Below are 56,781 nucleotides of genomic sequence, written 5' to 3'. Positions count from 1 at the left end.
CGTGGGCGACCGTCCGACCTTTCCGCCCCCAGCCGGCTGGCCCGAACGAGTCCCAGCCCCCGGCACCCCCGACTGGGAGATCGCGGCCTCCAAATGGCTCATCGACCAGTGCCCCGGGGCCTGGCGGGAAGGCCTCTCCGGGCAGGTCCACCGCAAGCACACCCTCATGCTGGCGCGCGACACCCGCTACCTCATCAACGCCCAAATCCAAGGCCTCCGTGACGCCTACTCCCGAGCCCGCGTCGAGCTCGGCGACCACTACGAGCCGCAGCAGATCGAGGAGCAGCTCGCCATGTACGCAGAGGAAGGCCAGCGGCTGAAGGACCGCGTCAAGGCTGTGCAGCCGGTCGAGGACGCGCTCACGGGTGTCCGATGGATCCCGCGCGGCGACAACACCGAATGGAGCAAGCTCGGTTGAACCGCCGGGCGGCAGCGATCGCGACAACGGCCGGGGTTCAGACGCGAAGGGCCTCCGGCCTGCTGTGCGTGGGCAGACCGGAGGCCGTGTGGCCCACCACGGGGGAGGAGGGGGCCACACCCCCGGCGTCCGAAGACGCGAGACTCGCATGCCGGCTCTCCCCGCGTGCAGTCGGCACAACCAGTGTGCAAGGCGATTCCCCTGTGTGGCCTGCCTCAACGGTCTGCCTTCCGGGCAATCCAAGCCCGGCACACGACGGCCCGCCTCGCCGCCGACGAATGCGGAGGCCCACGTGAGGAGCCCGTCGCAGCGCTAGGAAGCGATGACCTGGTCATAACGGCCGAGGTTGAGAGCGATCCGTCTGCGGCACAAGCAGACCTGACTTAGCAGGGCGTGAGTGCCGCTTCGAGCTCCGCCCAGCTCCCTGCTGCCGCCGCTGAACCGCCCCGGGCGGAGTCGGCGGCCGTGGAGGAGAGTGACGCCTCCGGCGAGGTGGATGGCCCGCCCGACACCCAGGTAGCGGAGCCGATCCCGACTTCCGAACCGGCGGGAGCAGTCAAGGCGATGGCCCGGCGAGGGAGCGCGGTGGACCGCTATCGGGTGGCGTTCGTCGACTACACCGAGCAGCACGGCGCCTTCCCCGACGGTGACCAACTCGCGAAATGGCTGTTCGAGCAGCACGGCGTCGGGGGCAGGTCCGGCGAAGTCCTCAGCTCCGGTCACCTTCGCCGCTACCTCTGATTGGATTGTGACGGCGCATCGGACTGGGGGCGTAATCGACCGATTACGCCCCCTGTCCGATGCGCCGTCACAATCCAATCAGAGAGCGACGGAACGCGCCGCGAATCCAGTCCGGGCCATCCACACTTCCGCCCCCACCATTTCGCCTAACCTGCGGGCGTGACCGACCTCCTATACCTGCGTCACTCGACCGTCAAGCAGACCAACGCCCGCCAGCGGCACGCCCTCGCCACCTACCTCGCGGGCGGCGCCACCGCGTTCGAGGATCCAGCGACGTCCAGTGGCCTCCACCCGCTCAAGCGCGCCGGCTTCCTCCAGTTGCTGAACGCGGCTGCCGTCGGCGACACGGTCCGGCTTGCCGACGCCGCGCGGCTTTTCCGCTCGGTGCGCGACATCCTCGACGTCCGGACCCTCCTCCAGCGCCGCGGCCTCCACCTGCGGGTCGCCGCCGGGGCCTGGGCTGGGATGGACCTCGCGGCCGACGACCCGATGACGAAGCTGTTCGTCACGATGCTCGCCGGAGTGCTGGAGTTCCAGCGGGACATGATCTCGGAGAACACCCGCGAAGGGGTAGCCGCGGCTGCCCTCCGGGAAGACGCTCGGGCGTCCCACCGCTCTGGACCCGAGCACCGCTCAGGCCGTCGTCAGCCAGTACCACGAGGGCGCCGCCATCAAGGCCCTCGCCCGCCAGCACGGCGTTGCCCCGCGCACGATCCGCCGGGTACTGGACGCAGACGGCTCCCGTACCGTCCCCGCCCCACGAACCCACGAGACCGACCCTGTGCCGCCGGAGACTGCACCCAATGGCAGCACCGGCCCCGTCACGATCGACGTCCCCGGACTGCTTGCGACACACCTGGACGCCGAGGGCGACGAAGCGATCCGGGGAGCGCTGGGCGAAGGATGGACGATCCGCCTAGGCCAAGGCCACTCTGTCCGTGTCACGGCGGCTCTGGCGCTGCACCGGGCCGCTCTCGCCCAGTGTGCGGACGTTGTCCAGGACGGCAGCGCGTCGGCGGTGCGGAAGGCCTGTCGGGTCTACGCAGCCCGCATCTCAGCAGCCCAGTGAGCCCAGCGCGGCCTTGTGGCGGCTGGTGACACGGTTGTTAAAGGGCACCCGTCTTGGCGGTGATGCTCGGGCGGCCCTGCCGGAGTGCGCGTTTTCTTGTGGTGTGTGACGGTGGGGTGGGTGGTACGTGCCGCCGGCTCGACGGACTTCGCACGACGGCGAGCGCAGCCCGGGCGGACAGGCTCCGGGTACACGAGAAGCCCTCGGTCCAGATGGCCGAGGGCGTCGTGCTGCTTGCGCGAGTCAGGCGCTGCCCTTCAGTTGGTGCTCGAAGATGGCTTCGATGAGTTCCTCGGTGGTGTGGTCCATCTCGGCGTCCAAGGTGCGCAGTTCCTCCTGGAGGCGGGAGATGATGCGCAGGACTTCGGCGCGGTTGCCGCAGGACGCCTCGAGGGCAAGCCAGTCCCGGTAGAGCATCTCGGCCGCGGGCTCTACGTCGACCCCGAGGGCACTCGCGGCGCAGGTCGGGCGGGGAGCGTGATGCGCATCAGGCAGTTCAGCACGCACGCCCAGGACAGTACGTGGTGCAGCACGCTCAGCAGGCGGGCTCCGGCCGATCCGGCCAGCGCGATGGCGACCGCGTCGACGACCCTCTGCAGGGCCGGCGTACGACGTTGGTATCGCCGGGTCAGGCCCGAGACCTGTTCGATGAAGGTGACTTTCTCACAGGCCGGGTTCTCGCAGTACAGGCGACGTACAGATAAGTCGATTACGACTGGGCGGCCGCCCACCGCCTCGTCCGCGACATGCCGCTCGTACCGGGAGTGCACCCAGCGCGACGGCTGCCCACACGCTGGGCATGCCGCCGGGGTGTCATCCCTGGTCCGGGCCGTGATCCTCAGCAGATCGTCACTGGCCTCCACCCGCTCGACCCACACCGCGGCCAGCTGCGGCAGCAGGTCCCCCAGCACAACAACGCACACAGCCAGCGTCTCACCGCCAACCAGGCGACACCACAGGCGAGTTGAAGCGATCACTCGCTACGAAAATCTTGGAAGAGCCTAATTCATGACACACCCCGTTGGGCAAGTGGGTGTTGTTCAAGGGGTGGGATTGCAGGAGGGGGAAGCAACTGGTGGACGGTCCGGTCCTGGGACGACAGTTTGCCCGATCTTGCGACTCTGTCGGTGCGGCCTATCCTCGAACTGTCGGGCTTTGTGTGGAAGGCCGTGGTGGATGTGAACCTCGGATCGCCGGTGGGCGGGGCGGCGGTGGCGTCTGGCCTGGGGGAGGACTTGCCCGGGGGGTGGGGGGAGGGTTTGGTGGGCCGGGAGGCGGAGCTGGCCCAGGTGGCCCGCTGCCGGGCCGAGGCAGCGCGGGGTGAGCCGTGGGTGATGACGGTCGAGGGGGAAGCGGGGATCGGGAAGACCGCCCTGGTGCGTCACGCCCTCGCAGGTGGTGGGGACGGGCTGGGGGTGTGCTGGGCCAGCTGCGATCCAGCGGAGCAGGACCTCCCCTACGGGGTGGTGGACCAGTTGCTGCGCAGGCTGCCGGTGGACACAGCGGGGGCCAAGGACCTGGTCCGATCGTTGACGCCTGCCGCGTCGCCGCTCGCGGTGGGTGGAGGCCTGCTGGAGGTACTGGCCGCTGCGACCGACACCGGCCCGCTCGCGCTGGTCATCGACGATGTGCCTTGGGCCGATGAGCAGTCCACGAGCGTGCTCGGGTTCATGCAGCGCCGCTTGTACTGCGAGCCGCTCCTGCTGGTGCTCACCGCCCGAACGAACACGGCCGGGCCTGCGGGTGGGGCGGCCGAGGGCGAGGTGGGCGGGCGCGGCTGGCAGGAGAGGGTGCTGCGTGGCGCGGTCCGCGTCGAGCAGGTTCAGCTGACCGGGTTGACCGGTGCGGAGACCCGGCAGCTGGCCGCCGGTCACGGGGCCGCGCGGCTGGGGCCGGCCGCGGTGGCCCGGCTCCAGGAAGCCACGGCCGGGCATCCCCTGCACCTGCACTCCCTGCTCGCGCAGGTCACCCCGGCCCAGCTCGCCGACCTTTCCCATCCGCTGCCGGTGCCGGCCAGTCTGGACGCGGTCATCCGCCACACCCTCAACCGCCTGCCCGCGGATGCCCGCGGTCTGGTCGAGGCCCTGGCCGTCCTGGACCGCCCCGCACCCCTGGCCACCATTACCGCCCTCGCCGGGATGGATGATGCCTCCACGGCCCTGGGCCCGGCACTGGAGTGCGGTCTGGTGCAGTGGCGCCCGGACGACCCCACCACCCCGCTACGCCTGCACCACGCCCTGCAGCGTGATGCGATCTACCGAGCACTGCCCCCGGGACAGCGTCAGACCCTGCACGCCCGCGCCGCTGGCCTGGTCAGCGTGGACGAGGCCTGGGCCCACCGCGTCGCCGCCACCACCAGCACCGATCCCCAACTCTCCGGCGAACTTGCCGCCGAAGCCGAACACCTAGCCGATGGGGGCCGCCTCGGGCGGGCCGCCACCCTGCTGCTGTGGGCCGCCGGCCTCGCCCTCACGCGCGACCAGCACGAACACCAGCTCCTGACCGCCGCCACGCACCTCCTGCAGCTTGGACAGGCAACCGCCCGGCTGGCTCCGCTGCAGGGCCGGCTGCAGGCCTGCGCCCCCTCACCGCGCCGCGACACCGTGCTCGGCTTCCTCGCCGCGCAGCGCGGCGACCTACGCACCGCCCAGGACCTGCTCACCTGCGCCCTCACCACCGCGCCCGACGCGGACACCACCGTCCTCGCCGCCATGTCGCTGGCCACGGTCCACCTCTACCGGTGCGACGGGCCCCAGGTGGTGCGGCTGCTGCGGCCCCTGCTGGACCAGCTCCCCCCCGACACGCCTACCGCTCGGCTCATCCGGGGACTGCTCGCCCTCGGCGCGATCTTCAGTGACGGACCGGCCGCGGCGCTGGCCGTGATTGACGAAGCCTGCCTGCCCGACCGGGCCCCCCAGGTCACCGCCCTGGACAGTCAACTGCTGCTCTACCGTGGCAGCTGCCATGTGCTCGCCGGGCGGCTGCAGGCCGGGAACGAGGACCTGACCACCTACCCCGTCCGGCAGCACACCGATGCCGACCTGCGCATCACGCCGGTCGATCACTACATGCTCGCGTGGGCCCGGTACCTGGGCGGCCGCTGGCAGGACGCGCTGATCGGCGCCGACCAGGCCGTGGTGGTCGCCGACACCACCGCCCAGCCCGAGGGTCTCGTGTTCGCTCACGTGATCGCGGCCATGGTCCACGCCCAGCGGGGCGACCACGGGCGCGCCCGCGCACACCTGACCGAGGCCCGGCGGTCCGTCCCCCTGTTTCCGGAATTCAATGCGATTCTGCCCGTGCTGGGAGAGGCGGTGCTGGAGCAGGCACGTGGCAACCGGGCGGGCATGGCCCGGGCCCTGGCCCCGCTCGACCCCGCCTCGCCCGGGATGACCCGCGCCATGGTGCTGGTGTGGGCGCCGCTGCTGGTCGACGCCCACACCAGCACCGACCCCGCACGCCCCGCCACCCTCCAGGATCTGGAACGCGCCCAGCAGGCCATGGACACCTTCGACCAGCTCACGAACCCCGACCCCGGCACCACCGTGCCCGCCCTGGCCTGCACCAGCCACTGGCTCCACGCCCGCCTCGCCCGCGCCCACCGCGACACCGCCATGGCCCGCACCCACTACCAGCGCGCCCTCGACACCCCCGCCCTGGAGGGTGACGACATCCCCCTGCACCGCGCCTTCGCCCACCGCGACCTGGCCCACCTCCTCATGGCCACCGGTCAGGCCGGCGACCGCCGCGACGCCGCCACCCACCTCCACCACGCCCACCAGCTGTTCACCCGACTCGGAGCCACTCCCCACACCGAACACACCACCGCCGACCTCACCAACCTCGGCACCACCCCCCCCGCAGTGCCCGGCCAGGACCGGGCGCAGGGCCTGACCGAACGCGAACATGCCGTCGCCCACCTCGCCGCCGAAGGCCACACCAACCAAGAAATCGCCCAAGAGCTCTACGTCAGCCCCAAAACCGTCGAGTACCACCTCGGCCACGTCTACACGAAACTCCAACTCACCAGTCGCCGACAACTTCGCACCGCCCTCCAATCCGCCCCCGCATGAACACCCCCACACCCCAGCCACGAGCCTGGCGGTAAGCCAGTTGCCAGGCGGTGGTCTAGTGCGGTCTGGCGACGGCCAGCACTGACGGTGAGGACGGCAGCAGACGTCGAGCTCAGGACTTGAGAACGTCGGCCCTGCAAGCCGACCGACAAGATGAAGGCCGGGGCGGGTGCCGATATGCGTTGGGAGGGTCTTGTCAGGTGCTGTCACGTTAACGGGCGAGCGTGAGATGATCTTGTGGTTGATCATCCCGAGGGGGCGTTCGTGCCGTCGACAGTGCCGTCGTACAAGCGCCACCGCTACCCGGCGGAGGTCATCGCGCACTGCGTGTGGCGGTACTTCCGCTTCCCGCTCTCCTTCCGCGAGGTCGAGGAGCCGATGCTCCAACGCGGCGTGATCCTCTCCCACGAGACGGTGCGCCGCTGGTGCCACAAGTTCGGGCAGGCCTACGCGAACGGGCTACGCCGGCCCGCGGCCGGCGATAAGTGGCACCTGGATGAGGTCTTCATCAAGATTTGCGGCGAGCGGCACTATCTGTGGCGGGCCGTTGACCAGCGCGGGAACGTGCTGGACATCCTGGTGCAGTCGAAGCGGGACGCGAAGGCCGCCAAGCGGTTCCTGACGAAGCTGATGAAGAAGCAGTGTCGGGTGCCGCGGGTGCTGGTCACCGACAAACTCCGCTCCTACGGCGCGGCCCACCGCGAGCTGATGTCCTCGGTGGAGCACCGCTCTCGCAAGGGTTGAACAACCGGGCCGAGAACTCCCACCAGCCCACGAGGCAGCGTGAACGCGCGATGAGGGGCTTCCGATCGCCAGGTGCGGCACAACGGTTCCTGTCCGCGTTCAGCGGCATCTCACCACACTTCCGAACCGGCCGTCATCTGATGACCGCCTCCGGCCACCGCCACGAGATGACCCTCCGCTTCACCATCTGGGACCAGGTCACCGGCGCCACCGGCCTGACCACAGCAGCCTGACCACAGACCCGGGACCGGGCCCCACCACGCCCCGGCACACCATCAGATGATCAAGCACTCGTTTACGTGACAACACCCTTGAGACAACGGATGATCTCGCGCTTGGTCTTGCCCTGTGCAGTGCGTCGCTCGATGTAGGCAACGGTGCGCGGCTCGCCGCGGGTGAGCGCGATCCGGAAGAGAGCGGCGTTGGCCTGCCGGTCGCCGCTGCGGTTGAGCCGGTGCCGGTGCGACTACCTCGCTCCCTGGACGCGGAGCCGCCGGCGAACGCGAGTGCGGCGACGGACGCTGTGACGGCGCGGCGCCGAGGTGCCAGGCACGCGGCAACCGCGCCGGCGGAACTCAGTCGCTGTAGTGGTAGTGGTGGGGGCCCTCCACCCGATGAGTGGACACCTTCGATCGGCCCGATGAGGGTCGCAGTGAAGGAGTCACTTATGGTGATGAAGGTCTATTCGTCCGAGTTCAAGGCCGACGCGGTCGCGCTGTACCACTCGGACCCCGACCTCACGATCGTGCAAGTTGCCCGCGATCTTGGTGTGAACCCGGAGACGCTGCGGAACTGGATCCGCGCCGACCGCCGGACCGGCGGCACGACCAGCACGGCCGCGAAAGATCATCGAGTGGACGAGAAGAAAAAGACCCAGGACGAGCTCCAGGCCGAAATAGCGGCCCTGCGAGCGGAACTGAAGACGGTGCGCAAGGACAACGCGACGCTCCGCCGACGCGAGCGCGCACCGGGTCCATCAGGGCCGTGTGCGAGATCTCGTCGAAGCAGGCCTTGATGTCGCCCTCCACGATCCACTCGTAGGAGTGGGAGGTGAAGTGGCGGACCTCGGCCACCGCGTCGTGGGTCCGGTGGTTGGGGCGGAACCCGTAGGAGCACGGGAGGAAATCCGCCTCGAAGATCGGCTCCAGCACCAGTTTCAGGGACGCCTGCACCACCCGGTCGGTCACGGTCGCGATCCCCAGGCGACGCAGCTTGCCGCCCGCCTTGGGGATCATCCGTTCCCTCACCGGGAGAGGGCAGAAACTGCGGTCCTTGATCGCGGACCGCAACCCGTCGAGGAAGACCCCGACGCCCCGCACGGTCTCCACGTAGTAGGCGGTCTCGCCGTCCACTCCGGCCGTCCGGGCTCCCTTGTTGCCCCGCACCCGGACCCACGCGACCAGTAGAAACGCGGGGTCGGCAATGAGGTTGTGAGGTCGGCCCGGGACGCCCTGCTGGTGTTGCCACCAGTGGGTTTTCCCGGACCGCCTCCCCATCAGTCCGCGCACGGCGGCCGGCTGAGACCCACTGCCACACGGGGCCCCGGTGAAGCCAGCAGGGCTGCCGCGCGATGGCATGGCCCTACTTTCGGGTTAGATCCCCGAGTTCCAGCCCTGATGGAACAGATCCCCGACGAGGAACTGGAAGACGCCGTGGTCACCCTCGACGCCCTGCACGCCCAGCGCGAGCACGCCCGCTACCTCGTCGAAGAGCGCGGCGCCCACTACCTGCTGAGCGTGAAGGGGAACCAGAAGAACCTCGCCCGGCAGCTCAAGTCGCTTCCCTGGAAGCAGATCCCGGTCCTGCACCGCACCAGCGAGCGCGGTCACGGCCGCGGGGAGATCCGCGAACTCCAGGTCGCGAGCGTGAACGGACTGCTGTTCCACCATGCCCGCCAGGTCGTCCGCATCCGTCGCCGGCGCCGCCTGCTCGGAGCGAAGAAGTGGAGCGAGGAGGTCGTCTACGCCGTCACCGACCTGCCCGCCGAGCAGGCGAGCCCCGAGGAGATCGCCACCTGGGCCCGCGGCCACTGGACGATCGAGAACAGCGTCCACCGGGTCCGCGACGTCATCTTCGGCGAGGACGCCCGCACCATCCGCACCCGCAACACACCCGCCGTCATGGCCGTCCTCGGCGACATCGTCCGCGGCACCCTCCGCACCCTCGGCTGGGTCAACGCCGCCAGCGCCAGACGCGCCCACACCAACCCCGCCACCGTCCTGCGACTCCACGGCATCACATGATCAAACCGGACATTCCCGGAACACTCCGGGGCCCTGAGGCCGGCAAACCCAGCCGCACCACCCCCATAAGGGAGAAAACCCGACGGAGACCAACTCGCCAAGTGGCTTTTCGAGCAGCACGGCGTCGGGGGCAGGTCCGGCGAAGCCCTCAGCTCCGGTCACCTTCGCCGCTATCTCCCGGGCTTCAAGGAGGCGTGGGAGGCCCAGGATGTGGGGCTCAGTACCCCGCACTGACGGTCGAGACCACGTTCCCTACGGGGTCTTGGCGGTGATGCTCGGGCGGCCCTGCCGGAGTGCGCGTTTTCTCGTGGTGTGTGACGGTGGGGTGGGTGGTACGTGCCACCAGCTCGACGGACTTCGCACGACGGCGAGCACAGTCTGGGCGGACAGGCTCCGGACACACGAGAAGCCCTCGGTCCAGATGGCTGAGGGCTTCGTGCTGTCCGGGACGGTTGGTCAGGCGCTGCCCTTCAGGTCCCGCTCGTACACGGCCTCGATGAGCGTCTGTGTGGAGTGCTCCATCTCGACGTCCAACGCGCGCAGTTCTTCCTGGAGGCGGGAGATCACTCGCTGGACGTCTGCGCGGCTGCCGTCGATGGCCTCCAGGGCGATCCAGTCCCGGTAGAGCAGTTCCGCGCTCGGGTGGATGTCGATGCCCTTTGCGATCGCCGCCCGCGCCTGCTGGTGGTGCCCGGTGGTGGTGCGGTAGCGGGCGATGGTGTGGGCGGTGTCGACGATGCGGGAGACCATCTCTTGGGCGTCAGGCATGCTCCACGCGGCCGTGCTGCCGGCGAAGGGTCGGCCGCGGACCAGCGCCAGCGCGGCCTCGAGGTCGTCGATGCCTGCTGGACCGGCGAGCAGCCCGCGTTCGGCGAGTTTCTGGAAGCGCGCCCAGTCGCAGCGCACGCCGGTCATCGTCGGCAGGATGCCGTCGCGGGCGTTGCGTGCCAGTCGCGGTGTTCCGTCCGGGGTGTTCTCGAGCAGGTTGCGCAGGTCGTGGAGGCGCTGCTTGACGCTGTTCTCGGTCCACGGTGTACGCGGGCTCATTGCTTCGGCGAGGTCGGCGCGGGTGCGGCCCGGGCGGAGGTAGAGGTAGGCGGCGACCTCGGCGAGGCGCTTTCCGCGGCCGCTGCTGCCCAGGCCGGTGACGTCAACGGACCCGAGGATACGGATTTCCGGGGCGTGCAGGTCGGCGGGCTCGGTGATCGGAGCCATCCGGGGCGGCACGTCGACCGGCAGGGCTGTCGATTCCTCGGTTCCGTCGGCGGCCAGCGACGCGGCGGGCGTCGCCGGGTCGGAGGCCACCGGCGCGAGGGGCAGCACGGGCACCGACGTCGCGCGTGCGGCGGAGTCGGTGTGGGACCCGGCGAAGGCAAGGAACGGGGTGACGGCTCCACCCGCCACGTCGCCGGAGTGGGCGCTGGCCGTCGCAGGGGCTTCCGCTGCTGATTCTTCTTCTGTCGCCACCTGTTGGGCCATCGGCTGCACCAGCTCCCTGGTGTCGTCGGCGACATGGGTCCAAGCCCCGGTGGCCGGGATCGCGGGCTGCTCGGTGGTGTGCAGGTCCTCGGTCAGGATCTGGTACTCGGTCTCGGTGACGCGCTGCAGCACTACGGGCGCTGCCGTGTGGGGAAGCTGCTGCGGCCGGTCGGTCGCGCAGTCGATGCGCAACGCCTCGGGGAACAGTGGACCCAGGCTCTTGGTCGGCAGGGCGAGCGCGACCGGCGCGTGGGGAGCGCGGGAGACCAGGCCCGCGAGTTCCCAGGCGGCTTCTTCGTCGACGTCGTCGCTGGCGACCAGCATCCATGGCATGGAGGCGTCGGGGTCTTGGTGCGCGGTGAGGAGCAGGTCGGCCAGGTCGGTGACGGCATCAGCGATCTGGTCGAGGCGCCGGATGCGGCCGGTGGCCATCATCTGGGGCAGGTCTGCTTCGATGAGGCCGGCGCTGAGGATTTGGAGTTCTTGGCCCCATGGGCTGGTGGCGGCGTCTAGGGCGAGTGCGCGGGCGACCTCGCGGACCTGCTGGGCGGTGCCGTCCAGGAGGAGCGTGCGGATCGCGGCGAGGTTGAGGAGCAGCAGGGTGCCGTCCGGTTCTTTGCCGAGGGTGGCGAGCATCGGGTAGGGGGCCGCCACGTCGGCAGCGGCGGCGGAGTGGAGGAGTTCGGCGGTGGGGTCGAGGTTCCACCAGCCGTCCGCGCCGTGGGTGAACGGCGGGACCGGAGCCCCGTCTGCCCTCAGTTGGATGCGGTTCCGTTCGATCCGGGCCGCCTCTACTTGCGGGAGCGGCTCACCGTGGGGCAGATGGGTGGTCATGGTGCGGAGCGCGATGTCGAGCAACTCGGCGTTGGCGGGGTCGGCCTGACTGGCGAGGATCTGCTCCAAGCTGCTGGTCTGGGCCGGGACGGCGATGGTCTGGCCGGGGCGCCGGTTGCGCTGCTGCAGGGCTCGCTTGATTGCGTACCCGCCCATCAGACCGGAGGCCAGGAGCGCGGCGATCGCCGCGCCGATGCGCAGTTCGCTCGCTGCCGGGGAGTCTTCTGCGGAGGCTGGTGCTGCGGCAGTAGTCGCCGACGCAGAGGTCGAGGGCGTCGTGCCGGCGGTGCTCGGCGTCGCCGTGGGCGCGCCTGACGCGCCAGCCGCGGGAGAGGTGAGGACCTGCGAAGGCGCCGGCGTAGCGGAGGTGGCGGGGACGCCCACGGGCCCAGTTTCCGGGGCTGCGGTCGGTGACGGGGAGGGCGTTGTTGTCGGTGCCGCAGTGGGGTTGTCGCTCGGAGCCGTCGGCGCGGGGGAGTGGCCGCCCCCGACATGGACTGTCCCTGGGCCCCCGGGTGTACTGGTCGGGTCGGCGGTGGGAATGCTGGGCTGGGGGATGGTCAGGTGCCATCCGGGCAGGATGAGGTCGGGATCGGTCAGGTGCTCGCCGTCGGGTTGGACGGTGTGGGTGCTGGCTGCGTAGATGGCGGGATAGTCGTCCGCGTTGCCGAGGTCGGTCTCGGCGATCTGGGACAGCGTCTCGCCGGGGTGCACGATGTGGACGCGCTCGCCGCGGCCGTGGGTGCTGGCGCCGTCGGCGTGGTCGTCCCTGTCTGTGACGGCACGCGAGGAGTCGCCGTCCCGCTTGAGGGGATGGCGGCTGTCGGCACCGGTGGGCAGGCGGAGTGTCCAGCCCGGGACCAGGTGCACGGTGTGGGCGGTGAGGCTCTGTCCGTCGGCCTGGGGGACGCCGTTGTTGAGGGCCGCGACCTCCCGCCAGCGCAGCCCGTCGCCCAGGTAGTGCTCGGCGATGCCCCACAGCGTCTCGTCGCTGGACGCCACGGTGTGGGATTGCCCGGCCTGCCCGGCAGGCGTCCTAGTGGCCGCCGCTTTCGCGGCGCCTGCCGCGGCCCGCTCGGGCGTCGCCCGGGTGGCGTGCGGGAGGTGGAGTGTGGCGGCGGTCGCGGGTGCGGCGCTGGCAAGAGCGCCGGTGGAGGGGAGCAGGACGACGATCGCGGCGACCAGGGACGCGGCCAGATGCTGGGTGACGCCGAGGACCGGGAGCCGGGGTGCGCTGCGGTGCCGCAGCACGGCTGTGGCCTCGACAGTGAAGCTGAGGGTCAGGGCGGCCCAGGCTCCCCAGCCGAGCAGGGTGAGAGCGCCCAGGAACAGGGTGCCGTTGTCCGGCCCGGTCAGCGCCCCGGTCAGCTGTGCCCAGGACGGGAGCACGCCGACGGCCAGCAAGGCGGTGGGGATGCCGAGTTCCAGCAGGGCGATCGCGGCCAGGGCGGCCAGGGCGCGCACGAGTTTGATGGCGGCCATCTCAGCCTCCGGGCTGGTAGAGGAGCAGGGCGCTGCCGTGGCCGGTGACGGTCCCGGCGCCCAGCAGCGGGAACAGCGGCGTGAACGGCGCGTTCACGGTGACCTCGATGCGGTTGCCGACCGTGGTGACCGTGCCGGACACGCCAGCCGCCTTGAGGTAGGCGTTCGCGGCCGCGATCGCCGCGGTGTGGTCGACGGTGAAGCCGTGCCCGGTCAGCGCGTCGCCGGCGTTGAGGGACTGGGCTCCGGTGCGGGCCGCTTCCTGCGCGGTGCCTTCGGCTTTGGCCAGGGCCTGGAGACGGCCACCGCCGTCGACAACCAGAGCCAGCACAGCCAGCACGGCGAGGATGACGATCGCCGTGAACAGCGACAGACTGCCCCGCTCCCGGCCCACCCGGACCTGCAATTTGCCGGTTCGCTCACGTCGTGGTGCGTGCATCAGCATCCCTTCCCAACGACAGGTCGCCGGTCACTGGCAAGCCCGGGCCGAGTGCGGTCCGGGGCCGGTATTCGTCCAGGGAACTGGTGAAGGACCCGGTGAGGACCTTGCTGCCGGGTAGGCCCGGAAAGCCGACGTCGGACAGGTTCACCCGGCACGTCACGGTCACCGTCACAGAAGCGGGCTGGCCGAGCGGGGTGGCGAACGCGGCGGTCGGAACCTGGACGTCGGTGGTGAGGCAGTGCAGTCCCTGCGTGGCCAGCGACTGGCTGGCGACCTGCAGCGCGATGGTCCGCGCAGCGCCCGGGTCGTTCTGCAGAGAGGCGGCGCGGGCGGCGTCCCGGGCGGCGTCATCCACGGTGCTGCCGGTCAGGTAGATCCGCCCGCACACGATCATCAATGCCAGGAACATCAAGATGGCCGGCGCCAGGATCGCCAGCTCCAGCGACAGCGCACCGTTGTCTCGGCAGCGGCCGCCGCCGCGTGCATGCAAGGCCGAGCCCGGGAGCCAGGGAAACGTCATGGTCCCGGCTGCTCCTTCGCTGCCGTGGCGGTCTGACTGACCGTGAAGCTGACGCCGGGGAGCCAGCAGGGCACCTGTCCGGTGACGGTGATGGCGACCAGTTGTCCGCTGTCGCTGCCGGTCACGGCCGGGCCGGTGATGCTGCCGCCGGTGCGGCTCAGCAGGTCCCAGGTCTGCGTTTCCCCATCGGCGAGCGTCGCGCCCCGCAGGCGGGCGGTCTCAACGCCTTGCTGGGCGGCGGTAAGGGCCGCGTCGCGGGCGTAGTAGTAGAACCCTGCCTGCACGATGGTGAAGAGCAGCAGCATGACCACCGGCGCCAGGATCGCCAGCTCCAGCGACAACGCCCCCGCCTCCGTGCGCTTCTGCAGCCGTCGATGCGCACGCATGAGCCGCTGGTGTGCGCGCGGCAGACGCTGCGTGCGGGTGGCGCCGCGGCTGGATCTCGGGGAGGGGAAGGAGGTCATGGGTGAGGCGCGCTCCGGTGAGGTTGACGGGAAAGGCAAGCGGATGTGGTGGTTAGGGGATGGCGTTGCCCTTCTGGGTGGCCTTGTTCGTCACGATCACGACGATGATTCCGGCGATGACGACCAGCGCGGCCACCAGGATCGCCAGCTCGATCGACAGTGCACCGCGGTCCCGGTCCCGATCGCGGTGCAGCGCCCGGACGCGGTCGGCCCGCGTGCGCAGCAGGTGCAGAAGGGCAGTGAGGGCGGGGTCGGTGAACACGTCGGGCCTCCCGGGCGGCGTGAAAGAAGACAGGGAAGTCGTGCGGGTCAGCTGTTGATGATGCGGGCGATGGCCGGGTAGGCGATGTAGACGGTCATGAGGATGACAAGGGCTGCCACGGGGACGACCATCTTTTCCGAGGCGGTGTTGGCCTGGGCCTGCTGATCGGTCAGCAGCACGCCGCGCAGCGAGCGGGCCTGGGCCTGCAGGGTGGAGTGCACGGAGGCGCCCTCCTCGCCGGCCACGGCGATGATGTCCGCGGGGGCGCCGAGCTCGGGCACGCCGATCTCCTGCGAGAGGTGGCGCAGGCCGTCCCAGGGGGCGATGCCGGCGAGTTCGGCTCGCAGCAGGGCGTCGCGGATCCGTTCGAACACCCAGCCGTCGCCCACGGCGGCCGCGCGTTTGAGGGCTTCGGTGGGACCGGCGTCGGCGGCGCGTTCGAGGCCGACGAGCTCGAGGTAGGAGGCGACCGCGACGCGGAACTCCAGGCGGGCCTCGGCGGCGAGCTGCCGGATGCGGACGTCCATCAGGAACCAGAACACCGCCGCGAACACCAGCCCCGCGGCTCCCGGGACGGTGAAGGACAGCGGCTCGTTCATGGCGGCCAGCACCGCGCCGCCCAGCAGCGGCAGCATCAGCCCATACAGGGCGACGGCGACTTTGCGGCCCAGCCACAGCGCGGGGGACTCGCGCAGGATCTCCAGCTCGCGCCGTGGCAGCCCGAGCGTGCCGAACCGGGCCAAGACTGTTGAGCCGATCCGCTCGTAGACCCCGTGCGCGGTGCTGGCTTGGGTGGGTGGGGCGATGACGTCGAGGCGGGAGGCGTCCAGGCGGGCCAGGACGTCGCCCAGGTCGGAGCGGCCGGGGAGCGCGGCGGCGACCGCGATCGCGATACCGGCCCCCGCGGCGGTGCCGGCCAGAACGGCCGGGACAACGGAGATCACCTCTGGCTCCTTCCCGTCCGCTCGTCGGCGGCGTGGGCGCGTTCGGCGGGGGAGAGGGTGCGGTCGGCCGGCGAGAGGAAGCGGGGCACGGGTCGCAGGTTCGCCATCCGGCGCATCCACACCAGGAGCAGCACGAACACGACCGCGAAGGCGATCATGGCGAGTTGTCCGCCGACGCTGCTGTAGGGGCCGACGTAAGCGCCCGAGAACATCGACAGCCCGAATACGACCAGGCAGAACACGGTGATCCAGCGCATGTTGGCGCGCGGCTTGGCCCGGTCGGCCTCGACCTTGCGCCGCATCAGTACCTCCTCGGCCACCGACGCGGACAGGTCCTTCAGGGCTTTGCCCAGGCCTGCGCCGCGGTCCTGGACGTGAAGCAGCATCAGGGCGACGATCATGTCGGCGGTGACGTCGTCCAGGTCGTCCGCGAAGGCCCGGTAGGCGCCATCGGGCGGCCAGCCAGCGCCCAGCCGTCCGGCCAGGAGCCGGACCGGCGCGGCGATCGAGTCCGGGACCGTGGCCACCGAGCGGATGACCGCACCCTCCAGGGACAGGCCGACGGTGTGGATGTCGGACATGCGCCGCACCCACTCCTCCAGCCCCTCCAGCCGGTTGATCTTCTCGGCGTGCTCACGGCCCGGGTTGAACAGCCAGCTGATGTTCGCCGCGGCGATCCCGGACAGCAGCCCGGCAATCGGCCAGCCTGTCGCCAGCCACACGACCACCAGCACCGCGAGCCCGGTGAGCACCCTGGTGCGGTGCCCGGCCCACCAGGCAGCCCGCCCGGCTCCGCCGTCCAGCCCGGCCAGGGCCCGCAGCTTCCGCTCGCCGCGGCCGCGCCGCCGCGCATGCTCGTCTCCCAGCCATCCCGCCCAGGCCGCGACGGCCACCAGGAGTCCGATCGCGCTGGCGCCAGCGGCCACTGCGGCGATCAGGGCCATCAACGAAGGAGTCACAGGGGCCTCACTGTCTGCGGCTTGGGGCCCCAGGACCCGGCCGGGTTGTGGAGCCATTGGCGGTTGAAGCCGGCGCGTTCGAGATCGTCGATGCACAGCGGGGTGGTGTGGGGGACGCCTCGGGGTTCGCGGGCCTCGCCGTCGCCGCGGGGCGCGAAGATCCGCTGCACGGCGGGGCGGCCGCCTTCCCCGATGCCGGTCACCTCCAGGACCTCTTCTACGAAGCGGTGCTTGACGCCGCCGATCTCGGTCTCGTCGACCTGGCGGATGTAGACGATGAAGTCGACGGCCTGGGCGATGAGGCGGTATGCCAGTTCGGTGGTCATCCCGATGCCGGACTCCAGGCACAGGGTGACGACGCGGTCGATCGCGGAGCGGGCGGTGCGGGCGTGGAGTGTGCACATCGACCCGCCCTCGCCCTCGTTCATGGCGTGCAGCATTGGCACGACCTCCACGGAACGGACCTCGCCGACGATGACGCGGCGCAGCGACATGCGGAGCAACTGCGGGAACAGGTCGGCCATGGTGATCTGGCCCAGCAGTCTGCCTTGAGCGTCGCGTTCGCCGTTGCCCTCGCGTTCCTCGAACGGGACGACCTGGGGTCCGCCTTCGAGTTCGTGCAGCCACAGCTCGAACTCCGACTCCAGCGTCCCGATCCGTTCCCCGGGCGCAATCTCGCGGGACATCGCGCGCAGCAGGCTGGTTTTCCCGGCGCCTTGGCCGCCGACGATGAAGATGTTCTTGCGGGCGCGGACGGCTGCGGCCAGGAACTGTGCCAGAACGCTGTCGAGGGTGCCCCAGCCGACCAGGTCACCGAGGTGGGTGGAGCGCAGGCGGTGCTTGCGGATGACGACTTGCGGGCGCGGGGTGACCAGGTAGGCGGCCGTGAGGCGGGAGCCGTCGACCAGGCGCATGTTCAGCGTCGGCCCCGCAGGCGACAGGGTCCGCTCGCCTTGTCCCTGGGTGCGGGCCAGCTGGTTGATCAGCGTCACCAGGTCGGCGTCGGAGGCCACCAGCGGCGGCAGGATCGCCCTGGGGCGGTCCTGGTAGATGACCTCGACCGGGTCGTTGCCGCAGATCCGGATGTCCTCCACCCCGGGGTCGTTCAGCAGCGGCTGCAAACGGCCAGCGCGGAACAGGTCATCGAAGACCGCCTGCGCGACCTCGCTCTCCTGCGCCTTGCTCAGCGGCTTCGTCGTGGCCGCGTAGTCGGTGCCCCACCGCGCGACCGTCTCGACCACCAGCTGCCAGCCCAGCTGCTCACGGTCCTCGACCTCCAGCGCACCGGCCTCGGCCGTGCGGGCCGCCAGCTGGGTGGCGACCTGCCCGCGCAGCTCCCCGATCACAGTGAAGTCGACCGGTAACAGCCCGGCCCCACCGCCCGTTGGGAGGGCCGCGACGGGAAGTGCCGCAGGCCCCGATGTGCCCGAGCGGGCCGGCGGTGGCGGGAGGAGGGTCGGTGGGGGAGCCGGCCGTGACTGCTGCAGCGCCTGCTCGAACCGCGCCCGCAGATGCTCGTTCGGGTCCCTCGGCGCGGTACCGCGGGGCAGGGTGTCAGCCACCGAAGCCCCCACCCTGGTAGACCGACCCGAACGGGGCCCCGGCCGGGGCGAGCTGGACCCGGCGCCAGTTGGCCAGCGCACCGATCTGATCCCAGCTGGAGCGCGCCTGCCGCAGCAGCGTCGAACGCGACGACAGGTCACGCGCCGAACGAGGGCCGTGCGCGAGCGCCCTGGCCGTGGCGGGATCCCAGTCGAAGTGGGCCAGCACCGGCAGCCGCAGATGCTGGCTGATCTCACTCGCTGGCGGGCGGGGCTTTTTCCTCACCCACCAGCAACAGACCAAGCGCGTCCGCACCGGTCCCGTGCTGCTGCAGATCCCTGGCCAACAGGGCGGCCACCGGCGCGGAGGCGACCACGTGCGCCAGGGTCTGACGCACCACCAGCAGCACCACGTCCGCCCGCCGCAGCACCGCCGCCGGAGAGCGAGCCGCGCTCAGCCCGCCGGAGTCCACCACCGCCCGGCCGGCGTCGACCACGATGTCCGCGGCGTCGCCCTCCAGCACCGGCCAGGCGCGGACCAACTGGTCCCAGACCCCGGCCATCGCCGACGCCTGGGACGGGTCGGTCAGCCCCGGCAGCAGCCGGCGGGACATGTCGCCGCCGTGGAGCGGCACCAGATGCCGGACGAAGTCGTGCCCCAACGTCCCCGACCGTTCCGCGGTCGCCAGCCGGTGCAACCCGATCGCGGCCGTGGACCCATATCCTTGCTGGAACCCCGGCCGGACCGTTCCACCCGACGGGTCCAGCTCCGCCAGCACCGACCTCCTCGGCGCCGCCAACGCCAGGGCCAGGGCGCTGACCGTGACCGCACCGGACTTTCCCGACACCAACGCGACGACCGTCATCAGTGCCCCTGCACGGTGATCGCGACCTGCCCCAGCGCGGCCCATTCCGCCAGCTGTGGAGCACTGCCCGCATCGGTGGCCAGGTTCACCACCAGGGAGCCGTTGGCGTCCGGACCCACGACGGAGACGACCACCGCGGTGACCGTCTCCGGGACCGGGCTGACCTTCGTCGCCCCGGCCGCTGGGGTCTCTACGACCGTGACGCTGTCGCCGGGTTGCAGCAGCCCGGCGGGCACTTGGCCCGGCTTCGCCAGCACCCCCACCACGGTCTTTCCCGCACTGGATGGGGCCTTGCTTGTCACTGACGCCAGTGTGATCAGCGAGCCCGCCGGCAGATCCATCGCGGCCTGCTTGCCCAGCACCAGCCCGTCATCGGAGACCGCGATCGGAGCCAGCGCCGGGTCCGGGGCTACCTGCGCCACCGCCAGATCCGAGCGGCCGATCACCTGCCCCCTCGGCACCGCGTGCGCCAACGCCAGCACAGGCATCCGGTCCCCGGCCTGACTCACCATCGCGTACGCGCCAAGACCTCCGACTGCGGCCAGCGCCAGACCGGCCGCCATCAGCACCGGCCGCCGTGCACGCCGCGGCGCGTCCGGAAGGCCGGGCACCGGCAGCACACCAGCATCAGGCGCGGTGCGCGGTTTCGTCACCATCGTCTGTCCTCGATCCCCGCTCGTCGTCTAGTTGTTCACGGTGCGCAGCTCGCCGATCTCAACGGCCGAGTTGGACTGCCGCGTCACGGTGATCTGCCCGGTCTGCCCGGTGGTCGCGGTCCAGTCCACGACCCAGGTGCTCGTTGCGGTGATCGTGTACTTCCCGCCCGGCTCTTTGTCGGAGGTCGCCGTGTAGATGTGACCGCACACCGGAACCTGCGCGCCGAAGGAAGCTTGATAGGCCACACCGGGGTTGTCGCACGTGACCGTGGCCCCGTCGCCCATGGTCCAGACGATCTGCGTCGCCGACCCGGTCGCGGTCACCGTCACACCGCCGGCAGATGCGGCCGCGGTGTTCGGCCCCCAGGTGGTCGGTGAGACGTTGTCCCACAGCCACACCGGGAGCCCCACCACGCCCTTCGTCCCAGGTGGCGGAGCTATCCCGACGGCAGGACCCACGAGTGCCATTTTCGAGACGGCCTGCTGCGCCAAGGCTTGAACGTCGACGCCGCCTCCGTAGCCGGGCGGAGGATTCTGGAACCACCGGCCGGCACCCCCAGGAAGGCCACTGCCTGCGATCAGAGGGCAGTTCTCGGAGTAGATGGCGCCGTCGCCCGGTTGGTGACCGGCCCAGTAGGCGGTTCCTGCAGGCGGCTGGGGGCTCATGAGCTGGTAGTAGCAGCCGTCCTCGCCGTCGAACCAGCCGAACACGGGGTCGTAGCAGGGGAAGCTATGGCCATGGAAGGAGCACCCGCCACCGCCTGAGCCTCCGGAGCCACCGCTTCCTCCGATGGCGGGTTCTGTCGGCTGCGACGACGGACCTGAAGCGGCAACGGTGCAGTCGCCTAGTCCCACCGGACAGGTCACGCCGCCACCGCCACCAGAGTCGGCAGAAGCCTGCAGCGGGACAGCCCAACCTACGATGGCTAAGACTGAGGCAGCGACGACGGTGGGGCGCACGTTCAGCACGTGCGGCTCCTGTCGATTGACCCGCTGATAATCCACCACTGAACGTCGAATCGGGCCTTGTAGGTGCCCGGATGCCTGTGCTCCGGGCTCGTCAGCGCTACGGGCTTCCCGGTGCTCTTGTCCACGGGGTAGAAGTTCGTGGTGTCGATGCAGTCTGTGATGGTGGCGGTGTACGGCTTCGCCGTCATGTTCAGCACTGACACTGTGGGCGACAGGATTGGGCGGCCGCGCATGACCAACCCTTGCGACACGTAGTACTGCAAGCCTGACCGGATCAGGTAGTCCGCGTTCTCAACGGCGTACCTGTTGATGGGGATGCCATCGAGGCTGCCCTGGCTCCACGCCTGGATCGCCGTGTTCCAGAAGCCTTGGTACGCGGTGAGGAGGGCTGCCTTCGCTGTGTCCGTGGGGTTGGGCGAGGGGGAGGCACTGGGGGTCGGGAGGGCGGTGTCGGTCGACGTCGCGACGTGCTTGGCCGAGCTCCCGCAGGCGCTGAGGAGAAGGCAAGCCGCTGCTGCAGCGGACGCGACCAGGTGTCGGCGTCGGGCTCGTACGGGTGCGAACGGCAGTTGATTCTGCTGCACGGTGGGAGGCCCCCTTTGCTCAGCGTAGAGTGATCTTGAACGGATCGTACTGCTTTTGCGTGACTGATTGTCGTGCATTGGTCAATCGGCTCGGAGTCGCGCAGGGCTGTCAGCTGCTGGTGTTCAGCAGCTTGCCTCGGTGGGCGGTTCCTGCGGCTGTCCGAAATCACCTTGTTGGGTGACAAACGCTCGTGGCACATGACGCCCGCTGTGCGCGTTCCTTACCGCAGCGCAGCTCTTGCCACACCTGTTCTCTTCCGTCGACTGGGGACCACCAGACCGCAGCGTCAGCTCCCGCCTGCGTGACGGCATCAACGCTGACGACGCCGATGGACATGTTGTCGAAGAGACCCTGTACGCGGAGGTCGGCTCTGGCTGCCTCCCGGAAGGCGTGTCCAACGGCGCCGATTGCGGAATCGCTGGGGAGGGCGATGAGAAGGAGAGGCGCTCTGCCGAACCATCGCCGCCACGGCCCCTTCGCCGGGTGATCGCCTTCGCTCGCAGTCAGCTCGGCGTAGAGGCGCAGCCGGGCGACTGCGGCTTCGGGTTCATGCTGGTCCGCCCACAGATCGACGAGAGCGTGCACGGGTTCAAGGACATGTCGTCGGTGGATCAAGGTCTTCATTGCGGCGGTCGGCCGGACCTCGCGGCAACCTCCCGCACTGTCCCTTGAGCGCAAGCGCGGCCGGGGCTCCCACTCGAAGGGGGCGTCACCGAAAGCGGCACGATGGGCCTGCAGGAACGACAAGGCCAGCGAGGTCACAGCATCGGCCCGGCCGCCGTTGCCCGCGGCGGCCGGTGCGGTGAGGGGTGTCTCGATGGCGAGACCGGCGACAGGGTTGCTGCGGGCGACGGCCAGGCCGTCGTCTGTCAGCAGCCACACGCCATCGATCCGGGCTACGAGTTGCTGCTCGTGAAGAGCTCTCAGTCGCCCGTCCAGGAGCCCCTGGTTCGTCGGGTTCTCCTCGCGCAGCAAGGCGAGCAGTTGGTCGGTGCCGGCCGCCTGGCGTCGGAGCAGTGCGGTGAGGATCCGACAGGTCAGCTCGGGCGCCGTCATCGGACCGGCTCCCAGCCGCCGTCGTCCTGCTGTGCCAGCTGGACGGTCGCGGGCAGTCCGACTTCGGGATCCCCCGCGGGGGAGGTCCCTGCCCAGAGCAACGTCACCGATACCCGCCCGGGCCCGGTGCCGCGGGCTGCGGCGGCCTGGATGCGGATGTCGCTGAAGCCGGACGCTCCAGGGGCGGCGAAGTAGCGGGGCCACTGGGCGCGACCTTCACCGGTGAGGTCGGCGAGCCAGACGGCGCGCCCGAGTTGGTCCAGGCGCTGCTCCAGCGTCTTGGGCAGGTTGTGGGGGCTGTGGGCGTCGAGCATCGCTTGGATCAGGTGATCGCCGGCCGGGCCGTCGTCCGGTGCGAGCGCGTTGCTGGGAAGGACTGCCGTGCCGGTGACCGCGATGGCAGGGGTGCCGGTGGCTGTGGCCCCAGCGGTGGAAGTGGGGGAGGCCGGAGACGGGGTGCCGGCCGAGCCCGGTGCGGACTTCCTCGGGACTGGAGCGGTAGCGGCGGTGTTCCGGGCGTGTGGTGTGGTGCCCGGCCCCACGCTCAGCAGCATGAGACCGACGGAGGCCAGCGCTGCGCTGAGCCCGAGAATCTGAGATGTCTTCACAAGATCCGGGTCCCTCCGGCGAATGTGGACGATTTGATGTCGACTGGTTGTTCGAGGACGCCTTCGCCTGGCCTTGGCGCGGCGACCTGCATGCCACCGCCCGCGTATATGGCCACGTGGTAGATGGAGGCGTCCTCGCCGGGGATGTAGCCGTAGAAGATCAGGTCGCCGGGACGGAGGGCGGCGAGCCCGGCGGAGGCGGGGATGCGGTGGCCGACGCCGGCCTGCTCGGCGGCCGTGCGCGGCAGCGTGATGCCGACCTGGGCGTAGGCGTAGAGGGTCAGGCCGGAGCAGTCGAAGCCGGTGATGCGGCTGCCGTCCTGGCCGCCGGGGGAGCAGCATTGGCCGCGGGTGGGACCGTACGCGTTGCCGCCGCCCCAGGAGTAGGGGACGCCGAACTGCGCGGCCGCGGCTCGCAGCACGATGGCTGCCCGGCCGCTGGCCGGCACCGTGGTGGGGAGGGCGGCCAGGGCGTCGTACTGCGCGATCGCCGCCTCCACCTGCTGTACGTAGGCGTCGGAGTGGTTGTAGGAGAGCAGCGCGGCGGTCAGCTGGGCGGGCTGTGTGAGGTCGTGGCCGTTCCCGCACAGGTAGACCGCGGCGGTGAGGGCGGCGTCGAAGGCGTTGTCCGGGTCCGCGGGGGTGCGGGTGTTGCGGGCGTTGATGCCGTCGGCGAGCCAGGTGGCGGGCATGAACTGGAACAGTCCGAGGGCGCGGGCGTAGTGGCTGCCGCCGTCCAGGGTGACCTCGGCTGCATTGGTGTTGATGACCGGTGTGGTGTTGCCGCCCGCGCCGGAGCCGTCCAGGAGGGGGCCGTAGATCGGCGGGGTGATCTGCCCGTCGGCGGCGATCTGGTGCCCGGCGGCCTGGGTCGTCTCGACTTCCGCGATCCCGGCCAGGATCTCCCACCGCATGCCCTGACAACCGGGCACCAGGCTACGGACCTTTGTGGCGGCGAGTGTGTAGGCCTGGCCGAGGACCGGGGGCAGGCCCGCGACTGCGGCCGCCGACCCGTCGGACGCGCTGGCCGAGGTGGTCGCGGCCATGCCGAGTGGGAGGACCATGGTCGCCATGACGCACACGGCGGTGATGAAGCCGAGCAGGATCAGCTTCTTCACGGCTGCCCACCGTTCTGCCAGCTGCCCGGCCCGCCGTCGCCTGCGATTCCGCGCCGGCGCAACTGCTGCTGGAACTCCTCATAGACGCGGCGCGCGGCCTGGTAGTCGGCGCCACCCCAGTCGTCCGCCCCGTCAGCGAAGACCTTCCCCGGCGGTGACGACCCTTCGGCGGGTGGGGTGAAGCGCAGCGGGGCGGCCGCCGCCGGGCGAGCACCGCCAGAGGTTGCGGGCTGGGAGGGGCCGTAGTGCAGGACAGCTGCGGTGGCGGTGTTCACGGCGCCGGTGCGGGTCGCTGTCCCAGCGGCCCGGCCGTAGACGTCGGCGGCGACGTGCATCCTCAGGCCGGCCTGGGCGGCGGCTTTCCCGCCGAGGCGGACCGGGGTGGTGATGTCGTCGAAGCCGGGCTTCCATTCGGTGTGCCAGTAGTTGGCGGCCTCGAGCCGGTAGTGGGTGGCCTGGCCGCGGACATCACGGCGGACAGTGGCGATCTTGCGGCGGGTGCGGGTCCAGGTGGCGGGTGCGCCGAAGGTGGCGCCCCAGGCCAGGCGGCTGGATCCGAGGATGACTCGGCCGCCGCGGGTCTGGATGAGCCGGTTGTGGAGCCGTGATCCGACCGGGAGCTGTCCGCCCAGGCCCGGTTTGATGCGGCGGGCGTCGAACTCTGCCGGGGTCAGCGCGCGGCCCTTCCAGGCGTGGTGGATCCCGCGCGCGGTGAGGGTGAGTGGGGCGAGGCCGTGGGCGGCTTCGCGGCCGATGTCCCCGAGCAGCCGCCCGGCGCCGAGGGGGGAGCCGGGGATGTCCGCCAGCGCCCGGGCGCCGGACAGGAGTCGGGCGCGGCGTGCGAGGTGGGCCTGGACCGGGTTCCCGGCGGCGAACATGCCGTACCCGCCCGCCCCGCCACCCAGCGCGCCCCCGCCCGCGAGGGCGCCGGCGATGACCTGGCCGGTGCGGGTGGCGTCGTCGCCGGAGCCTGAGCCGCCGATCCGTGCCCAGCGCATCCGGTTCGCCAGCCGGGAGCCGGCGGTGGAGGCGCCGGCCATGATGCGGCGGTGGAAGCCGAGCGCGACCACAGCGACCAGGTCGATGAAGAACAACCGGGTGATCAGATCCTGACCCGATCCGGTCAGCAGCGCCGTGCAGGTGAGGCCGAAGACGGGAAGGAACACCGAGGCGGCGAACAGCACCAGGATCGAGGTCACGAACGAGCCGATCCACCGCCACAGCACCCCGCGACTGGGACCCGGCAGGATCGCCCACACCAGCGCCGGGTAGTCGAGTGCGGCCAACAACGCGTCGGCGGCTTGCGCGGCGAACAGGGCCAGCACCATCGCCACGACCATGACGAGCACGACCAGGGCGGCGAACAGCAGCAGCATCGCGCCGAACACCCGGTCCCACGACGGCGGGGCGACGTAGGCGGAGATGGATGGGTCGAGGGTCTTGAAGCGGTCGGCGAGGGCTGTGGCTCGGTCACCGGGCGAGTTGCTCGGCGCGCCCTGTTCGCAGAACTGCTTCGCCAGGAGGTACAGGCCGCTGCAGTCCGGCGTGGCGGGTGCACCCTGTTGGCACAGGAGTTTGGTGGCGCCGGTGAGGCTGTCGCAGTTCCCTCCAGGCAAGGTGGCGCTGCCGTTGGCGGTGACGGAGGCCAGGTAAGTGTCGAACGCCTTGTCGCCTTGGGGGATGGGGCGGCCGAACTGCAGGAGCTGGTAGGGCTGCACGACGAAGGTGGAGGTAAGTGTCTGCTGGAGCGGGCCGGAGATCGAGGCGGGATCGACGTTCGCGGGCGGTGGTGCGCCGTGGTTGGTGGTGACGGAGGCGACCTCGAGGGAGGCCTGGCGGGCCTGGTCGAGCAGGCCTCCGGAGCCGAGGACGACGTCGGGGCGCAGCAGCCCGGCGGAGGCGACACCGACGATGGTGAGGGTGAGGGCGAGTTCGCCCAGGGCGCGGCCGGTGCGGCCGCGCAGCAGCATCACCGAGCAGACCACCACCGCCCAGGCCAGCAGCATGCCGGGCAGGCCGAGCTGGTCCACGACCCAGGTGCGGTAGCCGTCGGCGAGCTCCTGCGACTTGCCGGCCAGGGCCTTGGTGACGGGGAAGCTGTAGGCCCAGTGGATCAGCCAGCACTCCAGGCCGACGATGATCCGCACCAGGGAGAACAGCATCGCCATCAGATAGGACTGCGCCATCTGCTCGAAGTCGCCCACTCCGCCCGGATCGGACACCAACGCGTAGTGGTCCAGCGGCACACCCTCCGAGGAGGGCACGTTGAACGGCGCGAGCATGCCCCCGCCCCCGCCATCAGTTGTGGTGGCCGCGGCGGCGACCTGCGCGCCGGTGAGCAGGAACGCGAAGACCGTGCCGGTGAGGAAGCCCGCCCGTCGAACGGCGTACCAACTCGGGCGCCAGTGCTGCAGACACTTCGTCATGCTGACGCCCCGACGCTCTTGAGCAGCATCCCGCTGCCGCTGCCGCTGCCGCTGCCGCTGTCCGAGGGCGTGGTCCCGATCTGTTCCTCGATGCGAGGGACCGGGGGGATCTCGATCCGGACCCTGCCGAGGCGGCCGGCGTTGTCGCGCAGCAGACACTCGCCCTGCCGGTCGGTTGCGCCGCTGGGCGAGAAGCCCGCGACGGTGTCGAGCAGCTGGAGATCGGCGGGGTCCAGGCCGAGGAACTGAAGGGAACGGCGGATCAGTGCCGGGTCGGTGTGCCGCATCACGAGCTTGTAGCCGAGCAGGCCGCGGGTGGTCTGGTCGCCGAGCTCGTTCGGGTCGTGGGAGCCGAGGCCGACGCCGGCGTTGTGCTTGCGGCCGTCGTGGACGATCTCGTGGACCAGGTGCGCGCCCTCGGTGGAGGAGGTGAGCCAGTAGCACTCGTCCATGTCGATCCACCCGAACCGGGAGGGAGTCTTGAACGCGACCTCCCGGGCGACCGCCGCGACCAGATAGAGGACCGCGCGGCCGATCAGCGCCTCGAGCGGCTGCTGCGCCAGCAGCTTCGGATCGGCCAGCGCCTCCTTGGAGGGGAGCAGCAGGCCGGCGGTGGTGAACACCACCATGTCGCCGTCCAGGTTCTCCCACCGCAGGGCGGCGAGGGCCGGGTCGAAGACCATCTGCCCGAACCGGTCCTCGGCGACGATCCGCAGCATGTCCGCCAGCTGTGCGGCCTCCTGCGCCCGCCGGCTCGCCTGATCCTCCTCTCCCAGCGTGGTGAGGTGGTCCAGCACCGCGCGCATGCTCGGTGCGGCGGTGGCGGCGACGTGGTGGACGGCGTGACTCAGTAGCGCCCCGGCCGCCGACATGGCGCCGACGCCGAGCTGCAGGGTGAGGTAGCTCATCGCCCACCGCGCGCCGTCCGCGGGAGGGAACAGCCGCAGCGGGTCGATGCTGACGGTGGCGGTGGCTGCGTCCACGATCTGCGCCCGGCCCGAGGTGGCGGCCTGGGCGAAGGCGGCCCACTCGCGCAGGGGGGTGCGGTCGATGACGATGGCCTGCCCGCCGCGGTCGACCACGGCGATTGCCAGGGTCTTCTGCACGATGCTCTTGCCCGACCCGAGCTCCCCCACCACACCCATCGAGGCGGAGCGGTTACGTCCCGGGGCTCCGGCGAGGTCGATGAGCACAGGGAGGGCGGTGCCGCTGTCGAGGTTGAACCCGGCCAGCGCGCCGTGCTCATCACCGAGGTCGACGCTGGTCGCGGCCCCGCGCAGCGCCCAGTCCCCGGACAGTTCGTGCTGGCGGAACTCCCGCAACCTGGGCGAGGACACCGTGCCGGGCAGCGAGAGGGAGAAGAGGATCTCCTGGCTGCCGACCGGGCGCACGATCTGGTAGTTCAGCGCGGTGAACGCCCCCGCGAGCGTTCGGGCGCGTTGCTCGGCCTCCGCCGGGGTGGTCGCCCACACGGTGAGCGCGGTCACCGACTGGACCTCGACCTCGCTGGTGGTCTGCTCCAGGCGGCTGCTCTCCTCGCCCAGGTCCCCGGCCGCGTTGTAGATCGTGTCCGGAAGGCCGGAGGTCTCCGCGCCGTACTGGTCGGCCTGGTCCACCAGCTCCCGCTTCTTGCGCCGCACCGACAACTTTGCCTTCTCCGCCGGCACGACGGCGAGGTCGATGACGTAGTCCACCGGGAACGGACAGACCTCCAACTGCGCCAGCACATCCGCCGCCGACGCGGCCGCCACCGCCGGCTGCTCACCCACCACGAGCTGGGCCTGGTAGGAGGTCCCGGCTTCGCTCTCCACCTGAAGCCACCGCCGCGCGATCAGTGATGTCCCGTCCGTGCGGTGCAGCCCCCGCGCCCCGCGCCCTGGCCCCTTGGACCCTGTCTCGCCGGCGGACGACGGGCGGCCGCCTTCCGTGAGCCGCACCTGCCCCAGCTCCAGATAGGAGGGGGAGCGCAAAGTGCCGCCCACGATCCGGCCCCCGCCGGTCGGTGCCTCCTCGGCCTCCAGGAGCAGCGGCGCATCCAGGCCTCGGCAGATCGCATGCCGGCACATCCACACGATCTCCGCCGGGCGCGCCGGACGAAGCGACGGTCCGGACGCGAGCGCCGCGGCCAGGTGGCGGGCCTGCTGCCGGTAGACGTCCACTTCGCCTTCGGTCACCTGCACCGGGGCCATACCGAGCAGGTCGGCGACCTCCGTCCACGTCGCCGCGAGCTGACCGGCCCACGCGGCCTGCCGGGTGGGGGCCTTGAGCGGCACCGCGAGCCAGTGCGTGCGCCGGAACATCTCCTGGTCCGCGACGAGGTCGAAGCAGGCATCGGCGGTCTCCTCCCAGGCGGGATGCCGCTGCAGGTCGATGCCCTCGATCATGCGCGTGCCGACCTCGCCCGCGTCGATCTGCGCGGCCAGCCCGTACCAGCGCGGCGCGCCCTCGAGCTGACGGACCATCGACGTCAGCCGCGACACGAGCTCCGCGCGTACCCGGGCCGGGGAGTAGCGGTTCGACACCGGGGTCACACGGAAGAACGCCCACACGGTGCCGGTGGTCGACCACACCAGGTTGTCGACGATGTGACGGATCGGAACACGCATCAAGGTCACGCCTTCTTATTCGAGGTGCGGGCGCCAGCCTGCTCCAGCAGCAGATCCAGCGAAGAACGGGGACGGGACGGCGCGGCGACATCGGCGGGCGCGGTGCGGCTCCTGCCCACGGCTGCGGTCATCGGCCCGATGGTGCGGCCCGGGCGCGGCGTCCGCGGGGGACGCTGCGGGGGACGTGGAGGTGGGGCGGAGGAGCGGCGGGCAGCACGGGTGCTGGGCGCGGCCGCGTACCGCCTTGCCGTGGTCGTCCCAGCCGCTACGCCCTCACCGGCCGGGCCGGTTCCAGTGCCGGTCTCGGTGAGGTAGAAGCCGCCGTCGAGCCGGGTGCTGGGCGGCTGCTTGGCCGGGCGGCCGCCGATCCGGCCGGCGCGCGGCTGGGTGAGGACCAGTGCCCACCCCCACACCGCGGCCTCCGGGACGCGGCCGCCGATCCGCGCGCACCGCGCCGCCCACACCGCGACCCCGAGCACGACGATCGGCAGCGGCCCGAAGACCGGCCACCACCAGGAGATGGTCTTGCCGAGCACGAGCAGGCCGACGCCGCCGACGACGAGCTGTGGCCGCGAGTAGGGGCCGAGCCACAGCCGGATCTCGCCGAGCTTGCCCAGCACCCATGGATGCCGGCGCGCCCTCGTGTAGGAGCGCGCGACCGGTGCCTCCACAGCGGTGGTCACCGCCGCGCCTCAGCCGTGGTGGGGAGGGTCTGGATCGGGGAGTGGAGCCGGCTCATGCCGTGGGTGTCGGACTGGAGCTCGTTGGTGACTGCGGTGCCGAGCTGGTCGCGGTCGTTGTAGAGGCCCAGGCACACGATGGCGGCGAGTGCGACGCCGATCCCGGCCTTGATGCTGAACCTTTGGACGATCTTGACGACGACGACCACGCCGACGACCGCCTCCAGGGCGGGCTTGGCCCAGTCGGCGAACATGCCGATCACGTTGGTGCCCAGATTCTGCAGGGCGCCGGCCATGTAGAGGTGCTCGATCACAAAGAACTCCGCGGAGAGAGAAGCAGGAGAGGGGGGAGGAGCAAGAGGGCGAGAGGCGTGGTCAGGGTGCTGTCGCTGATGGGGCCACCGACGGCGTCGTGGTCGAGGTCGCAGCGGACTGGGCGGACAAGGCGGGGCCGGACTCGAGAGCGGCGACCTCCCAACGCCCGGCCCGGGCGCGCATCCGCAGCGCGTAGCCCAGCGGCCAACTGCTGCCGCTCTGGTCGGTCGCCGTCACCTGGACCCAGACCCCGCAGCCGGTGCCGTCCGCGGGCACCTGGCCGTCCATCCCCGGCTGCCCGACACTGACCTGACCCACCTGCACCTGCGAGTACAGCGCTGCGGCGGGTGCCGGGATGCGGGTGCCGGGGGACAGCAGTGCAGAGAGGTCGCCCTGGCCGGTCAGATAGGCGGTGGCGAAGGCGCCCACCGCGGAGGCGAGCGGTGTGCCCGCGGCAGCGCTGTCCGGGTACAGCGCCTGCGGGACGTCGGCCGCTGTCGGGGCCGCGATGGCGGCGGGCTGCGCGACGACCGCCAGCGACCCGATCCCACCGCCGGTGGGAGTCATCTGGATGGGGACGGTGAAGTACCGCAGCGCGCTCAGCCGGCCGTCGGTCTCACAGCCGACCGTCACCGACCAGTAGCCGTCGCGCACCCGGGTGCTGCGGACCGACGCGCACTGCGCAACCGACGTCGTGCCACTGTCGGGGGACTCCGGCGTGGTGCGCAGGTCGATGTTCGGGGCGAGTGCGCGCAACGCGGCCAGGTGCGCGTCGTCGGCGCTGCCGTCGGTGCGCAGCCACAGCGAGACGAACAGCTGCGCAAAGCCCGACGGGTCCTGCGCCAGGGTCGGCGCGGCTGCGGCTGCGGCTGCGGCTGCGGCGGCGGCTGCGGCGGCGACGGTGTGCGCGGGTGCGCGAGCCGGGAGGCGGGTGGAGGCGCAGGACGCGACCAGGGCCAGCGGCCCGGCCGCGAGCGCAGCCCACACAGTGACGCGGCGTAGCCGTCGCTGGCGCCAGGCCCGGCCGGGATCGACAGCAGCGACGACGCCTTCGGCGAGTTCGTCATCAAGGTGAGCGGGGGAGCGGGACATCGAGGTCTGCCTCCGGGATGCGGTCGGGTTCTTTGTCCCGACCAAACCCCCGCGAGGTCACCGCTCCGGTAACCAGATCCACCCGCCAGGCATCACGAAAACGTAACGACGGCAAGGTAACCAGTAACCAGCCCGGCTCCGGCAGCAGGTAACCAGTGCCCGCCGCCGGAGCGGGAGCCAACTGCGGAACACGGCCTTGACCTGCACTGGTGACGTTCCTGGATACCCCGGACCGGCCGGTTAACCAGCGCGCCTGGGCGCCGTTCGCCGCCTTCGGGCCCGCCCCCACTACCAGTCACCGAGGTCTCTACCAAGACCCGGATCTGCTCCCGTCGACGGCCACCAGCCTTCGCTCCGCCCCATACGGGGCGGGGACCAGCACAGCCAGATTCGGGTGTTGGTGGAGCCTCGGCGGACCGCTTGTCTTCGCCGCGTCGGAATCCCCCGGGGCGGCGCGAGCCCCCTCGGGCCGACGTGACCTGTCGTCACGATCCGTGGAGGCCAGCCATGTCCAAGAAGAAGAAGTCCCACGCGAAGAAGGCGCCCAGCCGTCCGCTGCCCCGCCCCCAGAACCGGCCCCGCTCGCGCTGGGCCGACCCCGTGCGCACCGTCGCCCTGGGCGTCATCACGACGTGCGCGTCGACCTACGCGCTGGTCCTGATTGCGCACATCGCCGGCCGGAGGTAGCGCGAACGCTCCGCTCTGCGCACGCCCAGCAGCACAGCTGCGCATGCGCACGGGAGGAGGTGCGCATGCGCAGCGCAGGAGGAGAGGAGGGTGGCCGGTGCGCAGCGCATCGGCCACCGCGCGCTCGTGCGTCAGCCGTAGAGGTGCCGACACTGCGCGTACAGGTTCCCCGGCAGCCCGCCCTCGTGGGCGAGGGCGTCACACGGAGACGGACCATGCCGACCGGTGGAGTGGGTCGCGCCACCGTGGGGGTGGGATCCGGTCGTGCCGCGTGCTGGGTGGTGATGCCGGGCCGGCGCGTCCGGCGCGGGGAGCGTGACCGCGCGCGGGGCCGGCTCGGCGGGCCTGGGCGTACCCACCGACGCGGAGAAGGCACTGCCGGAGGCAGAGGGGGAAGCCGGCTCGCTCGCCGGGTCCGCCGAACGGGAGATCCGCGGATCGGCCGGAGAGGCCGGGGCATCCAATCCCACGGGGGGTGAAGCGGTCGCGGTTGCGCTCGGGTTGGCGGCGGCCGGTGACAGGGCGGGGTTCATCCAGTGGTGGTGCGCGGCGCAGCCGCACACCGCGAACCAGGTGGCCGCGCTGAGGAGGGCCGCCGTGGCGGCGCGGAGGCCGTGACGGTTCATCCGCCGGTCCCGGTGAGCTTCACGATGCGGGAGTCGTAGCCCGGGCCGATGTCCGCGGTCAGCACCACGTCCGAGTGGCGGGTGAACGCGCTGACGGAGACATGGTGATCGTGGCCGCACACGCGCGCGACCGTGTCTCCGCCGACGTACAGACCCCAGTGGGACTCGATCAGCTTCAGCTCGACGCAGCCGCTGTCGGCCGTGACGGTGCCACGCACGCGGAATCCTCCGTGCTCACGGGTCACATCCAGCTGCGCGTGCCCGGTCACTGACGAGTCGCCAGAGGCCGCGTCCAGGGAAATCGCCTGGTACTGGCCGGTCGCTTCGGCGGTCGGCGTGCTGGCCGCGAGCGCTGCGGCCGTCATCGCGACGGCCAGCAGCCTCCCGGTGGTCATGGTGCTCATGCGCTGCACAACGCGGACCAGGTCCCACCGACACGCTTCGGGCCTTTCCCGACCGTCCGTCATGGGCCCGCACGGGACTGGTTACCTGCACCGAACCCAGGTCACCGCCCCGGTAACCAGTGCAGGTCAGGGGCCGATCCGGTTCGCGGCAGGCTGTCCTTGGGCAGAGTGGGGACCGTGTGCGCCCACCAGCGGAGCACGGGAGCAGTTACGGCATCGCAATCGGCAGCGGCGGAACTGGTGACCGTAGTGGTGACCGGTGCGGCATGGGGTGTGGGGCACACCTTGGAGGAGGACACTGTGTCCGGCATTTCGCTGCTGTTGCCCCAGCCCCCCGCGTACCTGACGGCGGCCACGCTCTACGTGATCGCCGGGATCGCCGTCTGCGCTCTGGTGAGCCTGCCGCTGCCAGTCCGCGGCGAGCACCCAGGCGACGACCGGTTCAGTATTGACCCCGTGCGCGCCGTGGGCGCTGTCCTCGCGGTGGTCGTGTGCGTGGTGCTGTGGCCGGCCGCCCCGCTCTGGACGGCCGCCAGGAACGCGCGCACGCGCGCAGCCGCCGCTCCCGCGCACCGCACGGCCGGCGTGCGCGCGCAGCGAACTTTCCAGCGCAGTGCACTGCGCACCGCACTGCGCACCGCACTGCGCACCGCACTGCGCAGTGACGGCGAGGAACAGCCGGTGTACCTGCAGCAGCCCCCCTGCGCAGCAGACACCACCGGCGGGGATGCGACGTGGGTCGATACCGCAGCCGCCCGGGTCGTCGACGCGCTGATCGAGCGCAGGCTCATGGACGCGGTCCTGGGTGCCCGCTCACTGGTGTGGGACGTGGAGGCTGCCTTCGGCCCGAACAGCAGCCAGCTCTGGCACGCCACCGAGCTCCTGGCCCATGTGTGCCACGAGATCGGCGACGACGTCCGCGCCGTGCGGCTGTACGCGCGTGCTGCCACGGGCTGGGCGCAGAACTTCGGCGCCGACCACCCCGGTGCGCGCGCCGCCTTCGACCGCGCGACCGCGCTCTGGGCGCAAGCCCACGCGGCCGGTGCGACGGACCCCGTCACTTCGCTGCTCATGGCCACGGTGAGCCGGCTGTGCGCACGCCGCGACGCCCGGCGCTGGTGAGCGCTGACTGCGGCAGAACCGCCGTCCAGCGACGTGTGACAGCGGAGCTGGACCCATGGACACCGAAGTTGGACCGAACGCAGTTTGTGACAGCGAAGGTGGATCACTGCTGTTCAGGAGCCCGAAGCAAGTCGTGCGTCGGGCTCTCGTACCGTGCTCCTCCTAATTGGACGGCCTGCCAGAAGTCGGTGCGAGGACCACCGCTGTCCCGTCTCAGCGCAGCTTAACCGCGGCGCTCCAGGCTAGAACGGCGGCTCCTCGCTGAACCCGGCCGTGGCGGCCCAGGGATCGTCCTGCTCCCGCTGCTCCGCCGCCTCTCGTTCCCGCTCCCGCTTCCGCCGTTCGGCAGCCGCGCGACTCTCGGCGATCGTGGGAATGGCGTCGAGGGCCGCGGCCGTGTGGCCGTGCCTGATCAGCATGTCGGGCAAGTCATGGTGGACCAAGTAGTGGGTGGAGGAGCGGAGCAGTGCGAGGGCTTCCTCCGTCCGTCCGTCCTGCTCCAGCAGCCGCGCCAGCGCGGTGTCCCACTCGCCCGGCTCCCGCTCGTTGAGGGCGGTGGCCTCCGAGATGCCCTCCTTGCAGCGGCCTGCCTCGCCCAGCAGCCAGAGCCGCAGGTGGCGGACCTGGTCCGGGTGCTCCTTGGCGTATTCGTCGGTTTGACCGTCCAGGAGTTCGAGTGCCCGGTCGGGGCGGCCGTCTTCGACGAGCAGCTCCAGCGCCCATTGGAGGAAGTTCCAGCAGTCGTAGTACTCGTAGGTGGGCCGGCCGGTCTCGACGGCTTCGTCGACCCTCCCCTGGCGGACGAGGAGGCGCATCAGCGCCGCCCGGTCCTTCGGGTGGTCATGGGTCGCGATCCCCTCGCGCAGCACGCGTTCCGCCTCGTCCGCCTGCCCCGTGTCCTCCAGCGCCTTCGCGTACACGTCGAGGGCTGAGCGGTGGTCTTCGGTGGCCAGGGCCCCCAGCTCGTCGATCAGGCCCTGCCGGGCGAGGAGCTCCGCGTAGTACTCCGGGAAGTTGACGGGGTGCCGTCGGCCCGAGGCCCTCTCGGCGCGCAGGACCGCGACGGCCTCCTCTGTGCGCCCGGCCCGCTCCAAGACCCGGGAGATCAGGAGCAGCACATGCCACCGGTCGGTCCGGTTCGTCCCGCAGGATCCGCCGCACCGCTCGCACGCCGCGCTTTCGGCAGCCTCCATGTGCTCGGCCTCCCGCGTGAGCACGGCCAAGACCAGGTCGTCGTGTCCCAGCCCCTCGGTGATCTCGACCAGGCGGGAGCGGAGCCAGTGCTCCCTGAGGTGGGGTGTGAGCACGTCGACGGCCTCCTCTATCCGTCCGGCCTTCGACAGCAGCTCGGCGTAGCGGGCGCACACGTGGCCGTCGCCCAGTTGGGTCGCGTCCGGGCGCACCTTCGCGAGCGCCTTGTCGCCCTCGCCCTGGTGGATCATGATCTCGGCGGTGAGCCACTCGGCAGGTCGCCAGCCGATCTCCGCGAACGGTTCCAGCAACGCCAGCGCCCGGTCGCACTCGCCAGCCGCGCACAACTCCCGGGCCGCCGCCTCCGCGCAGTTCCAGTCCCCGCGCTCCCTTGCCGCCCGGACCAGCAGTTCCACTTGCCCCAGGTCGAGGAGGGTCCGCGCCAGCCGCGGGTAGACGCCGCCGTGGTGGCGCGCCTGCCAGGAAAGATCGTCGATGTTCACCCGGGCACCTTACGAACTGCCGCTGACAGCCTCCGCCCAATGGGAGCCGGGATACCGGCAACACTCTCGTACCCGGCGCTCGAACTCCGCTGGGACAACCCGTCACCAGCCGAAGTCCACATGAGGGATCAACCGTCGGCGCGCTGTCCGGCCTCTGGCCACGGATGCACAACCCAGGCCGCACTGCTCCGACCTGGGCGCATCCAAATTCGCTGTCACAAACTGCGTTCGGTCCAACTTCGGTGGCAATCGGTCCAGCTCCGCTGTCACAGGTCACCAGGGCATCTGGTGACCCGTCAGCGCCACTGGTGACCCTGGTCGTTATCGCCTCGTGACCGTTCGTGGGTGGATCTGGTGACCGTAGCGGTGACCTCGCCCGGGTCTGCTTCCCGTGTCGGATCCCCACGATCACCACGGAAGGCGACTGTGCCTCACAACCCCAGCCTCTCATCCAATTCCGCCTGCACCGCGTTCTCCCGCGAGCGTGCCCAGTGAACGGCGCGACCACCGAACTGGTGCGACTCCTGGTCCACTGCGCCGTCTGGTTCTGGCGCGCACCCGCATGGCTCGCCGCGCATGTCCTGCTGCTCACCCTCGTCAGCCTGCCGTTGATCGCCGGAGGCTGGTACGTGCGCGAGCAGCTCACCGCCAAGATTCTCGGCCACCGGGTGCGCTACATCCTCCAGCCCGCGCGCTCCTTCGACCCCTGCACGGAGGAGATCATCCGCAGCGCGGCGGTGCTGCTGCGCGCCGCACGCTCGGGGCCGTGGTGGGCGCCGGCGTGCGCGAAGGCGGTCCGGATCCGGATGCGCGCCGACGGCACCGCGGACACCCCGCTCGACTACAGCGTCGAGGGACATGTCAGCGCCCGGCACCTGCTGTCGACCACCCCCTATAACCAGGTGACCGTCCAGCGCGGGCGGCCGGTCCGGGACCGGGACCGCAAGCACACGCTCCGGGCGGAGTTCGTGTTGCGCGGTGATCCCGCTGCGGCGCTGCGCGAGGTGCCGCTGCAGCCCGACCCGCTGCAGCCGATCGTCGATGCCGTCGCCGCGGTCCGTGCAGACCTGGGCGATCTGGCGGAGGTCGTCCTGGACCTGCAGCCGGTCCCGAACTGGCGGCTGCGGCTCAAGCGCTGGCAGCTCGCCGCGGCCGCCCGCACCCGGGCACAGGCGGAGGCCCGCAAGGCCACCCGGCGGGCGATCGCGGACACCGACGCGGCCCGGGACTCGTTCACCTACCAACTCGCCCACCTGCTCGACAGCGCCGGCCGCGGGCAGCAGCCCGGCGGCCGACGCCTCGCGATGCCGGTCCGCCCGCGCCCGGTGGACACCCGCCAGGTCTGGGGCCGCCTGGCCGACGACGTCGGCCTGGTCCGACTCCAGCTCCTGGTCCGCTGCGCCTCCGACCACAAGGGCCGCGCCGAACGCGCCCTCAAAGCCTTGACTGCGGCGATGGACGTCTACGCCGGACGCTCCCGCCTGCGCGTGGACGGCACCCGCCTGGGCCCGTGGCAGTGGAGCGCCAACCACGCCCTGCGCCGCGGCGGCTTCGACCGCCGCTGGACCACCGGCCGCTTCCACCCGCACACAGACTCCTGGCTGAACATCCACGAACTGGCCGGCCTGCTCAAGCCCCCCACCGTCCACTGCCGCCAACCGCTGACCGCCGCAGCCCTGCCCGTGTACCAGCTGGGCCAGCCGCTGATGCCGCAGGGCTGGTACCGCAGCCCGGACGGCACCACTCGGCTGATCGCCTCCCCGCTCGAGGAGACCTTGTTCTCGGTGTCCGTGGGCAAGTCGTTCTACGGCAAGACCACCCGGGCCGTGGTTCAGGCACTCGCGGTCGCGCTTGCCGGCGACGGTGTCTTCTTCGTCGACCCGCACGCCGACTCCTGGACCGCAGCCGCACCCTTCCTCGCCCACGACCAACTGCGGGATCGGGTATGGCGGATCGACCTGACCGGCCGCCACGACACCGCCCGCCTGCCCTCGTGGAACCCACTCGGCATGGACGCCGGCCAACGCGCCGACGAAGTGGTGCGCGCAACAGTGGACTCCTTCGGACTCGTCCTCGGCTGGGACGACCACACCGCACCGCGCGCCACCACCATCTTCTTCAAAGCCCTCGAGGCACTGGTCGAGATCAACCGGCTGGCCGCCCAAGCGGGGCAACCGGCCGCGCAGGCCACCGTGTTCCAGGTCCGCACCCTGCTCACCGACCCGGCGTTCCGCGAAGCCGTCCTCGCCAAGCTCCCTGCTGCGGCGAAGGCGTGGTGGACCACCACCTTCACCGGCTACGGTTACGACGCGCTCGCCCCGGTCCTCAACCCCCTGGACCGCCTCGCCGCCGACCCGGTCGCCCGCGCCCTGCTCGGCGCCCCCACCGGCAAATGGAACGCGCGTGCGGCCATGGACCGCCGCCGGATTGTGTGGCTGTGCCTGGGCGGCACCGGCCCCACTCAGCGCCTCCTGGTCAACCTCCTGCTGCGCGACGTCTTCCGCGCCGGCCTTTCCCGCGGCGACCTGCCGGAGACGAAGCGCAAGCCGTTCCACGTCTGGCTGGACGAGATGATCTCCCTCGACCAGGCCGGCGCCGGCTCCACCATCGCGGACATCACCGAGCAGCTGCGCAAGTTCGGCATCCGCCTCCATGTCCTGGTCCAGCTGCTGGAGCGCATCAACGCAGGCACCCGCGCCTCTCTCCTGCAGAACGCGTCCATGCTCTCCACCACCGCGGGCTCCCTCGACTCCGTCCGGGCCGTCACCGAGCAGTGGCACGGCGCTCTCTCGGTACGGCAGGTCGCCGAACTGCCCCGCTACCACCACGCCCTCTCCTTCACTGCCGGCGGCACACAGCGCGGCCCGCTGACCGTGCGCGGCCCCCAACCAGGAGAAGTCTTCGCCGCCCTGCGCAGCGACAAGCACCTCGGCGACCTCACCCAGGCCAGCGCCCGTGCCCTCGGTGCCCGTGCAGCGGCCACCTTGCACCGCATCGCCGACCAGCACGACCAGAAGGTCGCGGACTTCCTCCGCCGCCCTACGGCCACACCCCGCACGACTAAAACGGCCGCCCGGGTGGAGCTGGCCAAGCCCACCACGACCACGGAGTTCGAATGACCGACATCGACGTCCCGTACACGGTGCTGGCCTGCCTCTACCTGCACCGCATGGCCACCACCGCGCACCTGCACCACCTGGTGGGCATCGCGCGCCAGCAAGCCGCCACCCGCCGCCTGCTGCGCGAACTGGCAGCTGACGAGCTGGTCATCTCGGTCAACCTTCCCGGGCCGGGCCGCACCAAGCTGTGGCTGCTCACCGCCGCCGGCCGAGACCTGTGCCAGGCCATGCCCGAGGTACGCGGCCGCGAGTACCCCCTGGTCCAGGGCACCCATCTGCGCCGCCGCGCACCCCACAGCCTGGACGTCCTGCGCACCCACCTGGCCTTCCTGGCCGAGGCCCGCCAGCGCGGCGACGAGTACGGGCCACTGGACTGGGAACCCGAGGTCTACCACCGCCTGTCCGACCAGCGCGCCGACGCCGTCATTGCGGACGCGCTGATGCGCTACACCATCAACGGCCCAAGCGGCTCACGCCGACAACTGCGGGCCTTCGTCGAAGTCGACCGCGCCACCATGTCCAGCGAACGCCTCGCCTCGAAGCTGATGGCCTACGGGCGCTTCCTGGACTACACCCCACTCCCGGTCGGTGCGGCACGCCGCCGCCAGACCACGGCCGTCCAGGTCCCCGTCTGGCAGCGCTCCTACCCGGTCTATCCGCGCGTCCTGTTCGTGCTGACCGGTGCCTCGCGCACCGTGATGGAGCGTCGGGTTGCGGACCTGCAGGCGATGGCCGTCGCTAACCCGCTGGCCGCCCGCCTGGCCCAAGTCGTCCCGCTCGGCGCAGCCATCCTTGAGGACCTCCAAGAGCAGGGCCCGTCGGCACCGGTCTGGACGCCGCTGGCCGGAGACGACCTGACGAGGCGAGGGTGGTCCGAGCTGTGACCGCGCCCGCCTACGCCACCATCCGCCGCGGCCCGATGGCCGCGGACGCCTTCACCCAGATCTCCAACCGGCTCTTTCGCGACGGGCGGATCAGCTTCAAGGCCAAGGGCCTCTTCGGACTGATCTCCACCCACCGCGACGGCTACGGCATCAACCCCCGCCGCCTGGCCGCCCAGTCCACCGACGGCCTGTCCGCCATCCGCGCCGGCCTGAAGGAACTCGAGCAGTTCGGCTACCTCGTGCGCGACCAGCAGCGGCGCCCCGACGGCACCATGGGCCAGGTCGAGTACCTGATCACCGACATGCCGATCGAGCAAACCCCCAGCTCAGGACCGGTAGCCGAAAACCCGCAACCGGCCCCCACCTACGAGGACGCACAAAACCGCAGGTCGCAGCCGGTTACCGATTATCCGCACGCGGTTCATCCGCACGCGGCTCATCGCACCCCTAAGAACAACAAGAACAAGAACACCAGCCGGAAGAACACCAACCCCACCTCCCCCCTCCCGCCCCCCGAGCCGGCGCAGTCTGCTGACGCGAGCAGGAACGGAAGTGGTGGGGAGACCGGGACGAAGGCGAACCCACCGCTTCCGGCAGCACCCGGTGAAGCAACAGCCGGCCAGCAACTGCTGTGGCAGGTCTGCGACGCGGTGCCGGCCATCAACCTGCCCGCCGCCGCCATCCGCGCGCTCGGCGAAAAGGTGGACGAACTGCTCCGCCGCGGCTGGACACCCAGGCGCGTGACCACCGCGCTGACCGTCGACACCGACGGCCTCACCCACCCCCGCAGCGTGATCACCTGGCGCATCGACGACCTCCTGGCCACCCCCACACCCGCCGCGACCCCGACCGCCCACGACCCACAACACCAACGCGACCGGCCCGTCGCCCACGAATGCCCAGGAGACGACGGACTGTGCGGCCGCCCCCTGCGCACCAGCCAGACACTGTGCCGGACCTGCGCGGAACACGAAGGCACGCCATGAAGCGACCAGCCCCGGCCACCGGCGCCACTGTTCCCGGACCGGCGACGTCGGGGTGCGCCGCGGCCACGAAAATGCACGCCTGCGCGACGGCACCCACGCTACGCTCAGGCCAGACCGGAAATTGGGCCCTGCTGAGCCCGGGCGCCGGTCTGCGGCCGGGGGAGGAAGCCAACCTCCCACCCGCCCCGTTCACGGGCGCGGAACCGGCCGCTCAGCACGTCAAGGCGCGGCCTTCAGCTGCCGGCGCACCCCGTCCAGCGACGCCTTCCATTGCTGGAGCGTGCCGGCCTCCGGATCCGCGTCGAACAGCGTCCTGGCTGACACGGGAGCCCCGCCCGCGGCCTGCAACGCCGCACGGCAGGCCTCCTCTCGCCGCCTGCGCACCAGCTCCTCGCTGCGTCGCCTCGAGGCGGACTGCTCCACCCGCGCGCGTGACCACAGGCGGCTCGGCCGGCCACGTCCTGGAGCCTCTCGAACTCCCTCGGGTTCGCCGAGCTCGCCGAGGTTCCCCTGCGCGAACGCGCTGGCAAAACTCGCCGTCGACGCGTACCCGAGCAGCCGGGCTGCTTCCGCGGAGTCGACCAGGGCCTCGTGGCCCGCCGACCCAGGCTTGTTGGGCACCGGCGTGGAGTGTGGCGCCTTCGGCTTCGTGTTACCTCGTCCGGGCCGGCGCGCCGCCCAGGCCACGATGGTTTCGCGTCGCCAGAAGCGCTTCACGTAGCGCTCGGTGTGCTCGGTGGAGTCCGGTTCGGGAAAGTAGCCCGGTCTGGCCAGGTAGGCGTGAACGGACTTCACCCCTAGCAGGGCCGCCACCTGCGGCGCCCCCAGCAACTCGCCCGGATCCTCGCCGAGATCGGGCCCATCGGCGGTGGCGGCGCGCCGGGTGAACCACGCCTCGAGGTCCGCCGCGTTCCAGAGCCGCCTGCGGCCGTCGATATCCGCCACCTCAGGGAACCCGGTGGTGGCGCGGTCCCGGTGCCACTCGCTGATCCGGGAGACGCTGGCGCCGAACCGGGTGGCGGCCGCGCTCGCATCCAGGAGTGCGTCGGTGCTCATCGTGGCCTCCAGAACCAGAACTGTACTTCGATAATAGAAGCAATGTGGCCGTCGCTGCAATCCCGCGCCGACTGGTGCCGAGATGGCAGCAACGTTGCCGGCTTCCTGCAGTCCGCCCCCGCAGCGGACGCTGCTGTCCACCGATGGGCGAGCGCGCGGAGCCCCGGCGCGCCCCTCGGGGGAGGGCGCAGCCGGGGCCGGTGGACCGTCCGCAGCTGGACGGTGCTTTGAGGGTAGGTCGCTCAGCGGACGCGGACGTGGAGCAGCTGCAGCGCGCCGCCTGCGGCGGCGGCCGCGAACTGGTCGATCGAGGTGAACTGACCGGAGACGAGGAGCACCTGGTGCTGGGCGCGGGCGGCGCGGATCCAGTCGCGGGTCAGCAGCGGGTTTCCGTCGTACCAGGGCCCGGGGCCTGGGCCGGTGAGCCGACGTCCGGTCAGTGCCAGCTGCCAGTCCGGATGTACGGGCCCGGTGGCCGCCTGCGGGGAGCTGGACCAGCCCTGACCCGGGTTGAGCACCCGTATCAGGCCGGGGGGCTGCGGCACGACCAGGGCGGGACGGGAGCGCAGGAACTCCGGCCACGGCACGCCGTCGTAGCCGGTGAGTTGCGGGTCCGTGGGTGGGACGGGGCGGAGGACGGCTTCGCTCACCGCGGCCTCCAGGGGATGTGGTGGGTGGAGCCGTCGAACTCTCCGGTGAGGGGTCGCGGCTGGAGACGGTCAGCGTCACGTGGTGCTCCCAGGTGTCCTCGCGATGGCCGGGCATCTGGGCCAGGGCCATGGAGTGGATTTGCATCTGCGGGGCCTCGGCCGCCCAGTCCGCCGCCGCCTGCAGTGCGTCCGCCTGCGTGGCGCCGACGCAGATCACGGCCGTGACGGCGGAGACCGGAAGCAGGCTCGCCGAGAACGGCCCAGAACCGCAGGGCGTAGGGCAGCCCCGGTGCGCCCCACGGGGGAGGGCGCGGCCGGGGCCGCGGGGCCGCCCGGCGGGGGACCGGGCGGGGCATGAGAGAACTTCAGCGCGCGGGGACGAGCAGGACCTGCAGAGTGCCCGCCGCGGCGGCAGTGGCGAACTGGTCGATCCGCGTGAACGGTCCGCTGATCAGCAGAACCGTCCGTAGGGCGGCAGCGGCACGACGCCAGTCGCGGGTCAGCAGCGGATAGCCCTCGTACCAGGTTGCACCATCTGGCGCCGTCACGGAGATGCCCCGCCCGTGCTGCACGAGCGACCAGCCCGCTTTGGGGCTGGCGTTCGGAAGGAAAGCGGTAGTCGACCATCCCGCGGCTGGCTCGATGGGCCGTTCCGGACCCGGAACCTGCGGGACCACCAGAGCGGGCAGGTCACGCCAGAACTGCGGCCACGGTACCCCGTCGAAGCCACTGGCGAGTGCGCGCGTGCGGCCGAAGGAGGTGCTGCCCCGCATCTCGGGCTCGGTCATCGCGTCACATCCTGCGGTCGGTGTGGTGGGTGGAGCCGTCGGCCTCGCCGGTGAGCGGGTGTGGGGGGACCGCTGAGGGCAACTGGTCCTCACTCATCGGGAACCCGTCGCGCAGGCACAGTCCGGCTGCTCGCAGGCGCAAACGACGTCGACCTTCGCGCCCTCCCAGCCGTCGGGGTAGTAGCTCAGGCCGCCCGGGCAGGTGTCGTGATTCCCGGTCCGGCAGGGGTGCGTGATGTAGGGCCCGGCGAGCGGATCCCAGGCGCTATAGGTCGCGGCGCTGCTTGGGGAGGATGGGCGGCTTCGGGTCCGGGCGTTGGTCATCGGTGGTGCCCTTCAAAGTCAGACGGAGCCAGGCGACCTGTCCAGCGCTGCTGGAGTGCAGCCCGAAGGCGTCGCCGGTGTTGAGGACCGCAAGCAGAAGCGGCCAGGCGTGTCGCAGGGGGTCGGTGACATCGACCTCGATGACGAGGGAGCCGGACTCCTCGCTGACGCGTGCCTCGGTTCCGGCGAGGACGGTGAGCGCTTCTGCCGCCGAGCGCGCCGCTTCGGTCGGGCGTGTTGTGCTCACGGCGGTCACCATCCGATCAACCCGCAACTACATTGGGTAGTGCTAGTTAACTAGGTTCTAGCTAGTGGACTAGATTGTCAATCGGTCGAACTCTCCTGCAGACCAAGGGAGCAGCATGGTTGACGGCGCCTCAGCATCCGCCGATGCCCCCTACCTGCGTGTCGCAGCCGCCATGCGTCAGCGGATCACCGACGGAACTTGGCCCGTCGGGCACCGCCTCCCCGCCCGCGCGACGCTCGGCCACGAGTTCGGCGACGTGGGCGAGAACGTCATTCGCCGCGCTCAGGAACTGCTCATCGCCCAAGGCCTGCTCGAAGGCCGCGCCGGATCCGGAACCTACGTACGCGCCCCACGCCAGCGCCGCCGGATGCTGCGCAGCTGGGCCCGCGAGCAGCACGCCACCAGCCCGTTCCGCTCCGAGATGGCCTCGCTCGGAATGGCCGGCGACTGGGAGGCCAACAGCGCCGCCAAGACGCCCGCACTCGCCCACATCGCCGCCCGTCTCGGTATCGCCGAGGGCGACCTGTGCGTGCGGACCGACTATGAATTCTTCGCCGACCGCCAGCCCGTCATGCTCTCCACCAGCTGGGAACCGATGGCCATCACCTCAGGCACCGTGGTGGTCCTGCCCGAAGGCGGACCGCTGGCCGGCGCCGGAGTGGTCGCGCGCATGGCGCACATCGGCGTTACCGTCGTCCGCGCTGTCGAGGTTCCGCGACCGACGCGACTCAACAAGGACCAGGCCGAGCTGCTCGGCGTGGCGGCTGGAACCCAAGCGACCTTGATCGAGCGCATCTACTACGACGATGCGGGTTCCCCGGTCGAGACCGCCGACATTCTCGTTCCGGATGACGGATGGGAGATCGCCTACGAGATCCAGCTGAGCAGCAGCCCGGTCTTGTGACCATCGCTCCTACTGCGGGAGACCGGTGCGGAGCACGCTAACAGGGTGATCAAATGGCTGACTGGACCGTAGCCTTGGGCCCATGGCGACGCCCAGCAAACCCAAGTTCTCGGGCCTGATCCTGGACTTCTTCGGGGTCTTGACCGCCAACATGGTCGAGGTGATCTCGTTCTTCGAGGATCGGGAGAAGCTCTCCCGCGGGACCTTTCTGCGTGGCTGGGCCGATCCGCGCGGGCAAGAGCTCTTCCAGCGTCTTGAGCTCGGGTTGATCACCCAGGCGGACTGGAACAGCGGCTTCGCCGAGCTGGTCGGCATCGAGCCGGAGAACCTGATGGCCCGCTACTTGCACGACGCCTTCCCCGCCTACCCGGTCCTTGCGGTTGCCCGTCAGGCGCGGGCCGCGGGGATCCGGACCGCGGTGCTGTCGAACAGCCTCGGGCGGGAGCCGTACGACCCCTACGCGGGCTTCGACCTGGGCGGCACGTTCGACGCGGTCGTGCTCTCCTCGGAAGCCGGGGTGCGCAAGCCCGACCCGGCGATCTTCCGCCTGGCCCTTGAGCGGCTCGACGTGCCGGCCTCGGAGTGCCTGTTCGTGGACGACGGCGAGGAGAACCTCGCGGTCGCGGACGCTCTGGGCATCAAGGTGCTGCTCGGCCTGGACGAGCTGGTGGTGGCGCGGCGCCTGCGTGAGCTCCTGCGCCTATCCGACCTGTAGAAAGTCGCGGACGGCCGGGTTCGAGGTGTGTGCCGCGAGTTTCCCGCGGAGCCCCTTCAGCTCAGAGGACGACCGGGCGGAGTCCACCGACCCCAGGCACAGAGCAGCGTGGCGCGCATTGGCGACGGCCGCGTCGAGGTCGTGCATCTCCAGGTGCGCCTCGGCGGCGCGGGCCAGGTAGATGGCGTGGCTTCGCGGGTAGGCCTCGTCGCCGGGATAGGACGCCTTGATCGCGGCCTCGAAGCGGTGCACCGCTTCGGCCGGGTCGCCGAGCTGCAGGGCGCAGGACCCGGCAATCATCTCGAACTCGCCCTCTGTCACCCAGTACAGGCTCCTCGGGTCGTCGTCGCGGGACCCCTTGCCGAGGGCGGTGCGGGCGAGCGCGAGCTGGCGGGCGCAGTCCTTCCTCGCCCCCGTGCCGGTCTTGGACAGGGCGCGCGCTCTGCGCGCGGCGAGCATGGCGTGCATCAGGGGTGTCGCCTTGTCCCTGACCTCTGTACCGGCTGCTTCCAGGAGCGAGACGGCCCGGCCCGCCTGCCCGGGGGTGGAGTAGCACTGCACGGCGGCGAACGACAGCGCGATCGCCCCGCTGATCGGATCGCCGGCCTGGGCCGAGGCCCGCAGGGACCCGTCGAAGAAGCGCTGCGCGAGCGCGTGCCGGCCTTGGTCGAACGCGCTCCACGCGGCCTGGCGGGCTGCCTCGGCCGCCAGCGAGTGCAGCCGGTCCACCGCCTTCCCCCGGTAGCGGCCGGACTTGATCTGGACCACGAGGTACAGCAGCTCGTTGCGGGCGAGGCGGTGCACCTCCCCGCTGCCGACCTCGTCGTCGAGGTGACGCAGGTCGTCGAGCCGCTTGTCGACCTGGTCCAGCAGCTCCGGGTCGCCGCGCTCCGGAGCCGGCTCGTCGGGCGCGGCGTGCTGCCGCAGCGACGCGGCCCAGGTGGCGGCCGAGGCGGACAAGGCGATCCCCGCGGTCAGGAATCCTCTGCGATCCACGCTGCTCCCATCTGCCAACTCGGCGAAGACTCTCAGGTTTCCCGCCGTGTCCCAAGGCGTTGACCCGGCAGCCGCCGTGCCGGCGTCCTGGAGCGCGGCGGCGAACGCGGTGCCGAGCACACGGTCGTAGGCGGCAGCGATCTCGGGCGTGAGCCGTCGGCTGCCGTTCTCCACGTTCAGCAGATGCGACGGCGCGTACCCCGCCTCCCGGGCGAACCGCGCCCACGGAAGGCCGGACGACCTGCGCGCTTCCCGTAGATCCTCGTTCAGCTGACTCGTCATCGGGGCCGGCCTCTCCCGAATGGAATAGGGGCTGAATAGGGCTCCCTCATTGTCCCGCGATCCGTGACGGTGTGTGCTCGATCACGCACCATACGCATCCACCCATCGATCGTCTGGGGAGAGAGCGGCATGACAACATCCATTGACAGTAGGGAAGTTGAGCCTACTGCCAGCTATGAGATCGCGTACCGCGACGCCCAGGTCCGTGCCGTCTTCGACCGCACCGACCTGGCGGAACGCCTTCGTCGCGCGTTCACCGCCTACGGGGCTCTCGTCTCCCCGCCGGTGCGTCTCACAGTCCCGACGGTCGGCGTCTTCACCGCCGCCGACACTGGGGCGGTGCCCGCTCGGGACCAGCTCAAGGTGCCCCATGGCGGAGGGCGCATCGCCGTCCCCGCGGGGCTGGCGCTGCTTCACGACGGTCCGCCGCGCTCCCTGGTCACCGTGGCCCGGCCACAGGTCACCGTCGCCCAGCTCGACCCCGGTGACCCGCACCTGCCGTTCCTGCACTACCTGCTCAAGTACCCGCTGCGCCGCCAGGTCGAGGCGCAGGGATCGATCCTCGCCCACTCGTCCGCCGTGGAGTCCGCCCCTGGCCAGGCCTGCGTGTTCCTCGGACCCAGCGGGGCCGGCAAGACCACCGTCTTCGTCGAGCTGGTCAGTCGCGGCCTCAGAGCCCTGGGCAATGACGCCACCCTGCTGACCCCGGCCGGAGCCGCCGTGGAGGCCGCGACGTGGCCGCACGTCGTGCGGATCGGGGCCGGCACGGCCGGTCACAACGCTGTGATGCGCCGCCTCCCCGAGGACTGGGCGCGCCGCAACCCGGCCGACCAGAAGATCGAGGTCTTCTTCGACGAGCTGGACGCCCTGTTCGGCTGCCCGATCGCCGCACCACCCTCCCAGGTCACCACAGTCGTGGACCTCGGCATCGACACGGCCGGCGAGGGCCTGACGGTCCGCCGCCTGACCGGGCCGGAGATCCGGCGGTTCCTCCAGGAGCGGCTGATCGGAGACCGGCTGCCGACCGGCTGGCTACCCGGCTGGTCCTGGCGTCCCCGCCTGGAGTCGGTCCACGAGGTGGCCGACCGCCTCGCCTCCACCACCGCGATGTACCAGGTCCGCGCGGGTGTGGCCACGCCGCGTTGGGCCGACCAGCTCGCCGACTGGGTCCGCGACCTCACCCCCACCGCCCCGACCGGCGACGCGCCGCTCCCTCGTGCCCTCACCGTGCCCACGCCCGCCTGAACAGGAAGAAGACCGCCATGACGAACGCGCCCTTCAGCCAGACCCTCACCGCAGCCCACAGCGACCGCCACCTGCTGCGCGCGCTGGGCGCGGCCAACGCGATGGCCGCGAGCGTCGCGACCGACGCTAACTTCGACGCGCTGTGGGTGTCGGGCCTGGAAGTGTCCACCGCGCTCGGCCTGCCCGACGAGAACGTCCTGGGCCCGCGCGACCTGGCCGACGTCGTCACCGCGCTCGGCCGGGTCTGCGACCTGCCGGTGATCATCGACGTCGACAACGCCGGCGGGTCCGCCGCCACCGCCGCCCGCTTCGCCACTGACCTCGGCCGCGCCGGAGCCTCTGCACTGTGCCTGGAGGACTCCGCCTACCCGAAGATCAACAGCTTCGCGCTGCACCGCGAGCAGCAGCTCGCCGACGCGCAGCTGATGCGCGACCAGCTCAAGGCCCTGCGCGACGCCGCACCGGACCTCGTTCTGATCGCCCGCACCGAGACCCTGATCTGCGGCGGCCAGGTCACCGAGGCCCTCGAGCGCGCCGCGCTCTACATCGAGGCCGGAGCCGACGCGATCCTCATGCACTCCAAGGACAAGACCGGCCAGCAGGCCCTGGCCACCGCAGCGGGCTGGGACGAGCGAGCCCCGCTGGTCACCGTGCCCACCGCCTTCCCCCACCTGACCGGCCACCAGCTCGCCCACGCGGGGTTCAGCCTGGCCATCTACGCCAACCACCTCACCCGCGCCAGCCTCGCCGCCATGCGCGCCACGGCCCAGCACTTCACTGCCACCGGCACGTTCACCGCGCCCGGCGCCCCGCCCCTTGCCGACGTCCAGGACCTGCTCCAGATCGCCGACCGCGCCGCCAGCGCCTGCCTCTGAAAGCCGACGATGACCACCCACACCCTGGCGAAGCGCCTGCACGGCGCCGGATTCGACTGCGCGATCGGCGTCCCCGACTCCCACCTGACCGACCTCGTCGGCGAACTCGGGATCTCCATCCCCGTCCATCTCGCGCCCCGCGAGGACACCGCGGTCGCCGCCGCCGTCGGCATGACCCTCGCCGGTGCCCGCCCGCTGCTGTTCATGAAGAACGCTGGCCTGTTCACCACCTGCGACGCCCTCACCTCTCTCGCCGCCGACGCCGCCGTCCCCCTCGCCCTCCTGGTGGGCTGGGCCGGGACCGGCACCGACCACCTGCCCCACCACGTCGTCACTGGCGAGCGCACCACCGGCCTCCTCACCAGCCTCGGCGTCTCCTGGGCCACCACCGACCACACCGGCGACCTCGAAGCGTGGTTCACCGCACACCGGCAGGCCGGCGAGCACTGCGCCCTGCTGGTCCGGCCCGGAGGAGCCCACTGATGACACAGCGCCACACCATCGCCGCCGCCGTCCTCGCGGCGGCCCGCGACCACCAGCTGCCGCTGTTCGTCAGCAACGGCTTCCTGTGCCGGGAGATCATGGCGCTCACCGCTCCCGGCGAGGACCGCGTTCTGCCGCTGCAAGGCGGGATGGGCCTGGCCGCCGGCGTCGCCGCCGGGTACGCCATGGCCACTGGCCGCGCCGCCATCGTGCTCGAAGGCGACGGCAACCACCTCATGGGCTGGGGCAGCGCCCAGCTCACCGGTACCCATGCCCTTCCCCTGGTCCACGTCGTGTCCTGCAACGGGGTCTACCGGTCCACCGGCGGCCAGCCCTTGCCCAGCCAACCGAGCACGGTCCAGTCCGCTGCCGCGACCTTGTTCTACCCGCAGGCCTTCACCGCAGCGACCGAGCCCGAACTGCGCCACTGCCTGGAGCAGGCGCTCTTGGCGCCCGGCCCGAGCCTTCTCTACGCCGTCGAGGACGAGACAGGGGCGCCGCCGGACCGCTCCGACTTCCGCACCCGCGACTACGCCACCGCGCTGGCCCGCCAGGCGGCCGCCGACACGAAGGGGGAGCCGCGGTGAGACTCGAAGACCTCAACGCCCTGCAGGCGACCACGATCCGAGCGGACCTGTCCCCGTACCAGTGCCAGATCGCGGACGGCACCGGAGCCGAGGGAGACGTCATCGCGGTGCGCGTCACCGACCCGGGCGGCATCACCGCGCTGGTCGACTACCGCGAGAACCAGCACCCGGTCACCGCCGGCACCGTCCTGCTCGGCGTCCTCGCGAACCGCGACTCCACCACCCACGCCTCCGGCGGCATTCCCCGGGAAGGGCTGGCGATCGTCGCCGGCACGCAGCTGGCCTGGCTCGGCGGCCAGTCCGGCCTCATCGGCACGCTCGACTGGTCGCCGGCACCCCGGAACACGCTCGGCCAGCAAGCCGCCGGGACGGTCGAGGCGATCGGCCTCGTCCACACCCAGATCGGCACCCTCAACATCGCGCACCTCGCGCGCACACCCGGCGCCCAGACCGGCGCCGGGACCAGGCTGCTCGTGGTCGCAGGCACCGCGGCCGAGGTCGGCAAGACCACCCTCGCGGGCCGCCTCATCAGCCACCTCACCCAGACCGGGCTCCGCGTGGTGGCCGTCAAGCCGACCGGATCCGGCGGCATCACCGACTCCCTCGCCCACCGGCGCGCCGGAGCACTGGCCAGCTACGACCTGGTCGACTGCGGCCTACCCTCCTCCTACACCGACGCCACCCGCTACGAGATCCACATCCAGCGCTGCCTCGCCTACGCCGTGGAACACCGCCCGGACCTGGTCCTCGTCGAACTCGGCGGCGACCTGGTGTGGGGCAACAACGACACCTTCCTGCGCCAACCCGGCATCCGCGAGCGGATCGCCGACGTGCTCTGCGTCTGCGGAGACGCCACCGGAGCCCTCGGCACTCACACCTTCATGCACCAGGCCGGCCTCGAGGACCTGCCCGTCACCTACGCCCCCTCCTACACCCGCAACCCCGCCACCTTCACCACCCGCGTCCAGAGCCTGCTCGGCCCCCACACCCCCGTCCTCGGCGACACGACCGACGCCAGCCTCGCCCACTACCTGGACGCCCTCACCGTCCGGAACACCGCCGCCTGCGAGGGGAACTGACCCATGCTCGACACCAGCGACCGCACCCACGGCAAGCCCGGGACCGACCTGTTCGGCGACCCGATCTGCGCCCGCGAGGTCCGCGCCAACCCGACCGACGTCCTCGACCAGGTCACCGACCGCCTCGCCCTGCGCCACGCCGCGCTCGTCAAGCACTTCCCTGTGGACGACCCGCATCTCTACGTCGACTTCCTCGCCCACCTCGGTACCCCGCTCGACAACTACGGCGCGCGCTCCGACTCGCCCGCCTACGCGCTGCACCCGCAGATCAACGTGGTGCGCTGCCAGCCCGGCGGCTCCCGTGTCCAGGAGCAGGGCGGGCCTCTGACCGCCCATTCCGGCCGGGCGTTCGCCAAGCACCGCCCCGCCTACACCGCCATGCTGATGACCAAGGACGGTTGGCCCGGCGCCCCCGGCCAGGCCGGCGAGTCGATCGCCGTGCGCTGGTCCGACGCGGTCGCCCGTCACCGTCAGCTGTTCCCCGACACCGCCTCCGACGACCTGGAGCTGCTCACCGGCACGCCGATCACCATCACTGCCCAGCACGTCGACAGCGAGCTGTCGACCCTGCCCCTGCTGTACCCGCTGCCGGACGCCACCGGCGACGACGACCTCGGCGCGCGGTTCTCCCTCGTGATCCGTGATCAACTCCCCGGTATGGGCCTGGGCGAGGAGCTCACCAAGGGCTACCTCGCCGCGCTGGAGCGCTTCGCCCAGGCCGCCAACGACCCCGCCACCCGCTACGTCCACCAGCTCCAGGTGGGGCAGATGCTCATCGTGGACAACAACCGGTTCGGCCACGGCCGCCTGACGATGCCGACCACCGGCCCCGAGGGAGAGGTGACCAACCCTCGGGAGCTTTGGTCGGCCGTCATTGAGTGACCAACATCAACAGATAGGGCGGTGCGTCGTGGCTACCTCCCGCCACGGCGCAGCGCCGCGTCCGCCCTCGAACGCTCAGACCGCGACGAGGTCCTGGACGAGCTGCTGCAGGCCGACCGACAACGACGCCTTCACGATCACCAGGTCCCCTGGCCGCAGCAACGCCCCCAGCAACACGGCCGCCGCCGTCCGATCCGCGACCAGATGCGTCTCGCGCCCACCGCTGTCCGCGCCGTCGACCATGGCGGCCGCGTCATCGCTGCCGACGCCGACCACCACGTCCGTGCCGAGCGCCGCGGCCAGCTCACCGATCGCACGGTGCTCCTCTGCGGACGCGGCGCCCAGCTCCCGCATCTCCCCGAGTACCGCGACCGTCCGGCGCTCGCCGTGCATCGCCGCGAGCGCGCGCAGCGCCGCCGCCATCGAGTCCGGGTTGGCGTTGTAGGCGTCGTCGATAACCGTCACGCCGTCCGGCCGGTCGTACCGCTGCATTCGGGAACCGGTCGCCGCGACTGCCCCACTGAGGGCGGCCGCGATCTTGCCGGGTGCCATGCCGACGTGGTGGGCGACGGCCGCCACCGCCAGTGCGTTCGAGACGTGGTGCTCACCGAGCAACTGCAGCGCCACGGGGGCTTGGCCGGCGGGCGTGGTCAACAAGAAGCGTGCTCGGCCCTCAGCGTCGACCGTGACCTGCGTGGCGCGGACCTGGGCTTGCTCCGTGCGGCCGAAGAAAAGGACTGGGGCCGCCGAGCGGTCGGCCATCCCGGCCACCAGCGGGTCGTCGAGGTTGAGTACAGCCAGCCCGTCGGCCGCAAGGGAGGCGACCAGCTCGCCCTTGGCCTTCGCGGTGTCCTCCTTGCTGCCGAATTCGCCCGCGTGAGCGGCACCGACGTTCAGGACCAGGGCGATGTGCAGCGGCACCATGTCGGTCAGGTAGGTCAGATGGCCGCCGCCGCGCGCACCCATCTCCAGAACGAGGAACCTGGCGTCGGCCGGGCAGTTGGCGACCGTCATCGGCACGCCGATCTCGTTGTTCTGGGAGCCCACCGTCGCGCCGGTCGTCCCGGCCCGGGCCAGCGTCTGCGCCAGCAGATCCTTCGTAGAGGTCTTCCCGGACGAGCCGGTGATCCCGATCCGGGTCACGTCCGGCATCCTCGCGGACTGCCACCGCGTGAGCCTCGCCAGTGCCGCCATGACGTCCGGCACCAGCACAGCCGGAGCTCCGCACGGGCGCGAGGCGAGCACGCCGGCCGCGCCGGACTCCACGGCGCTGACGGCGAAGTCGTGGCCGTCCACGTGTTCCCCAGCGAAGGCCAGGAACAGGGCGCCGGGGGCGGCCTTACGGGAGTCGACCACCAGCGGGCCGGTGACGGCCACAGCCGGGTCCGGGACATGGTCGAGCCGACCGTCGACTACCTCGGCAAGCTCGCCCAAACTCATCGCCTGCATGTGCGCGACTCCATCCCTCCGTACGGACTGGTCTACCGAACCTACCGCCCGCGCACCGCGCAAACAGATGGTGTGCCTCGGCGCGCCGAGGCACACCAGCCGGAGCAGGCCGGGCCAGGCTGAACCCTAAGGACCGCGGGGAACCGCAGCCGGGCGCCAGGGCGATCTGCCGTCGGCCGCGCTTCATGGCGGGACGTCGCGTGCAGCGTAGGCGAGCAGCTCGTTCAGTCAGGCTTCGTTGGACGCCCGAGGGTGCTGCCGCTGTGAGCGCCGGAGCGTCTCGCGGGTGGTGGCGGTGACAGTGCGGGCCTGATCGGCCAGGCGTGCGGAGATCGCCTCCGCGCTGCCGTCGACGGTGCGGCCGGTGACGACGACGTCGCCGAACAGCTCGTACGGAAGGGAACGCCCGTGCCAGGCGCGGGCCAGGGTCCAGGCGGGCAGGTTCGAGCGCAGGCCTTCGCCGGCGACGTTCCTGTGGATCCAGAGCAGCGCTTCGCGGTTGTAGATCGCCCTGTCGGCGGAGCTGCCGAGGATGCGGTGGATCTCGGCGTGGTGTCCGCCGTCGTCGAGGAGCTCGACGTCGCGGGCTTCGCCGCTTCTCTTCCCTGGCTCGTGGTGCCCTCTGGGACAGGAACATCGGAGCGCGGCGAGGTCACCACTGGGGTAACCCGTACAGACTCCCGCGGTCACGGTTCGGTCGGTGCGGCGCTGGTTACCTTGGTGGCCCAGGTCACTGACCTGCACTGGTTACCTGACAGGGGGTGGTAACCAGCCCATCGTGGCGTCAGTCGATGAGGTCGGTGTGGTGTGCGTGGGCGCGTTCGGCCAGCGCCTGGTAGGCGATCGCCGCAGGAGTCGCGTCGAAACGCGCGAAGACTAGGTCGGCGAGGAGGTCTTCTCGGCTCGTTCCCGGGGCGGCTGCGATGCCTTCCGCGGCGGCGTGCTCGGCGAGCTGCTGGTCGCTCCAGCCGGCGGCCTGGGCGCGGGTGTGGGTGCGGACGTCTTCCTGGACCTGGCAGTACAGGGGGTGTCCCTGGGCGAGCAGGGCGCGTAGCCCGGTTGGGTCGGTCAGTTGCTCGGCGCGGGCGGCCAGGTCGAGCAGGGCGGTGGCGGTGTCGGCGGACATGGGGTGAATCCTCCTTGATCCCGGCCGGCGCCGGGTGCGGTTTTTCGTTGGCCGGCCCCGGGATTCCGGGGCTGGGGACGGTGTGGCGGGTGTCAGGCGAGGGCTTGGCCGATGTGCTGGATGTCGAGGGTGACGGCGACACGGGGGATGCGGTCGTCGCCGGTGTAGGGGCGGTGGGTGACGGTGCCGACGACCAGGACGTGGGAGCCGGGAGTGAGGGAGGCGGCGGCCTGGTGGGCGGCGTCGCCGCGTAGGGTGCACACCAGCACGGTCGCGGTGACCTCGCCGATGACGGGCGGGGTGTCCGGGGCCAGATGCAGCCGTGCGACGGGACCGTCCTGGCCTTCGCGCAGTGCGATCGGCTGGATGACTGCGCCGGTCAGCACCTGCGGCTCGGTCTCCACCCGTGTCGAGAGGCTGGCGCCGGTGCCGAGTGCGGGCGGCGGTGGGCTGCCGGGAGGAACGTCGTGTTCGGCCTGCAGCAGCGCGGCCGCGATTGCCGCGCGCAGCTGTGCGATGCGGTCGGCCCGCGGACCGGCGGATCGGTCGGTGCGGGCGAGGGTGCGCTGGTGCTGTTCGGCGGCGTCGAGTTCGGCTTCGGTGTGGCGCAGGACGGCACGGATGCCGTGGCGGCGGGTGATCCGGCTCCACGGGTGCTGACCCTCGTCGGTGCTCTGCTCGGTGACGGCCAGTTGGACGCCGACCCAGCCGCCGTCGCCGGCGGGGTGCAGCGCGATGTCGACGCAGATGCCCACACGCGGGTCGTGGACCGGCATGTACGGGTAGCCGCGCAACCCGGGGAAGGCGCGGGCCAGTGCGGCACGCAGGGCCGCCGGGTCGGGATCGGCCCCGGTGCGGCGCAGCTCGACCAGGTGCAGGGCGAGGACCGCGAGCACCGGGACTGCTCCATCGCCCGCGGCGTCGGGCAGTGCGACGGCCAGGTCGGCGGTGATGGCGCGGCGGTCAGTGACGCGGGCATGGATGACGAGCAGCGGCTTCAGGCGGACGGGTGCGGGGACCTCATCGGTGGCGGTCGGTGGCATCTCAGCTCCTCTATTGCAGTATCGATAATACAATGAAATGGGCGCGGGTCCAGACCGTTCCTTCGGGTGCGAGCCGCGGCAGGAGGTGGCGGAGGCGCGCATATGGCAGTGGCGCGGATCGTGCGACCTGCACCGCTGGAATCAGGTGGTTAGTCCGGGGTGGACCCTGGGTGGTCGTGGGGTGCGGGTGCGGCTGGTGTGCTCGGGGACGGGGATGCCTGGGCGTTGAGCCAGGCAACCGTCATCGCCGGGATGTCGGGCGTGGGGGGCAGGTTGGCGTCGTGGAAGAGTTGGGCCCTCGCTTCGGCGTCGGATTCGCGCCGTGGTTTTCCCCGCGTTCCTCCGCATTGAGCAACGGACCGAGTGAGGCCTTCCCTGGGAAGCCGGGCACGTTGTCCGTGTGGTCCGGTCATCCGGGCCCACCGGCCTGGATCATGCCGATTCCGTCGTCATTTGCCACCGCACTCGAGCTCTGCGGGCCGCGGTATCACCGCGCTTGACCTCGGCCGACTGTCGTCATGGCAGCACGCAGCGCACCGAATCCGGCCACGCCTGCCGCGGCAGCCTGCGGTGTGCAGGCTGCCGGTCCGCTCCGTCTGGGACGCTGCCGTCGACGTCCTGGCCGTCGGCGGGCTCGGTGTCCTGGAAGACTTCGGACGTCTGGGCGACTTGATCGCCGAGCTGGACTGCGATGGGGGCACCCGCGCCTGCGTCGTCCGCGTCGGTCTCGGGGCTTGGCCCGGCATGGCCGGGCGGACGCTGTTCCCTACCAGGTCGGCCAGCACAGGCCGGCGGGCAGTACCTGCGGGGGTGCGTCCACGCGGTGACCGCACCGGTGGGCGTACTGCTCGAAGAACCAGATCCGGCGTGCGAGCCCTTCTGGCTCGCCGCCTTCGCTCCAGTGGTACGCCTCCTTCCAGCGCTCGGCGTCGCGGATGAGCGGGAACCCCTCCAGCGCCAGATGGACCGCCAAGGTTGCCAGCGCGTCGCGTTCCGCCAGACGGCCAAGGGGCGGCTCGCCCGGCTGGAGGGCAAGGCGCAGCCAGTCGCCGTCGCGGGTGGCGGTCCACAGCAGCCGCTCCGCGTCCCCGTCACCGATCAGAAGCCGTCGCACGCGGGTTTCGTCCGTTTGGTACCGCAGCCGTGGTGCTCCGGGTCGGCGGAGCATGTGGATGGCGTGTTTCCAGTGCGTCACCTGGAAGCCCAGGTGCAGGTAGAACCTGATCGCCTGCGGTTGCAGCCAGTCCGCATCCAGCCGCAGCCCAACGGACTCCTCAGCGGCCGCCGCGTCGGACACGGTGTCGATCACTGCACGCCCGAGCCCTTGTCCTCGCCA

Annotated in this window: 54 protein-coding genes and 4 pseudogenes; 21 read left to right on the top strand and 37 right to left on the bottom strand. The window is 71.2% G+C overall.

Annotated features, from left to right (window positions below):
- Position 1 precedes the first annotated feature (1 nt).
- From BS83_RS46115 to BS83_RS48655, 4 genes and pseudogenes are all read left to right on the top strand, one after another.
- Positions 2–418, top strand: a complete 417-nt coding sequence (locus BS83_RS46115; protein WP_037599547.1) for a hypothetical protein — start codon at positions 2–4, stop codon at positions 416–418.
- 585 nt (positions 419–1,003) lie between these two features.
- Positions 1,004–1,159: a hypothetical protein gene (locus tag BS83_RS46110; RefSeq protein ID WP_198035066.1), complete on the top strand. Its 156-nt coding sequence runs from the start codon at positions 1,004–1,006 to the stop codon at positions 1,157–1,159.
- Between the two features lie 159 nt (positions 1,160–1,318).
- Positions 1,319–1,693, top strand: a pseudogene (locus BS83_RS48660) (recombinase family protein); the annotation flags it as partial.
- 46 nt (positions 1,694–1,739) lie between these two features.
- Complete coding sequence (locus BS83_RS48655) at positions 1,740–2,228, top strand: helix-turn-helix domain-containing protein (protein WP_198035121.1); 489 nt, start codon at positions 1,740–1,742, stop codon at positions 2,226–2,228.
- Between the two features lie 243 nt (positions 2,229–2,471).
- Here the strand turns inward: BS83_RS48655 and BS83_RS44705 are convergent, their stop codons facing one another.
- Both BS83_RS44705 and BS83_RS48650 read right to left on the bottom strand, forming a co-directional pair.
- A complete protein-coding gene (locus BS83_RS44705; RefSeq protein WP_198035126.1) occupies positions 2,472–2,735 on the bottom strand; it encodes a hypothetical protein in 264 nt (87 codons plus the stop codon).
- Complete coding sequence (locus tag BS83_RS48650) at positions 2,660–3,091, bottom strand: transposase family protein (protein WP_408640953.1); 432 nt, start codon at positions 3,089–3,091, stop codon at positions 2,660–2,662. The genes BS83_RS44705 and BS83_RS48650 overlap by 76 nt, the downstream gene beginning before the upstream one ends.
- A gap of 399 nt (positions 3,092–3,490) precedes the next feature.
- Between BS83_RS48650 and BS83_RS00250 the strand changes: the two genes are divergently transcribed.
- Both BS83_RS00250 and BS83_RS00245 read left to right on the top strand, forming a co-directional pair.
- On the top strand, positions 3,491–6,301 hold the full coding sequence (locus BS83_RS00250) for a LuxR family transcriptional regulator (RefSeq protein ID WP_037599541.1): 2,811 nt from the start codon (positions 3,491–3,493) through the stop codon (positions 6,299–6,301).
- Between the two features lie 264 nt (positions 6,302–6,565).
- Positions 6,566–7,278, top strand: a pseudogene (locus BS83_RS00245) (IS6 family transposase).
- A 62-nt stretch (positions 7,279–7,340) separates the two neighbouring features.
- Here the strand turns inward: BS83_RS00245 and BS83_RS46920 are convergent.
- Positions 7,341–7,511, bottom strand: a pseudogene (locus BS83_RS46920) (IS110 family transposase); the annotation flags it as partial.
- A gap of 201 nt (positions 7,512–7,712) precedes the next feature.
- Between BS83_RS46920 and BS83_RS00240 the strand changes: the two are divergent.
- Positions 7,713–8,060 carry a transposase gene (locus BS83_RS00240; protein ID WP_063774057.1) on the top strand — a complete coding sequence of 116 codons (348 nt, stop codon included), beginning with the start codon at positions 7,713–7,715 and terminating at the stop codon, positions 8,058–8,060.
- Between the two features lie 4 nt (positions 8,061–8,064).
- Here the strand turns inward: BS83_RS00240 and BS83_RS48490 are convergent.
- Positions 8,065–8,280, bottom strand: a pseudogene (locus BS83_RS48490) (reverse transcriptase domain-containing protein); the annotation flags it as partial.
- Between the two features lie 381 nt (positions 8,281–8,661).
- Here BS83_RS48490 and BS83_RS00235 point away from each other — a divergent pair.
- Positions 8,662–9,288 (top strand): ISAs1 family transposase, encoded by a 627-nt coding sequence (locus tag BS83_RS00235; protein ID WP_037599539.1) that lies wholly within the window; start codon positions 8,662–8,664, stop codon positions 9,286–9,288.
- Between the two features lie 456 nt (positions 9,289–9,744).
- Here the strand turns inward: BS83_RS00235 and BS83_RS00230 are convergent, their stop codons facing one another.
- The 21 genes from BS83_RS00230 to BS83_RS00135 all read right to left on the bottom strand — a co-directional run bounded on the left by BS83_RS00230 (position 9,745) and on the right by BS83_RS00135 (position 31,192).
- Positions 9,745–13,083, bottom strand: coding sequence for a BTAD domain-containing putative transcriptional regulator (locus BS83_RS00230; RefSeq protein ID WP_037599537.1), 3,339 nt, complete (start codon positions 13,081–13,083; stop codon positions 9,745–9,747).
- A 1-nt stretch (position 13,084) separates the two neighbouring features.
- Positions 13,085–13,522: a hypothetical protein gene (locus tag BS83_RS00225; protein WP_037599535.1), complete on the bottom strand. Its 438-nt coding sequence runs from the start codon at positions 13,520–13,522 to the stop codon at positions 13,085–13,087.
- The gene (locus BS83_RS00220) at positions 13,503–14,045 is read right to left on the bottom strand and encodes a TadE/TadG family type IV pilus assembly protein (protein ID WP_063774056.1); all 543 of its coding nucleotides are present in this window, start codon (positions 14,043–14,045) and stop codon (positions 13,503–13,505) included. The genes BS83_RS00225 and BS83_RS00220 overlap by 20 nt, the downstream gene beginning before the upstream one ends.
- Positions 14,042–14,431, bottom strand: coding sequence for a TadE/TadG family type IV pilus assembly protein (locus BS83_RS00215; protein WP_037600152.1), 390 nt, complete (start codon positions 14,429–14,431; stop codon positions 14,042–14,044). Before BS83_RS00215 ends, BS83_RS00220 begins: the two co-directional genes overlap by 4 nt.
- Positions 14,432–14,561: 130 nt before the next feature.
- Positions 14,562–14,771, bottom strand: a complete 210-nt coding sequence (locus BS83_RS00210; protein ID WP_037599533.1) for a hypothetical protein — start codon at positions 14,769–14,771, stop codon at positions 14,562–14,564.
- A gap of 47 nt (positions 14,772–14,818) precedes the next feature.
- Entirely contained in the window at positions 14,819–15,715 is an 897-nt protein-coding gene (locus BS83_RS00205; RefSeq protein ID WP_051942243.1) for a type II secretion system F family protein, read from the bottom strand.
- The gene (locus BS83_RS00200; RefSeq protein ID WP_232247972.1) at positions 15,712–16,674 is read right to left on the bottom strand and encodes a type II secretion system F family protein; all 963 of its coding nucleotides are present in this window, start codon (positions 16,672–16,674) and stop codon (positions 15,712–15,714) included. Before BS83_RS00200 ends, BS83_RS00205 begins: the two co-directional genes overlap by 4 nt.
- Positions 16,671–18,020: a CpaF family protein gene (locus BS83_RS00195; RefSeq protein ID WP_051942239.1), complete on the bottom strand. Its 1,350-nt coding sequence runs from the start codon at positions 18,018–18,020 to the stop codon at positions 16,671–16,673. The genes BS83_RS00200 and BS83_RS00195 overlap by 4 nt, the downstream gene beginning before the upstream one ends.
- Positions 18,021–18,228: 208 nt before the next feature.
- Positions 18,229–18,444, bottom strand: a complete 216-nt coding sequence (locus tag BS83_RS46095; RefSeq protein ID WP_051942236.1) for a hypothetical protein — start codon at positions 18,442–18,444, stop codon at positions 18,229–18,231.
- 25 nt (positions 18,445–18,469) lie between these two features.
- Positions 18,470–19,081, bottom strand: a complete 612-nt coding sequence (locus BS83_RS00190) for a hypothetical protein (protein ID WP_051942234.1) — start codon at positions 19,079–19,081, stop codon at positions 18,470–18,472.
- Positions 19,081–19,701 carry an SAF domain-containing protein gene (locus tag BS83_RS00185; RefSeq protein WP_198035064.1) on the bottom strand — a complete coding sequence of 207 codons (621 nt, stop codon included), beginning with the start codon at positions 19,699–19,701 and terminating at the stop codon, positions 19,081–19,083. The genes BS83_RS00190 and BS83_RS00185 overlap by 1 nt, the downstream gene beginning before the upstream one ends.
- A gap of 63 nt (positions 19,702–19,764) precedes the next feature.
- Positions 19,765–20,448 (bottom strand): ATP/GTP-binding protein, encoded by a 684-nt coding sequence (locus tag BS83_RS44700; protein WP_157596640.1) that lies wholly within the window; start codon positions 20,446–20,448, stop codon positions 19,765–19,767.
- Positions 20,449–20,699: 251 nt separating this feature from the next.
- The gene (locus tag BS83_RS00175) at positions 20,700–21,290 is read right to left on the bottom strand and encodes a hypothetical protein (RefSeq protein WP_037599529.1); all 591 of its coding nucleotides are present in this window, start codon (positions 21,288–21,290) and stop codon (positions 20,700–20,702) included.
- A 166-nt stretch (positions 21,291–21,456) separates the two neighbouring features.
- Positions 21,457–22,347 carry a hypothetical protein gene (locus BS83_RS00170; RefSeq protein ID WP_037599527.1) on the bottom strand — a complete coding sequence of 297 codons (891 nt, stop codon included), beginning with the start codon at positions 22,345–22,347 and terminating at the stop codon, positions 21,457–21,459.
- Positions 22,344–22,955, bottom strand: a complete 612-nt coding sequence (locus BS83_RS46090; protein WP_051942232.1) for a hypothetical protein — start codon at positions 22,953–22,955, stop codon at positions 22,344–22,346. Before BS83_RS46090 ends, BS83_RS00170 begins: the two co-directional genes overlap by 4 nt.
- Positions 22,952–24,073, bottom strand: a complete 1,122-nt coding sequence (locus tag BS83_RS48155) for a C40 family peptidase (RefSeq protein ID WP_269664819.1) — start codon at positions 24,071–24,073, stop codon at positions 22,952–22,954. Before BS83_RS48155 ends, BS83_RS46090 begins: the two co-directional genes overlap by 4 nt.
- On the bottom strand, positions 24,070–26,499 hold the full coding sequence (locus BS83_RS46910) for a hypothetical protein (protein WP_037599523.1): 2,430 nt from the start codon (positions 26,497–26,499) through the stop codon (positions 24,070–24,072). The genes BS83_RS48155 and BS83_RS46910 overlap by 4 nt, the downstream gene beginning before the upstream one ends.
- Positions 26,496–29,105 (bottom strand): ATP-binding protein, encoded by a 2,610-nt coding sequence (locus tag BS83_RS00150; protein ID WP_037600130.1) that lies wholly within the window; start codon positions 29,103–29,105, stop codon positions 26,496–26,498. The genes BS83_RS46910 and BS83_RS00150 overlap by 4 nt, the downstream gene beginning before the upstream one ends.
- 5 nt (positions 29,106–29,110) lie before the next feature.
- A complete protein-coding gene (locus BS83_RS41080; RefSeq protein ID WP_051942230.1) occupies positions 29,111–29,788 on the bottom strand; it encodes a hypothetical protein in 678 nt (225 codons plus the stop codon).
- Entirely contained in the window at positions 29,785–30,099 is a 315-nt protein-coding gene (locus tag BS83_RS00140) for a hypothetical protein (protein WP_051942228.1), read from the bottom strand. Before BS83_RS00140 ends, BS83_RS41080 begins: the two co-directional genes overlap by 4 nt.
- Before the next feature lie 61 nt (positions 30,100–30,160).
- Positions 30,161–31,192 carry a conjugal transfer protein gene (locus BS83_RS00135; RefSeq protein WP_157596638.1) on the bottom strand — a complete coding sequence of 344 codons (1,032 nt, stop codon included), beginning with the start codon at positions 31,190–31,192 and terminating at the stop codon, positions 30,161–30,163.
- Positions 31,193–31,699: 507 nt separating this feature from the next.
- On the opposite strand from BS83_RS00135, the gene BS83_RS00130 reads away from it, so the two are divergent.
- Complete coding sequence (locus BS83_RS00130; RefSeq protein WP_037599521.1) at positions 31,700–31,879, top strand: hypothetical protein; 180 nt, start codon at positions 31,700–31,702, stop codon at positions 31,877–31,879.
- 622 nt (positions 31,880–32,501) lie between these two features.
- Here the strand turns inward: BS83_RS00130 and BS83_RS00120 are convergent.
- Positions 32,502–32,909, bottom strand: coding sequence for a hypothetical protein (locus BS83_RS00120; protein WP_157596637.1), 408 nt, complete (start codon positions 32,907–32,909; stop codon positions 32,502–32,504).
- Between the two features lie 177 nt (positions 32,910–33,086).
- Between BS83_RS00120 and BS83_RS00115 the strand changes: the two genes are divergently transcribed.
- A complete protein-coding gene (locus tag BS83_RS00115; protein ID WP_157596635.1) occupies positions 33,087–34,031 on the top strand; it encodes a hypothetical protein in 945 nt (314 codons plus the stop codon).
- 242 nt (positions 34,032–34,273) lie between these two features.
- On the opposite strand, the gene BS83_RS00110 is transcribed toward BS83_RS00115, so the two are convergent.
- Positions 34,274–35,725: a tetratricopeptide repeat protein gene (locus tag BS83_RS00110; protein WP_037599514.1), complete on the bottom strand. Its 1,452-nt coding sequence runs from the start codon at positions 35,723–35,725 to the stop codon at positions 34,274–34,276.
- A gap of 491 nt (positions 35,726–36,216) precedes the next feature.
- Here BS83_RS00110 and BS83_RS00105 point away from each other — a divergent pair, with 491 nt between their 5' ends.
- Genes BS83_RS00105 through BS83_RS46085 form a run of 3 tightly spaced genes read left to right on the top strand, consistent with a single transcriptional unit; the run spans position 36,217 to position 40,714 of the window.
- Entirely contained in the window at positions 36,217–38,844 is a 2,628-nt protein-coding gene (locus tag BS83_RS00105; protein ID WP_051942225.1) for a P-loop NTPase family protein, read from the top strand.
- Positions 38,841–39,728 carry a replication-relaxation family protein gene (locus BS83_RS00100; protein WP_051942224.1) on the top strand — a complete coding sequence of 296 codons (888 nt, stop codon included), beginning with the start codon at positions 38,841–38,843 and terminating at the stop codon, positions 39,726–39,728. Before BS83_RS00105 ends, BS83_RS00100 begins: the two co-directional genes overlap by 4 nt.
- The gene (locus BS83_RS46085; protein ID WP_051942223.1) at positions 39,725–40,714 is read left to right on the top strand and encodes a hypothetical protein; all 990 of its coding nucleotides are present in this window, start codon (positions 39,725–39,727) and stop codon (positions 40,712–40,714) included. Before BS83_RS00100 ends, BS83_RS46085 begins: the two co-directional genes overlap by 4 nt.
- 219 nt (positions 40,715–40,933) lie before the next feature.
- Here BS83_RS46085 and BS83_RS00090 read toward each other — a convergent pair whose 3' ends face one another.
- The 4 genes from BS83_RS00090 to BS83_RS00075 all read right to left on the bottom strand — a co-directional run bounded on the left by BS83_RS00090 (position 40,934) and on the right by BS83_RS00075 (position 43,779).
- Positions 40,934–41,770 (bottom strand): hypothetical protein, encoded by an 837-nt coding sequence (locus BS83_RS00090; RefSeq protein ID WP_051942222.1) that lies wholly within the window; start codon positions 41,768–41,770, stop codon positions 40,934–40,936.
- 242 nt (positions 41,771–42,012) lie between these two features.
- Entirely contained in the window at positions 42,013–42,420 is a 408-nt protein-coding gene (locus tag BS83_RS00085) for a hypothetical protein (protein WP_037599512.1), read from the bottom strand.
- 365 nt (positions 42,421–42,785) lie between these two features.
- Positions 42,786–43,208: a hypothetical protein gene (locus BS83_RS00080; protein ID WP_037599510.1), complete on the bottom strand. Its 423-nt coding sequence runs from the start codon at positions 43,206–43,208 to the stop codon at positions 42,786–42,788.
- Positions 43,209–43,473: 265 nt separating this feature from the next.
- The gene (locus BS83_RS00075; protein WP_157596632.1) at positions 43,474–43,779 is read right to left on the bottom strand and encodes a hypothetical protein; all 306 of its coding nucleotides are present in this window, start codon (positions 43,777–43,779) and stop codon (positions 43,474–43,476) included.
- Between the two features lie 115 nt (positions 43,780–43,894).
- Here BS83_RS00075 and BS83_RS00070 point away from each other — a divergent pair, with 115 nt between their 5' ends.
- Together BS83_RS00070 and BS83_RS00065 are read left to right on the top strand one after the other, a co-directional pair.
- Positions 43,895–44,683 carry a GntR family transcriptional regulator gene (locus BS83_RS00070; protein WP_037599504.1) on the top strand — a complete coding sequence of 263 codons (789 nt, stop codon included), beginning with the start codon at positions 43,895–43,897 and terminating at the stop codon, positions 44,681–44,683.
- A gap of 82 nt (positions 44,684–44,765) precedes the next feature.
- A complete protein-coding gene (locus tag BS83_RS00065; RefSeq protein WP_037599501.1) occupies positions 44,766–45,398 on the top strand; it encodes an HAD family hydrolase in 633 nt (210 codons plus the stop codon).
- On the opposite strand, the gene BS83_RS00060 is transcribed toward BS83_RS00065, so the two are convergent.
- Entirely contained in the window at positions 45,384–46,676 is a 1,293-nt protein-coding gene (locus tag BS83_RS00060; RefSeq protein ID WP_037599498.1) for a helix-turn-helix domain-containing protein, read from the bottom strand. The genes BS83_RS00065 and BS83_RS00060 overlap by 15 nt on opposite strands.
- Positions 46,677–46,805: 129 nt before the next feature.
- On the opposite strand from BS83_RS00060, the gene BS83_RS00055 reads away from it, so the two are divergent.
- From BS83_RS00055 to BS83_RS00030, 6 genes are read left to right on the top strand one after another with little or no spacing between them, the layout of a single operon-like run.
- Positions 46,806–47,921: a phosphoenolpyruvate carboxykinase (ATP) gene (locus BS83_RS00055; protein ID WP_037599495.1), complete on the top strand. Its 1,116-nt coding sequence runs from the start codon at positions 46,806–46,808 to the stop codon at positions 47,919–47,921.
- Between the two features lie 17 nt (positions 47,922–47,938).
- Positions 47,939–48,796 (top strand): isocitrate lyase/phosphoenolpyruvate mutase family protein, encoded by an 858-nt coding sequence (locus BS83_RS00050; protein ID WP_037599492.1) that lies wholly within the window; start codon positions 47,939–47,941, stop codon positions 48,794–48,796.
- Between the two features lie 9 nt (positions 48,797–48,805).
- Positions 48,806–49,279 carry a thiamine pyrophosphate-binding protein gene (locus tag BS83_RS41070; RefSeq protein WP_051942221.1) on the top strand — a complete coding sequence of 158 codons (474 nt, stop codon included), beginning with the start codon at positions 48,806–48,808 and terminating at the stop codon, positions 49,277–49,279.
- Positions 49,279–49,866, top strand: coding sequence for a thiamine pyrophosphate-dependent enzyme (locus tag BS83_RS00040; protein WP_037599490.1), 588 nt, complete (start codon positions 49,279–49,281; stop codon positions 49,864–49,866). The genes BS83_RS41070 and BS83_RS00040 overlap by 1 nt, the downstream gene beginning before the upstream one ends.
- Positions 49,863–50,945: a molybdopterin-guanine dinucleotide biosynthesis protein MobB gene (locus BS83_RS00035; RefSeq protein WP_037599487.1), complete on the top strand. Its 1,083-nt coding sequence runs from the start codon at positions 49,863–49,865 to the stop codon at positions 50,943–50,945. The genes BS83_RS00040 and BS83_RS00035 overlap by 4 nt, the downstream gene beginning before the upstream one ends.
- Before the next feature lie 3 nt (positions 50,946–50,948).
- A complete protein-coding gene (locus tag BS83_RS00030) occupies positions 50,949–51,827 on the top strand; it encodes a TauD/TfdA family dioxygenase (protein WP_037599484.1) in 879 nt (292 codons plus the stop codon).
- 75 nt (positions 51,828–51,902) lie between these two features.
- Here the strand turns inward: BS83_RS00030 and BS83_RS00025 are convergent, their stop codons facing one another.
- From BS83_RS00025 to BS83_RS00005, 5 genes are all read right to left on the bottom strand, one after another.
- Positions 51,903–53,276 carry a UDP-N-acetylmuramoyl-tripeptide--D-alanyl-D-alanine ligase gene (locus BS83_RS00025; protein ID WP_037599482.1) on the bottom strand — a complete coding sequence of 458 codons (1,374 nt, stop codon included), beginning with the start codon at positions 53,274–53,276 and terminating at the stop codon, positions 51,903–51,905.
- A gap of 228 nt (positions 53,277–53,504) precedes the next feature.
- Positions 53,505–53,966, bottom strand: a complete 462-nt coding sequence (locus BS83_RS00020) for a hypothetical protein (RefSeq protein WP_157596630.1) — start codon at positions 53,964–53,966, stop codon at positions 53,505–53,507.
- 94 nt (positions 53,967–54,060) lie between these two features.
- Positions 54,061–54,402, bottom strand: coding sequence for a hypothetical protein (locus BS83_RS00015; RefSeq protein ID WP_037599479.1), 342 nt, complete (start codon positions 54,400–54,402; stop codon positions 54,061–54,063).
- A gap of 92 nt (positions 54,403–54,494) precedes the next feature.
- Complete coding sequence (locus BS83_RS00010; RefSeq protein ID WP_037599477.1) at positions 54,495–55,445, bottom strand: hypothetical protein; 951 nt, start codon at positions 55,443–55,445, stop codon at positions 54,495–54,497.
- A gap of 766 nt (positions 55,446–56,211) precedes the next feature.
- The coding region (locus BS83_RS00005; protein WP_232247971.1) for a GNAT family N-acetyltransferase at positions 56,212–56,781 on the bottom strand (570 nt) is incomplete at its 5' end.

Source organism: Streptacidiphilus rugosus AM-16 (assembly GCF_000744655.1).
GTDB lineage: Bacteria > Actinomycetota > Actinomycetes > Streptomycetales > Streptomycetaceae > Streptacidiphilus > Streptacidiphilus rugosus.
Note: the sequence above shows the minus strand (reverse complement) of the source record. Positions and strands in the feature narration are given on the sequence as shown.

What these genes read in the sequence shown, in the direction of transcription:
- BS83_RS00220 (WP_063774056.1), bottom strand. Translation starts at nt 14,045, where the DNA reads ATGACGTTTCCCTGGCTCCCGGGCTCGGCCTTGCATGCACGCGGCGGC.
- BS83_RS00215 (WP_037600152.1), bottom strand. Translation starts at nt 14,431, where the DNA reads ATGCGTGCGCATCGACGGCTGCAGAAGCGCACGGAGGCGGGGGCGTTG.
- BS83_RS00240 (WP_063774057.1), top strand. Translation starts at nt 7,713, where the DNA reads ATGGTGATGAAGGTCTATTCGTCCGAGTTCAAGGCCGACGCGGTCGCG.
- BS83_RS00060 (WP_037599498.1), bottom strand. Translation starts at nt 46,676, where the DNA reads ATGACGAGTCAGCTGAACGAGGATCTACGGGAAGCGCGCAGGTCGTCC.
- BS83_RS00225 (WP_037599535.1), bottom strand. Translation starts at nt 13,522, where the DNA reads ATGCACGCACCACGACGTGAGCGAACCGGCAAATTGCAGGTCCGGGTG.
- BS83_RS00150 (WP_037600130.1), bottom strand. Translation starts at nt 29,105, where the DNA reads ATGCGTGTTCCGATCCGTCACATCGTCGACAACCTGGTGTGGTCGACC.
- BS83_RS41070 (WP_051942221.1), top strand. Translation starts at nt 48,806, where the DNA reads ATGACCACCCACACCCTGGCGAAGCGCCTGCACGGCGCCGGATTCGAC.
- BS83_RS00100 (WP_051942224.1), top strand. Translation starts at nt 38,841, where the DNA reads ATGACCGACATCGACGTCCCGTACACGGTGCTGGCCTGCCTCTACCTG.
- BS83_RS00015 (WP_037599479.1), bottom strand. Translation starts at nt 54,402, where the DNA reads ATGTCCGCCGACACCGCCACCGCCCTGCTCGACCTGGCCGCCCGCGCC.
- BS83_RS00130 (WP_037599521.1), top strand. Translation starts at nt 31,700, where the DNA reads ATGTCCAAGAAGAAGAAGTCCCACGCGAAGAAGGCGCCCAGCCGTCCG.
- BS83_RS00190 (WP_051942234.1), bottom strand. Translation starts at nt 19,081, where the DNA reads ATGACGGTCGTCGCGTTGGTGTCGGGAAAGTCCGGTGCGGTCACGGTC.
- BS83_RS00170 (WP_037599527.1), bottom strand. Translation starts at nt 22,347, where the DNA reads ATGACGGCGCCCGAGCTGACCTGTCGGATCCTCACCGCACTGCTCCGA.
- BS83_RS00135 (WP_157596638.1), bottom strand. Translation starts at nt 31,192, where the DNA reads ATGTCCCGCTCCCCCGCTCACCTTGATGACGAACTCGCCGAAGGCGTC.
- BS83_RS00065 (WP_037599501.1), top strand. Translation starts at nt 44,766, where the DNA reads ATGGCGACGCCCAGCAAACCCAAGTTCTCGGGCCTGATCCTGGACTTC.
- BS83_RS00050 (WP_037599492.1), top strand. Translation starts at nt 47,939, where the DNA reads ATGACGAACGCGCCCTTCAGCCAGACCCTCACCGCAGCCCACAGCGAC.
- BS83_RS00040 (WP_037599490.1), top strand. Translation starts at nt 49,279, where the DNA reads ATGACACAGCGCCACACCATCGCCGCCGCCGTCCTCGCGGCGGCCCGC.
- BS83_RS00120 (WP_157596637.1), bottom strand. Translation starts at nt 32,909, where the DNA reads ATGAGCACCATGACCACCGGGAGGCTGCTGGCCGTCGCGATGACGGCC.
- BS83_RS00030 (WP_037599484.1), top strand. Translation starts at nt 50,949, where the DNA reads ATGCTCGACACCAGCGACCGCACCCACGGCAAGCCCGGGACCGACCTG.
- BS83_RS00055 (WP_037599495.1), top strand. Translation starts at nt 46,806, where the DNA reads ATGACAACATCCATTGACAGTAGGGAAGTTGAGCCTACTGCCAGCTAT.
- BS83_RS00080 (WP_037599510.1), bottom strand. Translation starts at nt 43,208, where the DNA reads ATGACCGAGCCCGAGATGCGGGGCAGCACCTCCTTCGGCCGCACGCGC.
- BS83_RS00025 (WP_037599482.1), bottom strand. Translation starts at nt 53,276, where the DNA reads ATGCAGGCGATGAGTTTGGGCGAGCTTGCCGAGGTAGTCGACGGTCGG.
- BS83_RS00010 (WP_037599477.1), bottom strand. Translation starts at nt 55,445, where the DNA reads ATGCCACCGACCGCCACCGATGAGGTCCCCGCACCCGTCCGCCTGAAG.
- BS83_RS00090 (WP_051942222.1), bottom strand. Translation starts at nt 41,770, where the DNA reads ATGAGCACCGACGCACTCCTGGATGCGAGCGCGGCCGCCACCCGGTTC.
- BS83_RS00070 (WP_037599504.1), top strand. Translation starts at nt 43,895, where the DNA reads ATGGTTGACGGCGCCTCAGCATCCGCCGATGCCCCCTACCTGCGTGTC.
- BS83_RS00230 (WP_037599537.1), bottom strand. Translation starts at nt 13,083, where the DNA reads ATGGCCGCCATCAAACTCGTGCGCGCCCTGGCCGCCCTGGCCGCGATC.
- BS83_RS46910 (WP_037599523.1), bottom strand. Translation starts at nt 26,499, where the DNA reads ATGACGAAGTGTCTGCAGCACTGGCGCCCGAGTTGGTACGCCGTTCGA.
- BS83_RS00235 (WP_037599539.1), top strand. Translation starts at nt 8,662, where the DNA reads ATGGAACAGATCCCCGACGAGGAACTGGAAGACGCCGTGGTCACCCTC.